This is a genomic window from Methylobacterium nonmethylotrophicum, from assembly GCF_004745635.1.
GTDB classification, from domain to species: domain Bacteria; phylum Pseudomonadota; class Alphaproteobacteria; order Rhizobiales; family Beijerinckiaceae; genus Methylobacterium; species Methylobacterium nonmethylotrophicum.
The window spans coordinates 1-57,505 of record NZ_SRLB01000023.1 but is presented as its reverse complement, the minus strand read 5'-3'; the positions used below and the strand labels follow the sequence as shown (position 1 = coordinate 57,505).

Annotated in this window: 44 protein-coding genes (1 of these 44 cut by a window edge); 29 read left to right on the top strand and 15 right to left on the bottom strand. The window is 73.0% G+C overall.

All coding sequences use genetic code 11. The features are described from left to right. Together EU555_RS25660 and EU555_RS25655 are read right to left on the bottom strand one after the other, a co-directional pair. Positions 1–1,132, bottom strand: partial view of a pyridoxal phosphate-dependent aminotransferase gene (locus tag EU555_RS25660; protein ID WP_135418147.1) — the 5' portion only. 47 nt of this gene lie to the left of the window's left edge; the window shows 1,132 of its 1,179 coding nt (coding positions 1–1,132); its start codon is at positions 1,130–1,132; its stop codon lies beyond the left edge, outside the window. 98 nt (positions 1,133–1,230) lie between these two features. Beyond that, the gene (locus EU555_RS25655) at positions 1,231–1,443 is read right to left on the bottom strand and encodes a hypothetical protein (protein WP_135418145.1); all 213 of its coding nucleotides are present in this window, start codon (positions 1,441–1,443) and stop codon (positions 1,231–1,233) included. 252 nt (positions 1,444–1,695) lie between these two features. Between EU555_RS25655 and EU555_RS25650 the strand changes: the two genes are divergently transcribed. The 6 genes from EU555_RS25650 to denD all read left to right on the top strand — a co-directional run bounded on the left by EU555_RS25650 (position 1,696) and on the right by denD (position 9,155). Continuing rightward, entirely contained in the window at positions 1,696–3,507 is a 1,812-nt protein-coding gene (locus EU555_RS25650; RefSeq protein ID WP_135418143.1) for an IlvD/Edd family dehydratase, read from the top strand. 619 nt (positions 3,508–4,126) lie between these two features. Next, on the top strand, positions 4,127–5,929 hold the full coding sequence (locus tag EU555_RS25645; protein ID WP_167858663.1) for a methyl-accepting chemotaxis protein: 1,803 nt from the start codon (positions 4,127–4,129) through the stop codon (positions 5,927–5,929). Between the two features lie 79 nt (positions 5,930–6,008). After that, positions 6,009–6,860, top strand: a complete 852-nt coding sequence (locus tag EU555_RS25640; RefSeq protein WP_135418140.1) for an isocitrate lyase/PEP mutase family protein — start codon at positions 6,009–6,011, stop codon at positions 6,858–6,860. Further along, the gene (locus EU555_RS25635; RefSeq protein WP_135418138.1) at positions 6,857–7,339 is read left to right on the top strand and encodes a GNAT family N-acetyltransferase; all 483 of its coding nucleotides are present in this window, start codon (positions 6,857–6,859) and stop codon (positions 7,337–7,339) included. The genes EU555_RS25640 and EU555_RS25635 overlap by 4 nt, the downstream gene beginning before the upstream one ends. Before the next feature lie 63 nt (positions 7,340–7,402). Further along, the gene (locus EU555_RS25630) at positions 7,403–8,149 is read left to right on the top strand and encodes an SDR family oxidoreductase (RefSeq protein ID WP_135418137.1); all 747 of its coding nucleotides are present in this window, start codon (positions 7,403–7,405) and stop codon (positions 8,147–8,149) included. Positions 8,150–8,171: 22 nt separating this feature from the next. Continuing rightward, on the top strand, positions 8,172–9,155 hold the full coding sequence (gene denD / locus EU555_RS25625; RefSeq protein WP_135418135.1) for a D-erythronate dehydrogenase: 984 nt from the start codon (positions 8,172–8,174) through the stop codon (positions 9,153–9,155). Positions 9,156–9,299: 144 nt separating this feature from the next. On the opposite strand, the gene gltA is transcribed toward denD, so the two are convergent. Beyond that, entirely contained in the window at positions 9,300–10,592 is a 1,293-nt protein-coding gene (gene gltA / locus EU555_RS25620; protein WP_135418133.1) for a citrate synthase, read from the bottom strand. Between the two features lie 267 nt (positions 10,593–10,859). Further along, a complete protein-coding gene (gene gltX, locus EU555_RS25615; RefSeq protein ID WP_135418131.1) occupies positions 10,860–12,281 on the bottom strand; it encodes a glutamate--tRNA ligase in 1,422 nt (473 codons plus the stop codon). 199 nt (positions 12,282–12,480) lie between these two features. Here gltX and EU555_RS25610 point away from each other — a divergent pair, with 199 nt between their 5' ends. Next, on the top strand, positions 12,481–14,742 hold the full coding sequence (locus tag EU555_RS25610; protein WP_135418129.1) for a ComEC/Rec2 family competence protein: 2,262 nt from the start codon (positions 12,481–12,483) through the stop codon (positions 14,740–14,742). 19 nt (positions 14,743–14,761) lie between these two features. On the opposite strand, the gene ung is transcribed toward EU555_RS25610, so the two are convergent. Both ung and EU555_RS25600 read right to left on the bottom strand, forming a co-directional pair. Continuing rightward, positions 14,762–15,466, bottom strand: a complete 705-nt coding sequence (gene ung / locus EU555_RS25605) for a uracil-DNA glycosylase (RefSeq protein ID WP_135418128.1) — start codon at positions 15,464–15,466, stop codon at positions 14,762–14,764. A 27-nt stretch (positions 15,467–15,493) separates the two neighbouring features. Beyond that, positions 15,494–17,011, bottom strand: coding sequence for a bifunctional metallophosphatase/5'-nucleotidase (locus EU555_RS25600; RefSeq protein WP_135418126.1), 1,518 nt, complete (start codon positions 17,009–17,011; stop codon positions 15,494–15,496). 217 nt (positions 17,012–17,228) lie between these two features. Between EU555_RS25600 and hemH the strand changes: the two genes are divergently transcribed. From hemH to EU555_RS25585, 3 genes are all read left to right on the top strand, one after another. After that, positions 17,229–18,329 (top strand): ferrochelatase, encoded by a 1,101-nt coding sequence (gene hemH, locus EU555_RS25595; RefSeq protein ID WP_135418124.1) that lies wholly within the window; start codon positions 17,229–17,231, stop codon positions 18,327–18,329. Positions 18,330–18,393: 64 nt separating this feature from the next. Further along, positions 18,394–18,942 (top strand): methylated-DNA--[protein]-cysteine S-methyltransferase, encoded by a 549-nt coding sequence (locus tag EU555_RS25590; protein ID WP_135418122.1) that lies wholly within the window; start codon positions 18,394–18,396, stop codon positions 18,940–18,942. A 293-nt stretch (positions 18,943–19,235) separates the two neighbouring features. Beyond that, positions 19,236–20,435 carry an IS256 family transposase gene (locus tag EU555_RS25585; protein WP_135418120.1) on the top strand — a complete coding sequence of 400 codons (1,200 nt, stop codon included), beginning with the start codon at positions 19,236–19,238 and terminating at the stop codon, positions 20,433–20,435. 250 nt (positions 20,436–20,685) lie between these two features. On the opposite strand, the gene groL is transcribed toward EU555_RS25585, so the two are convergent. Both groL and groES read right to left on the bottom strand, forming a co-directional pair. Continuing rightward, positions 20,686–22,326 carry a chaperonin GroEL gene (gene groL / locus EU555_RS25580; RefSeq protein WP_135418118.1) on the bottom strand — a complete coding sequence of 547 codons (1,641 nt, stop codon included), beginning with the start codon at positions 22,324–22,326 and terminating at the stop codon, positions 20,686–20,688. A 109-nt stretch (positions 22,327–22,435) separates the two neighbouring features. Beyond that, the gene (gene groES, locus EU555_RS25575) at positions 22,436–22,723 is read right to left on the bottom strand and encodes a co-chaperone GroES (RefSeq protein ID WP_135418116.1); all 288 of its coding nucleotides are present in this window, start codon (positions 22,721–22,723) and stop codon (positions 22,436–22,438) included. A 191-nt stretch (positions 22,724–22,914) separates the two neighbouring features. On the opposite strand from groES, the gene EU555_RS25570 reads away from it, so the two are divergent. Next, entirely contained in the window at positions 22,915–23,913 is a 999-nt protein-coding gene (locus EU555_RS25570) for a magnesium transporter CorA family protein (RefSeq protein ID WP_135418114.1), read from the top strand. Positions 23,914–23,920: 7 nt separating this feature from the next. Here the strand turns inward: EU555_RS25570 and EU555_RS25565 are convergent, their stop codons facing one another. Continuing rightward, on the bottom strand, positions 23,921–24,793 hold the full coding sequence (locus tag EU555_RS25565; RefSeq protein WP_135418113.1) for a DMT family transporter: 873 nt from the start codon (positions 24,791–24,793) through the stop codon (positions 23,921–23,923). Between the two features lie 180 nt (positions 24,794–24,973). Here EU555_RS25565 and EU555_RS25560 point away from each other — a divergent pair, with 180 nt between their 5' ends. From EU555_RS25560 to EU555_RS25530, 7 genes are all read left to right on the top strand, one after another. Next, a complete protein-coding gene (locus tag EU555_RS25560) occupies positions 24,974–26,215 on the top strand; it encodes a glycosyltransferase family 4 protein (protein ID WP_135418111.1) in 1,242 nt (413 codons plus the stop codon). Positions 26,216–26,310: 95 nt separating this feature from the next. Next, complete coding sequence (locus EU555_RS25555) at positions 26,311–27,741, top strand: polysaccharide biosynthesis C-terminal domain-containing protein (protein ID WP_135418109.1); 1,431 nt, start codon at positions 26,311–26,313, stop codon at positions 27,739–27,741. Between the two features lie 133 nt (positions 27,742–27,874). After that, entirely contained in the window at positions 27,875–29,053 is a 1,179-nt protein-coding gene (locus EU555_RS25550) for an FAD-binding protein (RefSeq protein ID WP_135418107.1), read from the top strand. Positions 29,054–29,092: 39 nt separating this feature from the next. Beyond that, entirely contained in the window at positions 29,093–29,500 is a 408-nt protein-coding gene (locus EU555_RS25545) for a VOC family protein (RefSeq protein WP_135418105.1), read from the top strand. 72 nt (positions 29,501–29,572) lie between these two features. Then, positions 29,573–30,469 (top strand): metallophosphoesterase family protein, encoded by an 897-nt coding sequence (locus EU555_RS25540; RefSeq protein ID WP_135418103.1) that lies wholly within the window; start codon positions 29,573–29,575, stop codon positions 30,467–30,469. A 141-nt stretch (positions 30,470–30,610) separates the two neighbouring features. After that, positions 30,611–32,887: a CDC48 family AAA ATPase gene (locus EU555_RS25535; protein ID WP_135418101.1), complete on the top strand. Its 2,277-nt coding sequence runs from the start codon at positions 30,611–30,613 to the stop codon at positions 32,885–32,887. 150 nt (positions 32,888–33,037) lie between these two features. Then, entirely contained in the window at positions 33,038–33,622 is a 585-nt protein-coding gene (locus EU555_RS25530) for a L,D-transpeptidase (protein WP_135418100.1), read from the top strand. 357 nt (positions 33,623–33,979) lie between these two features. Here EU555_RS25530 and EU555_RS25525 read toward each other — a convergent pair whose 3' ends face one another. Together EU555_RS25525 and EU555_RS25520 are read right to left on the bottom strand one after the other, a co-directional pair. Continuing rightward, entirely contained in the window at positions 33,980–35,122 is a 1,143-nt protein-coding gene (locus tag EU555_RS25525) for an HD-GYP domain-containing protein (RefSeq protein WP_135418098.1), read from the bottom strand. Between the two features lie 589 nt (positions 35,123–35,711). Further along, complete coding sequence (locus EU555_RS25520) at positions 35,712–36,008, bottom strand: hypothetical protein (RefSeq protein ID WP_245524490.1); 297 nt, start codon at positions 36,006–36,008, stop codon at positions 35,712–35,714. A gap of 328 nt (positions 36,009–36,336) precedes the next feature. Between EU555_RS25520 and EU555_RS25515 the strand changes: the two genes are divergently transcribed. Beyond that, a complete protein-coding gene (locus EU555_RS25515; protein WP_135418096.1) occupies positions 36,337–37,200 on the top strand; it encodes a S49 family peptidase in 864 nt (287 codons plus the stop codon). A gap of 21 nt (positions 37,201–37,221) precedes the next feature. Here the strand turns inward: EU555_RS25515 and EU555_RS25510 are convergent, their stop codons facing one another. From EU555_RS25510 to EU555_RS25500, 3 genes are all read right to left on the bottom strand, one after another. Beyond that, positions 37,222–37,608: a hypothetical protein gene (locus EU555_RS25510; RefSeq protein WP_135418094.1), complete on the bottom strand. Its 387-nt coding sequence runs from the start codon at positions 37,606–37,608 to the stop codon at positions 37,222–37,224. A 209-nt stretch (positions 37,609–37,817) separates the two neighbouring features. Then, positions 37,818–38,447, bottom strand: coding sequence for a L,D-transpeptidase (locus EU555_RS25505; RefSeq protein WP_135418092.1), 630 nt, complete (start codon positions 38,445–38,447; stop codon positions 37,818–37,820). A gap of 108 nt (positions 38,448–38,555) precedes the next feature. Then, on the bottom strand, positions 38,556–40,643 hold the full coding sequence (locus EU555_RS25500; protein WP_135418090.1) for a prolyl oligopeptidase family serine peptidase: 2,088 nt from the start codon (positions 40,641–40,643) through the stop codon (positions 38,556–38,558). Positions 40,644–40,845: 202 nt separating this feature from the next. On the opposite strand from EU555_RS25500, the gene EU555_RS25495 reads away from it, so the two are divergent. Further along, positions 40,846–41,991: a ceramide glucosyltransferase gene (locus tag EU555_RS25495; RefSeq protein ID WP_135418088.1), complete on the top strand. Its 1,146-nt coding sequence runs from the start codon at positions 40,846–40,848 to the stop codon at positions 41,989–41,991. Positions 41,992–42,323: 332 nt separating this feature from the next. Here EU555_RS25495 and EU555_RS25490 read toward each other — a convergent pair whose 3' ends face one another. After that, a complete protein-coding gene (locus EU555_RS25490) occupies positions 42,324–42,719 on the bottom strand; it encodes a PilZ domain-containing protein (protein WP_167858662.1) in 396 nt (131 codons plus the stop codon). Positions 42,720–42,930: 211 nt separating this feature from the next. Here EU555_RS25490 and EU555_RS25485 point away from each other — a divergent pair, with 211 nt between their 5' ends. From EU555_RS25485 to EU555_RS25445, 9 genes are all read left to right on the top strand, one after another. Continuing rightward, the gene (locus EU555_RS25485) at positions 42,931–43,284 is read left to right on the top strand and encodes a PAS domain-containing protein (protein WP_167858661.1); all 354 of its coding nucleotides are present in this window, start codon (positions 42,931–42,933) and stop codon (positions 43,282–43,284) included. Continuing rightward, complete coding sequence (locus tag EU555_RS25480) at positions 43,275–45,668, top strand: hybrid sensor histidine kinase/response regulator (RefSeq protein WP_135418082.1); 2,394 nt, start codon at positions 43,275–43,277, stop codon at positions 45,666–45,668. Before EU555_RS25485 ends, EU555_RS25480 begins: the two co-directional genes overlap by 10 nt. Before the next feature lie 524 nt (positions 45,669–46,192). After that, positions 46,193–46,951, top strand: a complete 759-nt coding sequence (gene bcsS, locus EU555_RS25475) for a cellulose biosynthesis protein BcsS (RefSeq protein WP_135418080.1) — start codon at positions 46,193–46,195, stop codon at positions 46,949–46,951. Further along, complete coding sequence (gene bcsA / locus EU555_RS25470; RefSeq protein ID WP_135418079.1) at positions 46,951–49,749, top strand: UDP-forming cellulose synthase catalytic subunit; 2,799 nt, start codon at positions 46,951–46,953, stop codon at positions 49,747–49,749. The genes bcsS and bcsA overlap by 1 nt, the downstream gene beginning before the upstream one ends. Before the next feature lie 12 nt (positions 49,750–49,761). Continuing rightward, entirely contained in the window at positions 49,762–52,086 is a 2,325-nt protein-coding gene (locus EU555_RS25465; RefSeq protein ID WP_135418077.1) for a cellulose biosynthesis cyclic di-GMP-binding regulatory protein BcsB, read from the top strand. After that, positions 52,083–53,141 carry a family 8 glycosyl hydrolase gene (locus EU555_RS25460; RefSeq protein ID WP_245524489.1) on the top strand — a complete coding sequence of 353 codons (1,059 nt, stop codon included), beginning with the start codon at positions 52,083–52,085 and terminating at the stop codon, positions 53,139–53,141. The genes EU555_RS25465 and EU555_RS25460 overlap by 4 nt, the downstream gene beginning before the upstream one ends. Next, the gene (locus EU555_RS25455; protein WP_135418075.1) at positions 53,126–54,922 is read left to right on the top strand and encodes a tetratricopeptide repeat protein; all 1,797 of its coding nucleotides are present in this window, start codon (positions 53,126–53,128) and stop codon (positions 54,920–54,922) included. The genes EU555_RS25460 and EU555_RS25455 overlap by 16 nt, the downstream gene beginning before the upstream one ends. After that, a complete protein-coding gene (gene bcsN, locus EU555_RS25450; RefSeq protein WP_135418073.1) occupies positions 54,919–55,833 on the top strand; it encodes a cellulose biosynthesis protein BcsN in 915 nt (304 codons plus the stop codon). Before EU555_RS25455 ends, bcsN begins: the two co-directional genes overlap by 4 nt. Positions 55,834–55,883: 50 nt before the next feature. Further along, positions 55,884–57,278: a response regulator gene (locus tag EU555_RS25445; protein WP_167858660.1), complete on the top strand. Its 1,395-nt coding sequence runs from the start codon at positions 55,884–55,886 to the stop codon at positions 57,276–57,278. The last annotated feature ends 227 nt before the right edge of the window (positions 57,279–57,505 follow it).

The following is a 57,505-nucleotide window of genomic DNA, read 5'->3' as shown; positions in this document are numbered from 1 at the left end:
GAGAAATGTTCTCAGCCGAGTTGGCGTAGGACAGGCGCAGGTAGCCCTCGCCGTGGATGCCGAAATCCGGCCCGCCGATCGTCGCGACGCCGGCCTCCTCGAGGAGCGCCGAGGCGAGCGCCTTGGCCTTCCAGCCGGTGCCGGTGATGTTCGGGAAGGCGTAGAACGCGCCCTTCGGGATGATGCAGGAGACGCCCGGCAGCCGGTTCAGCCCCTCCACCACCAGCAGGCGGCGGCGGTCGAACTCCGCCATCATCGCTGACACGCAATCCTGCGGCCCGTCGAGGGCCGCGATCCCGGCCCATTGCGTCGCGGCGTTGACGCAGGAGAAGGAGTTGACCGCGAGCTTGCGGGCGGCGTCGTAGAGCGGCGCCGGCCAGACCGACCAGCCGAGGCGCCAGCCGGTCATCGCGTAGGTCTTGGAGGCGCCGTCGAGGTAGATCAGCCGGTCGCGGATCTCCGGATAGGCGAGCAGCGTGTGGTGGCGCTCGCCGTCATAGGTCATCGTGCCGTAGATCTCGTCCGACATGATGGTCACGTCGGGATGCTTGGCGAGGCCGGCGACCAGCGTGTCGATCTCGGCCTTCGGTGTCACGCCGCCGGTCGGGTTGGCGGGCGAGTTCAGGATCAGGAGGCGGGTGCGCGGGGTGATGAGCCCGAGCGTCTCCTGCGCCGAGAAGGCGAAGCCGTTCTCCTCGCGGATCGGCACCGGGACCGGCGTCGCGCCGGTGAACTCGATCATCGAGCGGTAGATCGGGAAGCCCGGATCCGGATAGAGGATCTCGGCCCCCGGCTCGCCGAACATCAGGATCGCCATGAACATGGTGACCTTGCCGCCCGGCACGATCATCACGCGGTCGGGCGAGACCTGGACGCCGAGGCGCCGGTCGAGGTCGCGGGAGACCGCCTCGCGCAAGGGGAGGATGCCGGTCGCCGGGGTGTAGCCGTGGTGCCCGTCGTGCAGGGCCTTCACCGCCGCCTCGACCACGTGGGGCGGGGTCGGCATGTCGGGCTGGCCGATGCCGAGGTTGATCACGTCGCGGCCGGCCTGGGCCAGAGCCGTGGCGCGGGCGAGCACCGCGAAGGCGTTCTCCTCCCCGATGCGCGAGAAGGCGGGGACGATGGCGGGCATTGGCGGTCTCTCGTTTCCTCGGACGGTCGAGGCGGGGCGCGAAGGGCCCCGCCGTCGTCGGGTCCCGCGGCCCTCTAGGTGCCGTCGGGACGGGTCGCTCAGCGCTGGGTGTTGCGCTCGGCCAGCCGGCTGGCCCCGAACGAGAGGGCGCCGCCGATGACGGTCAGGATGATGCCGGTCTTGATCGCCGACCAGAGCAGCGAGCGCTCGATGCCCTCGTCGGTCAGCATCAGGATCAGGCAGACCACGACCGGAATCGCCACCACGATGGCGATCGGAACGAGCGGGTTGGACGGCTTCTCTTGGCTCATCGGCGGCTCCCCGGTTTGTCGCTCGGACAACGGTCTTGGACAACGGTATCGAGCCGGCCTCATAGCACCGCTCGCCGGCGTTGCGACAGCACCACGGCGAGAAACTTTGGGCCCGCCGGGGTCGCAGCGGACAGGGTGCGGGCCATGCGCCCGGCGGTGTTGCCTTCCTGCACCGGCCGGGTCCATAGCTTCCTGCGAACGGTTCTCGACAAGAACGAACTCGGGAACGAACTCGGGAAGGACGACCTCGCCATGGCCCAGACGCCGCGCCCCCGCATCGACGCCAGCCGCCTGCGTTCGCGCCTCTGGTTCGACAACCCGGACAATCCGGGCATGACCGCGCTCTACCTCGAGCGCTACCTCAATTTCGGCCTCACGGTGGAGGAGCTGCGCGGCGGCAAGCCCCTGATCGGCATCGCCCAGACCGGCTCGGACCTCTCGCCCTGCAACCGCCACCACCTCGAGCTCGCCAAGCGCGTGCGCGAAGGCATCACGGCGGCCGGCGGCGTCGCGTTCGAGTTCCCGTGCCACCCGATCCAGGAGACCGGCAAGCGGCCGACCGCCTCGCTCGACCGCAACCTCGCCTACCTCTCCCTGGTCGAGGTGCTGTACGGCTATCCCCTCGACGGCGTCGTGCTGCTCACCGGCTGCGACAAGACCATGCCGGCCTGCCTGATGGCGGCGGCAACCGTGAACATCCCGACGATCTCGCTGAATGTCGGGCCGATGCTGAACGGCTGGAGCCGCGGCGAGCGCACGGGCTCCGGCACCGTGGTGTGGAAGGCCCGCGAGCGCCACGCCGCCGGCGACATCGACTACCAGCAGTTCCTCGACATCGTGGCCTCCTCGGCGCCCTCGACCGGCCACTGCAACACGATGGGCACCGCCTCGACCATGAACGCCCTCGCCGAGGCGCTCGGCATGGCGCTGCCCGGCTCGGCGGCGATCCCCGCGCCCTACCGCGAGCGGGGCCAGGCGGCCTACGCCACCGGCAAGCGGATCGTCGAGATGGTGTGGGAGGACCTCAAGCCCTCCGACATCCTGACCCGCGAGGCGTTCGAGAACGCGATCGTCGCCAACACCGCCATCGGCGGCTCGACCAACGCGCCGATCCACATCAACGCCATCGCCAAGCTGACCGGGGTGCCGCTCACCTGCGACGACTGGGAGCGCGTCGGCTACGACATCCCGCTCCTCGTCAACATGCAGCCCGCCGGGCACTATCTCGGCGAGGAATATTTCCGGGCCGGCGGCCTGCCGGCGGTGATGGCCGAGCTGCTCGAGGCCGGCAAGCTCCACGCCGACGCGCTGACCTGCAACGGCCGCACGGTGGCGCAGAACTGCGAGGGCGCCAAGACCTGGGACCGCGACGTCATCAAGCCCTACGGCGAGCCCCTGCGCGAGCGCGCCGGCTTCCTCAACCTCAAGGGTTCGCTGTTCGATTCCGCGATCATGAAGACGAGCGTGATCAGCCGCGAGTTCTACGACCGCTACCTCGCCAACCCGGACGACCCCTACGCCTTCGAGGGCCGGGTCGTGGTGTTCGACGGGCCGGAGGACTACCACCACCGCATCGACGATCCGGCGCTCGAGATCGACGCGCACACGATCCTGATCATGCGCGGCGCCGGGCCGATCGGCTATCCGGGCGCGGCGGAGGTCGTGAACATGCAGCCCCCGGGCGAGCTGATCCGCAAGGGCGTGCTGTCGCTGCCCTGCATCGGCGACGGGCGCCAGTCCGGCACCTCGGGCACGCCCTCGATCCTCAACGCCTCGCCGGAGGCGGCGGCCGGCGGCGGCCTCGCCCTGCTCCAGAACGGCGACCGCATCCGCATCGACCTCAACAAGCGCACCGCCGACATCCTGCTCCCCGAGGAGGAGATCCAGCGCCGCCGCGAGGACCTGAACGCCCGGGGCGGCTACCCCTATCCGGCGAGCCAGACCCCCTGGCAGGCGATCCAGCGCGCGATGGTCGCCCAGCTCTCCGAGGGCATGATCCTCAAGGGCTCGGAGGCCTTCCAGCGCATCGCCCAGACCTACGGCGTGCCGCGGGACAACCACTGACCTCGCACTGATCCCGGCCGCCCCGGACCGATGCCGGTCCGGGGCGGCCGCCCAGGCAGGACGGTGACCGATCGAACCGGATGGTGCGCGGCCGAGCGCGTGCGATCGCGGCAAGGTCGCTCGTGATTCCCCGCTCCTTGTCATGCATGAGCGCAGCGAGGCGCGAGAAGATCCCGGACGTCGAGAGAGCCTGCGGCTCCGGTGTCTTGGTGCATCTCACACAACTCCCGCTGCGCCGAGGCCACCACACTGAGCAAGGCCGGAGATCGGGAGTTTCGTGAGAGATACTTAACTTGCGGCCGCGCGGCCGTGCGGCCTTGAACCCGCATCTCTGGTCTGCGGTCATCAGTGTCTCGCACCGGAAAGCGCTTACACCGCGCGCCGCACGAGGCATCATCGGTTCTTAACATTTGCCCAGCTAAGAAATCGGCACATCTCCTCGACGGGCCGTGCTATGAAGCTCAGGTTGCCCAACATTGGCTTACGCGCCCAGATTGCAGCGCTTGGTGTCGGCGGCGTCGTTCTCCTGGGCATCATCTTCGCATCGGGTTCATATTCCCAGCAAAAACTTCAGGTCACGGCCGATCATGCGGCGGATCTGTCGCGGCTGATCGCCGCGATGGCGGAGGATCTGCTCAAGGCGCATCAGGTCGAGACCGACTTCCTGCTGCGCCGGCAGGAGGCGCTGCTCGGCGAGCGGCAGGCGTTGCTGGCCAAGGCCGGCGAGCGTCTGGCGGAGATCGAGCGCCGGGTCGCTCCCCTGCCGGACGATGCGCCGCTCAAGGCGGCGGAGACGCTGCGGGCCGGCCTCAACATCTACGCCACGCGCTTCCAGAACGTCGCCGCCGTGCAGCGCACCCTCGGCTTCACCGAGAAGGACGGCCTGCAGGGCCGGCTGCGCGCGGCCATCCACGACGTCGAGGCCCGCCTGGCCAGGGCCGACGAGCCGCGCCTGACCCTGCTGATGCTGATGATGCGCCGGCACGAGAAGGATTTCATGCTGCGGGGCGACGAGTCCTACGGTGAGGCCCTGCGCGCGCGGGCCGCGGAATTCGAGACGGCCCTGAGCCGGACCGGCCTGGCGAAGGCCGACCGGGCGGAGATCGCCGAGCTGGTCGACCGCTACCGGGACGGCTTCATGGCGTACATGGTCGGCGCCAGTAGCCTGAAGGAGGAGGCGGACGATCTCGCCACCATCTCGGCGCGCCTCGCGCCCCGCGTCGCCGAGGTGGCGCGGATCGCCGAGGAGGAGCACGCCCAGGCCCAGGCGGCGGTCTCGGCCTCCCGCGACTCGACCGGCCGGACGATTGTTGGATGCATCGCCCTCGTCATCCTCTGCGCCGCCGGCCTGTCCTGGTGGGTCGGCCAGCGCATCTCCGGCCCGCTCACGCGGCTGGCGGCGGCGATGGGGCGCGTCGCCGGCGGCGACCTCTCGGTCACCGTGCCGCCGTCCCGGCGCCAGGACGAGATCGGCGCCATCGCGCGCGCCTTCGCGGTGTTCCACGCCAAGATGGTCGAGAACGGGGCGCTCGTCGCCGAGCAGGCCGCCCTGCGTGCGAGGGGCGAGGCGGAGCGGCGCGCCGTGTTCCAGGGCATGGCGGACCGGTTCGAGGCGGCGGTCGGCGCGGTCGTCGCCACGGTCTCGGCCTCGGCCGGCGCACTCCAGGACACCGCCCGCGGCATGAGCGCCATCGCCACCGGGACCGCGGAGCGCTCCGCCACCGTGGCGGCGGCGGCCGAGGAGACGGCGCGCAACGTCGGGGCGGTCGCGACGGCGGCCGGGCAGGTCGGCGCCTCCGTCGAGACGATCGGCCGGCAGGTGCGCGACTCGGCCGACCTCGCGCGGCGCGCCGTGGCCGAGACCGACGAGACTGCGGACCTCGTGCGGGCCCTCGACGGCACCGCGGCGCGGGTCGGCGCCGTGGTCGACCTGATCTCGACCATCGCCGGGCAGACCAACCTGCTCGCGCTCAACGCCACCATCGAGGCGGCCCGCGCCGGCGAGGCGGGCCGGGGCTTCGCCGTGGTGGCGGCCGAGGTGAAGGCGCTCGCGGGCCAGACCGCGCGGGCGACGGAGGAGATCGGCGGCCAGATCGGGCAGATCCAGGCCGCGACGGCGCGGGCAGTCGGGGCGATCGGCACCATCACCGCGCGCATCCGCGAGCTCGACCAGGGCGCCGCCGCGATCTCGGCCGCCGTCGCGCAGCAGGGCGCCGCCATGCGGGAGATCGTGCGCAACGTCGACCAGGCCGCCGACGGCACCGGCGAGGTGACGCGCACCATCGTGGGCGTGGCGCAGGCCTCCGAGCAGGCCGGCAGCGCCGCCTCCGAGGTCCTGGAGGCGGCCTCGGCACTCGCGCGCCAGTCTTCGCATCTGGGCACCGAGGTCGCGGCCTTCATCGCCTCGGTCCGGGCGGCCTGACACCGGGGCGTTCCCGCGGTTTACAGCGACCTGCGCCCCGTGGAAGGTGGACGCCCCGATTCCCGCGAGACGAACCCCGATGACCGATTTCGCCGCGCGCCGCGCCGCCTTCCGGCGGCTCCACGAGGCCGGCTGCTTCGTGATGCCGAACCCCTGGGACATCGGCACCTCTCGCTACCTCGCGGCGATGGGTTTTCCGGCGCTCGCCACCACCAGCTCCGGCTACGCCTTCACCCGCGCCCTGCCGGACACCGACTGGGCGGTGCCCGTCGACGCGATGCTGGCCCATATCGCCGAGATCGTCGCGGCCACCGACCTTCCGGTCAACGCCGACTTCGAATCGGGCTACGCCCACGATCCCGAGGGCGTCGCCCGCAACGTCGCGGCCTGCATCGCCACCGGCGTCGCCGGCCTGTCGATCGAGGACGCCACCGGCGATCCCGACCGGCCGCTCTACGCGATCGAGGAGGGCGTCGCGCGCATCCGCGCCGCCCGGGCGGCGATCGCCGCGGCCGGCGGCGACGTGCTGCTGACCGGCCGGGCCGAGTGCTACCTCACCGGCCACCCCGAGCCGCTGCCGGAGGCGATCCGCCGGCTCCAGGCCTATGCCGAGGCCGGCGCCGACGTGGTCTACGCCCCGGGCCCGAAGCGGCGCGAGGACATCCGCACCCTGGTCGAGGCCCTGGCGCCGGTGCCGGTCAACATCCTGATGAGCACCAATCCGGGCCTCAAGGTCGCGGATCTCGAGGCGCTCGGCGTGCGCCGGATCAGCGTCGGCTCGTCGCTCGCCCGCGCGGCCTGGACCGGCTTCATCCGGGCGGCCCGGCGCATCCACGACGAGGGCAGCTTCGGCGGCTTCGACGGCTCGGTGAGCTTCTCCGAGATCAACGGCTTCTTCCGCCGGGACCTGAAGGAGCGGGGCTCCGCATGAGCCGCGATTCCGCCGGCCTGCCGGTTCCCGGGGGCGCCCTGCGGCGGGCGGTGCCGGCGGATGCCGCGTCCCTCGCCGCCCTGCAGGAGGCCGCCTACGCGCCGAATCGCCCGCTCCTCGGCGTCGAGCCGGTGCCGCTCCTCACCCCGGCCGCCGAGGTGCTGGCGCGCTACGAGGTCTGGCTCGCGGAGGTGGACGGGGCGCCCGCCGGCGCCCTGGTGCTCGACCCGCACCCCGACCACCTGACGATCTGGAGCGTCGCGGTCGATCCCTCCCGGCAGGGCGGCGGCCTCGGCAATGCCCTGCTGGCGGCGGCGGAAGCCCGGGCGCGGGACCTCGACCTGTCGGAGCTCCGGCTCTACACCGGGGACAAGCTCGTGCGGAACATCGACTGGTACGCCCGGCGGGGCTACGCCACCGAACGGGTCGAGGAATTGCCGGACCGGCGCCTCGTCCACATGCACAAGCGCCTCGCCTGAGGGCGACGCGGCAACGGGACAAGCCCCGCCGGGGAGCGGGGCGAGGATGCGGGAGGACACGAGATGGCAGGACGGCTGACGGGCAAGCGCGCGGTCGTGACAGCGGCGGGCCAGGGGATCGGGCGGGCCATCGCGGCGGCGTTCCTGGCCGAGGGCGCCGAGGTGCTGGCGACCGACCTCGACGCGGCTAAGCTCGACGGGCTCAAGGGGGCGCAGGCCGCCTCCCTCGACGTGCGCTCGGACGCGGCGGTGGCGGCCTTCGCGAAGGGGGCCGGGCCGGTCGACGTGCTGGTCAACGCCGCGGGCTTCGTCCACCACGGCACCATCCTCGATTGCACCGATGCCGAGTGGGAGCTGGCCTTCGACCTCAACGTGCGCTCGATGCACCGCACGATCCGGGCCTTCCTGCCCGGCATGCTCGAGCGCGGCAACGGCTCGATCGTCAACATCGCGTCGGCGGTCGGCGCCGACGCCACCGCGCCGAACCGCTACGTCTACGGCGCCTCGAAGGCGGCGGTGGTCGGCCTCACCAAGGCGGTGGCGCGGGACTTCATCCGCAGCGGCGTGCGGGCCAACGCGATCTGCCCCGGCACGATCCAGTCGCCGTCCCTCGACGAGCGCATCGCGGCCTTGGCCGAGATGAACAAGACCTCGGTCGAGGCCGCCCGCCAGGCCTTCATCGACCGCCAGCCGATGGGCCGGCTCGGCACCCCGGAGGAGATGGCCTCGCTCGCCGTCTATCTCGCCTCGGACGAGTCCCGCTTCACCACCGGCCAGACCCACATCGCCGACGGCGGCTTCACGCTCTGACGGCGGCGAAGGAGTTCATCCCATGCATATCCTCATCCTCGGCGCCGCCGGCATGGTCGGGCGCAAGCTCCTCGACCGCCTGGTCAAGGACGGCAGCCTCGGCGGGCAGACGCTCTCGCGCCTGACCCTGCACGACGTGGTGCCGCCCGAGGCCCCGGCCGGCACCCGGGTCCCGGTCTCGCTCTCGGCCTCCGACTTCTCCGAGCCCGGCGAGGCCGAGCGCCTGGTCGCCGGCCGGCCGGACGTGATCTTCCACCTCGCCGCCATCGTGTCCGGCGAGGCCGAGGCCGATTTCGACAAGGGCTACCGGATCAACCTCGACGGCACGCGGCGCCTCTACGACGCCGTGCGGGCGATCGGCGAGGGCTACGCGCCCCGCCTCGTCTTCACCTCGTCGGTGGCGGTGTTCGGCGCGCCGATGCCCGAGCCAATCCCCGACGAGTACCTGTCGGCGCCGCTCACCAGCTACGGCACCCAGAAGGCGATCGGCGAGCTGCTCCTCTCCGACTATTCCCGCCGCGGCATCTTCGACGGCATCGGCATCCGGCTGCCGACCATCTGCGTGCGGCCCGGCAAGCCCAACAAGGCGGCCTCGGGCTTCTTCTCCGGCATCATCCGCGAGCCCCTGGCCGGGCAGGAGGCCGTGCTGCCGGTCTCCGACCAGGTCCGCCACTGGCACGCCTCGCCGCGCTCGGCGGTCGGCTTCCTGATCCACGCCGCGACCCTCGACACCAAGCGCCTCGGCGACCGCCGCAACCTGACCATGCCGGGCGTCGGCGCCACGGTGGCCGAGCAGATCGAGGCCCTGCGCCGCGCCGCCGGCGACGCCGCCGTCGCCCGCATCCGCCGCGCCCCCGATCCCACCATCGAGCGCATCGTCGCCGGCTGGCCCCGCACCTTCGACACCCGCCGGGCACTCGAACTCGGCTTCACGGCCGAGCCCGACTTCGACGCGATCGTGCGGGCGCATATCGAGGACGAGCTGGGCGGCAAGGTGCCGGCGTAATCAGCAGCTTTCAAGATAAGGCGCAGGTCTCCCCTCTCCCGTGTGGGAGAGGGGATCCCGCGCTCTACTTCGACTATCGTGCGGCCCAAAAAGAAGCGGGCGGCACTCGCGTGCCGCCCGCTCTCAATTCATCGTCCGACGGCTTCAGCCCCGCTGGGCCATCGTCACGTAATCGCGCTTCGGCTCGCCGGTGTAGAGCTGGCGCGGGCGGCCGATCTTCTGGGACGGGTCCTCGATCATCTCGGCCCACTGGCTGATCCAGCCGACGGTGCGGGCGAGCGCGAACAGCACCGTGAACATCGAGGTCGGGAAGCCCATCGCCTTGAGCGTGATGCCCGAGTAGAAGTCGATGTTCGGATAGAGCTTCTTCTCGATGAAGTACTCGTCCTTGAGGGCGATCTGCTCCAATTCCATCGCGACGTCGAGGAGCGGATCGTCCTTGATGCCGAGCTCGCTCAGCACCTCGTGGGTCGTCTTCTGCATGATGCGGGCGCGCGGGTCGTAGTTCTTGTAGACCCGGTGACCGAAGCCCATCAGGCGGAAGGGATCGTTCTTGTCCTTGGCCTTGGCGACGTACTCGCCGACGCGCTCCGGCGTGCCGATCTCGGCCAGCATCTTCAGCGCCGCCTCGTTGGCGCCGCCATGGGCCGGGCCCCACAGGCAGGCGATGCCGGCCGCGATGCAGGCGAAGGGATTGGCACCCGAGGAGCCGGCCAGCCGCACCGTCGAGGTCGAGGCGTTCTGCTCGTGATCGGCGTGCAGGATGAAGATCCGGTCGAGCGCGCGCGACAGGACCGGGTTGGCCTGGTACTCCTCGCACGGCACCGCGAAGCACATCCGCAGGAAGTTCGAGGTGTAGTCGAGGTCGTTCTTCGGGTAGATGAACGGCTGGCCGATCGTGTACTTGTACGCCATGGCCGCCAGTGTCGGCATCTTGGCGATCATGCGCATGGAGGCGATCATGCGCTGCTTCTCGTCCGTGATGTCGGTCGAGTCGTGATAGAAAGCCGAGAGCGCGCCGACCGAGGCCACCATGACGGCCATCGGGTGGGCGTCGCGGCGGAAGCCCTGGAAGAACCGGTTCATCTGGTCATGCACCATCGTGTGGCGCGTGACGCGGTAGTCGAAATCGGCCTTCTGGGCCGCGGTCGGCAGCTCGCCGTACAGCAGCAGGTAGCAGGTCTCGAGGAAGTCGCCGTGCTCGGCCAGCTGCTCGATCGGGTAGCCCCGATACAGCAGCACGCCCTCGTCACCGTCGATGTAGGTGATCTTCGATTCGCAGGACGCCGTCGAGGTGAAGCCCGGGTCGTAGGTGAACTGTCCGGTCTGCGCGTACAGCTTGCTGATGTCGATGACGCTCGGACCGATCGTGCCGGTCTTCGTGGTCATCTCGATCGCGCGGCCGTTCACCGTGAGGGTGCTGGTGGGGAGGCTCATGGGGTTGCGGACCCTTTCCATCAACGTGACTGAGCGACGGCGTTCCGACCGCGGCCCCCGGTGCAGGGCAGCGACTTTGCTGCGGGTGCTCACTCGCCGACCGGGTTAGCGGATCGACGCACCGGCATCAACAGTGGCTCCCCGCCCGGGTGACAGAATTCAGATTCTGTTCATGCCCGTTCGGAACCGCCCCGCGACGGTGGATTCGCGGGGTGCACGGCCGGGTTGTGCCGGCAAGAATTGCGACCAACCCGGTCCGAGCAAGTCTCAGGCCGCGGCCTGGTCGCGCAGGCGCCCGAGGCTTTCGTCCCGGCCGAGCACCGCCATCACGTCGAAGAGCGGCGGCGAGGTCGCCCGGCCGGTGAGCGCGGCGCGCAGGGGCTGGGCGACCTGCCCGAGCTTGACCCCGGCGCTCTCGGCGAAAAGGCGCACCGCGCCCTCGGTCGAGGCGGCGCTCCACTCAGTGAGGCCCTCGAGATGGGGAAGCGCCCCGGCGAGCCGCTCGCGGCCGCCATTGCCGAGGAGGCCGGCGGCCTTCTCGTCGAGGGCCAGCGGGCGCGGCGCGTAGAGGTAGTAGGCGCTGTCGACGAGCTCGATCAGGGTCTTGGCCCGCTCCTTCAGGCCCGGCATCGCGGCGATGAACGTCCGGCGCAGCTCCGGGGGGAGGGGGGCCGACAGGCCCCAGCGCGCGCCTTGGGTCGGCAGGATCGCCTCGATCGCCTGGACCAGGGCCTCGTCGGAGGACGAGCGGATGTAATGGCCGTTGAGGTTCTCGAGCTTGGCGAAGTCGAACCGGGCCGGCGAGCGGCCGACCTGGGCGAGGTCGAAGGCGGCGATCATCTCCTCCGTGGAGAAGATCTCCTGGTCGCCGTGGCTCCAGCCGAGGCGCACGAGGTAGTTGCGCAGGGCCGCCGGCAGGTAGCCGAGGTCGCGATAGGCATCGACCCCGAGCGCGCCGTGGCGCTTCGACAGCTTGGCGCCGTCCGGCCCGTGGATCAGCGGGATATGCGACATGCTCGGCACGTCCCAGCCGAGCGCCTGGTAGATCTGGGTCTGGCGCGCCGCGTTGGTGAGGTGGTCGTCGCCCCGGATGACGTGGGTCACGCCCATGTCGTGGTCGTCCACCACCACCGCCAGCATGTAGGTCGGCGTGCCGTCCGAGCGCAGCAGCACGAGGTCGTCGAGATCCTTGTTCTGCCACACCACCCGGCCCTGCACCGCGTCCTCGACCATGGTCTCGCCGTCGGTCGGCGCGCGGAGCCGAATGACCGGCTTGACGCCGGCGGGAGCCTCGGCGGGGTCGCGGTCGCGCCAGCGGCCGTCGTAGCGGATCGGCCGGCCCTCGCGGCGGGCGGCCTCGCGCATCTCGGTCAGCTCCTCGGGCGTGGCGTAGCAGTGATAGGCCCGGCCGGCGGCGAGAAGCCCCTCCGCCACCTCGCGGTGCCGGGGGGCGCGGGCGAACTGGTAGACCACGTCGCCGTCCCAATCGAGGCCGAGCCAGGCCAGCCCGTCGAGGATCGCCTCGATGGCGGCTTGGGTCGAGCGCTCGCGGTCGGTGTCCTCGATGCGCAGCAGCATCCGGCCGCCGTGCCGGCGGGCGTAGAGCCAGTTGAACAACGCCGTGCGACCCCCGCCGATATGGAGGAAGCCCGTGGGCGAGGGGGCAAAGCGGGTGACGACGGAGGCCATGCGCGACGAGAACCGGGTGAGAGCCGAGAAAAACGATGGGGCCGGGGCCGTTCGGGCAGGGTCGCACGAGTCGACCCGCCGGCGCCGGGTCCTGTAGCATGCGCGAGACGAGCCGTTAAGAAACCGTCTCCGGGCCCGGGCCTTCGCCGGAACCCTCCGGGGAGCGGCGGTTGCGCGCAGCCTCGTCGCGAGGCGGACGATGGCGGGGCCGGGCGCGGGAACGGGGGTGGTGGCGCGCAGTGTTCGCGCGCTGCCGGCGCCCGTGATGCGTCTGCCGGCTCTCGGCGGATGGGTCTCCGCCGGGCTCGGCAGGGAGGCGGCGCAGCGCCGGCTGTTTCCCTGGCTGGCTGTGGCGTTCGGGGCCGGTGCGCTCCTCTTCTTCACCGCGGCGGACGGGGCGCCGGTCCTGGCGGCGCCCTTCGGGGCCGGTCTGGTCCTGGCCGCGGGCGCCGTCGCGCTCCGGGCGCGCGCCGTGGCGCCGGCCCTGTTGCTCGCGGCGGCCTTCGTCCTCCTCGGCTTCGGTGCCGCCGCCTGGCGGGTCGCCAGCGTCGCCGCACCCGTCCTCACCCGCACGGTGATCGCGCCGCTCGACGGCTTCGTCGAGGCGCTGGAGGAGCGGGAGGAAGGCGCGCGCCTGGTGATCCGGGTCATCCGCCTCGGCGAGATGGCGGCCAGCGAGCACCCGGCCCGGGTGCGGGTCTCCTACCGCCGCGCCGACGTGCTCAAGCCGGGCGACTTCATCGAGGCCAAGGCCCGCCTGCTGCCGCCACCGGAGCCGGCGCGGCCGGGCGGCTACGATTTCTCCCGCGATGCCTATTTTCGCGGCATCGGCGCCGTCGGCTCGCTCCTCGGCCCGGCCGCCGTGAAGGCGCCGCCCGAGCCGGCGCCCTGGAGCCTCCGGGCCGCCGCCGCCCTCGACGCGGCCCGCAACGGACTGACCCGCCGCATCGCCGAATCCAACGGCGGTCAGGCCGGCATATCCCAGGCCGGCGCGGTGGCGGCGGCGCTCGTCACCGGCAAGCGCGGCCTCATCGACCAGGACACCAACGACACCTTAAGGGCGGCTGGCATCTATCACGTCGTGTCGATCTCCGGGCTGCACATGGTGCTGGCCGCCGGCGTGGTGTTCTGGCTCGCCCGGGCGCTCCTCGCCCTCGTGCCCGGCCTGGCGCTCGCCTGGCCGATCAAGAAGATCGCCGCGGGGTTCGCGATGGTCGGGGTCACCGCCTATTGCGCCTTCTCGGGCTGGGACCTCGCCGCCGAGCGCTCGCTGGTGATGACGCTGGTGATGCTCGGCGCGATCCTGGTCGACCGGCCGGCCTTGAGCCTGCGCAACCTGGCGCTCGCGGCGCTCCTCTCGCTCGCCCGCGAGCCGGAGGGCCTGCTCGGCCCGAGCTTCCAGATGTCGTTCGGGGCGGTGGCGGGGCTCGTCGCCTGCGCCCGGCTGATCGAGGGGCGCCTGTGGAATCCGGAGGGCGGCGGCGCGATCACCAGAGCCCTCGCCTGGTGCCTCGCGACGGTCGTCGGCACGCTCGCCACGACGCTGGTGGCGCAGATCGCCACCGCGCCCTTCGCCACCTACCACTTCCAGACCGTCCAGCCCTTCGGTCTCGTCGGCAACGCGCTCACCCTGCCGCTGGTCTCGCTGGTGGTGATGCCGGCGGCGGTGCTCGGCATCCTGGCCCATCCCTTCGCCCTCGACCGGCCGGTCTGGTGGGCGATGGGGCTCGCCGTGCGCGGCATGCTCGACATCTCGGCCTGGATCCAGGGCTTCGACCGCGCCACAATCGTGCTGCCGGCCTTCGGCCCCGGCGCCCTCGGGCTGATGACGGTGGCGCTCCTGCTTCTGGTGCTGCCGGCTTCCGGCCTGCGCTGGCTCGGCCTCGCCCCCGGCCTCCTCGGCCTGGCGCTGGCGGCGAACCCTGAGCGGCGCGACCTCTACGTCGACCGCGAGGGCGGCGGTGCGGCTCTCCGCGGCGCCGACGGCCGCCTCGTCGTGCTCGGGCGCCCGCCCGCCTTCGTGCTCGAGCAATGGCTGAAGGCCGATGGCGACGGCCGCTCCCGCGATGATCCCGACCTCACAGCGGGGGCCCGCTGCGACAAGCTCGGCTGCGTCGGGTACGGGCCCGGCGGGGCCAGCGTGGCTCTGGTCCGCGACAAGCGCGCCTTCCCGGAGGATTGCGCCCGGGCAACCGTGCTGGTCACCCGCCTCGCGGCGCCGCCGGGATGCGCCGCCCCGCACGTCCTCGACAAGACCTTCCTGGCCGCCCACGGCGCCACGACCCTGCGCTTCACGCCGGCCGGCCCGGTGATCGAAACCGCCAAGCGCCCGGGCGAGGCCCGGCCCTGGCGGCCGGCGCCGGTGGTCGCGACGCCGCCCGCCGCTCTGGTGCCGCGCCCGGCGCCCGCGCCGGCGCAGCCGCCGGACGGGGAGGAGGGTGAGGTCCAGGCCGAGCCTTGAGGGCCCGGTGCTGCAGCCCTCAGCCCAGCCGCCAGTCGATCGGCTCCAGCCCCTTCTCCTCCAGCCACGCATTCGCCTGGCCGAAGGGCCGGCTGCCGCGGAAATCCGCCCGGCGGTTGAGGGGCGAGGGGTGGCCGGCCTCCAGCACCAGGTGCTTCGCCTCGTCGATCAGGGCGGCGCGATGGCGGGCCGGCGCACCCCAGAGCAGGAAGGCCACCGCCGGGCGCGTCGACGAGACCGCCGACACCGCCTGGTCGGTCAGCGCCGACCAGCCGAGCTTCATGTGCGCGCCGGACTTCCCCGCCTCGACGGTGAGCGCCGCGTTGAGGAGCAGCACGCCCTGGCGCGCCCATGGGGTGAGGTCGCCGGAGGTCGGCACCGGCGCGCCGGTCTCCTCCGCCATCTCGGCGAGGATCACCTTCAGGGAGGCCGGCAGCCGGCGCCCGCCGACATAGGAGAAGGCGAGGCCGTGGGCGTCGCCCGGGGTCGGGTAGGGGTCCTGGCCGAGGATCACCGCCCGCACCTTATCGAGGGGCGTCAGGGTCAGGGCATTGAAGATGTTCTCCGGCGCCGGCAGCACCCGGGCGCCGGCCTCCCGACGGGCATCGACCGCGCCCGCCACCCGCTCGGCGCTGCCGTCCTCGAAGAACGGCAGGGACAGCCAGGGGGATCGGGTGGCGCGGAAGCGGGCGAGCGCGCCCGCTACGGAATCGTCTGTCGGCAAGGAGACCTCGGGATCGGGGCTTGGGGGTCAGCGAATCGTCAGACGCCCCGTCTCGATGGTCAGCGGCGCGTTGGCGCGGATGTAGGACATCACCACGTTGGCGACGAGCGTGCCGTCGGTCGCGCCGACCAGGGTACGCCCCTCGGCCAGCATCCCGTAATCGTTGCCTCCGGCGAGCATGAAGTTGTTGGCCGCCACCGTGTAGGTCCGGGCCGGATCGAGGGGCGCGTCGCCGACCGTGACCGCCGTGACCCGCTTGCCGGCGGGCCTGCCGGTCTCGACCGTGACGGCGAGGCCCGAGACCTGCGGGAAGCGGCCGGCCGGGCGGCCGATCTCGGAAAATCCGTTCTCCAGGGCGGCGAGCACCGTGGCGCCGCTGACTTTCACCAGGACCGAGGTGTTGCCGAAGGGCAGCTCGGTCAGCACGTCGCGGCGCGTCAGCTCCGCGCCGGCCGGATAGAGGCGGTTGCCCCGGATGCCGCCGCCGTTCATCAGGCCGATCTCGGCCTCGGCCTGCTTCCGCAGGGCGTCGGCCACCAGCGAGCCGAAGACGCTCTCGCCCTGGCGCACCGCGCCGGTGCGGGTGTCGAGGGCGTTGGTCACCCGGCCGAGCGGCACGTCGAGCTCGCGGGCAAGGTCGCCCTCCAGGCGCCGCACCACCGCCTCCACCTCGGAGTCGGGCTCGACCTCGGCGGTGTCGTGGATGCGGAACGCCGCGCTCCAGGTGAGCGCCTTGCCGCTGCCCTCCGCCTTCACGTCGATGGCGGTGACGTACTCGGCATCGTGGCCGGATTCCGCGAAGACCGTGCGGCCGTCGTAGCGCAAAGCGAGGTCGTGGTCGTGGCCCGAGAGCACGATGTCCGCGAGCCGGCTCGCCACCAGGGCCTCGTCGGTCGCCCGGTCGGTGTGGGTGACGGCGAGCACCATCTCGGCGCCGGCGCCCCGCAGGGCGGTTGCTTCCCGGGCCAGGGTCGCGAGCGCCGGTCCAAAAGCCCAGTCGCCCGATTGCGACTTGGCCTGCGTCTCCGGCAGTGCGAGGCCGACCACGCCGACCTTGATCCCGCCCAGCGTCAGGATCGTCGAGTCGCTCGTGCCCGGCACCGGCGTGCCGTCGGCCCGGCGCAGGTTGGCGGCGAAGACCGGGAAGTTGGCGGCCCGCATCCGCTCCAGGTAGATGTCCTGGCCGAAATCGAACTCGTGGTTGCCCGGCACGAACACGTCGGGCTTGATCAGGTTGGTGAGCTCGATGATGTGGCGGCCCTTGTCGATGCCCGACATCAGCGAGGGCGAGAGCGTATCGCCGGCGTGGCAGACCAGGACCGGGTGACCCTTCGCCCGCTCGGCCTTGACCAATGCGGCGAGCTTCGGGAAGCCGCCGCGGCCGTCGAGCGCGCCCATGCGGTAGATGTCGTTGACGAGCAGGAGCGTGAAGTCGACGTCCGGCCCCCGCGCCGCGGCGGGCCCGCTCACCATGCCCAGGACGCTACTACCGAGGCCGGCCCCGAGGCCGAGGGCGAGGGTCTGGCGGCGGCTGGGCGAGGTCATGCGGGGCTCCGGTGGGCAGGCCCGCCCATTGTCTCACGGCCTTCTTGACCGTTGAATGTCCGGCGCGTTGCCGCAGGTATCCGGGGGATGCAGCGCGGTGCAGCGTCACGACGCGTTGGTTCGGGCAGCCTTTGCGCTATGTAGGCCGCCACCCGACGCGAATTCAGACGGGCCCGGGCGCGCCATCCTCCGGGCCGACAGGCAAGACCGGACGACCATGAACGAGGTGACCCCGAACGCCGCCCTCGCCCGCGGCGCCACCCCCGTCGGCGAGGCCGGCGCCGCTTCCCTCGGCCAGGCCGGTGCGCTCCCCACCGGCCACCCGGCCGTGCGCTGGGGCCGGGTCGGCGTGCTGCTGATGAATCTCGGCACGCCGGAGGGCACGAGCTACTGGCCGATGCGGCGCTACCTCAAGGAGTTCCTGTCCGACCGGCGGGTGATCGAGGTGCCGCGCGCGATCTGGTGGCCGCTCCTCAACCTGGTGATCCTCACCAAGCGCCCCGGGCCGAAGGGGCGCGACTACGCCTCGGTCTGGAACAACGAGCGGGACGAGGGCCCCCTCAAGACCATCACCCGCGGCCAGGCCGAGAAGCTGCAGGCGGCGATGGGCGACCGCGTCGTGGTCGACTGGGCGATGCGCTACGGCAAGCCGGAGGTCGACCAGCGCATCCAGGCCCTGCTCGACCAGGGCTGCGACCGCATCCTGCTGGTGCCGCTCTATCCGCAATACGCCGCCGCGACCTCGGCCACCGCCTGCGACCAGGCCTTCCGGGCGCTGATGAAGATGCGTTGGCAGCCGACCGTGCGGGTCTCGCCGCCCTATCACGACGACCCGGTCTATATCGAGGCGGTGGCGAGTGCGATCCGCCGCGACCTCGCCGCCCTCGACTTCGAGCCCGAGGTGATCCTGACCTCGTTCCACGGCGTGCCGAAATCCTACCTCATGAAGGGCGATCCCTATCATTGCCAGTGCGTGAAGACCGGCCGCCTGATCCGCGAGGCGCTCGGCTACTCGCCGGAGCGGATGCGGACGACGTTCCAGTCGCGCTTCGGCAACGAGGAGTGGCTGAAGCCCTACACCGACGAGACCGTGAAGGAACTGGCGGCGCAGGGCGTGAAGCGCCTCGCCATCGTGGCGCCGGGCTTCACCGCCGACTGCCTCGAGACCCTCGAAGAGCTCGACGGCGAGAACCGGCACTATTTCGAGGATGGCGGCGGCACGCACTTCGCCTACCTGCCCTGCCTCAACGACGGCCCGGAGGGCATGCGGGTGATCGAGCACGTGGTGGCGCGCGAGCTGAAGGGGTGGATCGACTGAGCGGTGGATGGGGCGGCCTGGACCGTCTCGGCGGCCCCGCGCCTGATGTTACGCTCGCCGGGCCATGCCCGAGCCTGCCGCCTTCCTCCTCGGAACCCTCCCGACGCCGATCGGCACGATGCTGCTGGTCTTCGACGAGGACGCGGCCTTGCGCGCCCTCGACTGGTCGGACCACGAGGCCCGGATGCGGCGCCTGCTGCGGCTGCATTACGGCTCCGCCTTCGCCCTGCACGAGGCTGCACCGCCGCTGGCGATCCGTGATCCGATCGACGCGTATTTCTCCGGCGATCTATGTGCCATCGACGGGCTCGGCGTCCGTCACAACGGCACCCCGTTCCAGCGCGAGGTCTGGGCGGCTTTGCGGGGGATTCCGGCCGGCACCACCCTGAGCTACGGCGCCCTCGCGCAGCGCCTCGGCCGGGACAAGGCGGTGCGGGCGGTCGGCCTCGCCAACGGCGCCAACCCGGTCGGCCTCGTGGTGCCGTGCCACCGGGTGATCGGGGCGAATGCCAGCCTCACCGGCTACGGCGGCGGGCTCCACCGCAAGCAGTGGCTCCTCGCCCACGAGGGTGTGGCGCTCGGGGGGCGGCAGGGGAGGCTGGATCTGGGGTGAGGGTGGTTCGCACGGTCGACGACACTGCGATCTATCGACGGTCACGGACCTCCGACCCTCAAACCTCATCCTGAGGTGCCCGCATAGCGGGCCTCGAAGGAGGGCTCCAGGGATCGCGGAGCGTTCTGGAGGGTCATGTCCCTTGGAGTGGTGTAGCTGAGCGAGAGCGGGAGAGCCCGCCTGCGCGCCCTCAATAGCGCTGTAGCAGGCGGGCTCTCTCGCGGGGGTGGCCATCGGCGGTGACGGGTTAGGATCGGGTTGCTGACACCAACCCCGAACCCGGGAGACCCCCGATGACCGATGCCGTTATGAGCCTGCGGGCGCTGGCTGAGAAGAGCGCCGACGCGGATGTGCTGCGCGAGATGATCGGCTTTGCCGCGCAGCGGCTGATGGAACTGGAGGTGGGCGGCCTGACCGGCGCGGCCCACGGTGAGAAGAACCCGGAGCGGCTGGCCCAGCGCAACGGGTACCGTGACCGGGACTGGCAGACACGGGCCGGCACGGTCGAGCTGCGTATCCCGAAGCTGCGGACGGGGAGCTACTTCCCGAGCTTCCTGGAGCCGCGCCGCATGACCGAGAAGGCGCTCACGGCGGTGATCCAGGAGGCCTACATCCAGGGCATCTCGACCCGCGCAGTCGACGATCTGGTCCAGGCTTTGGGCGGGACAGGCATCTCCAAGAGCCAGGTCAGCCGGCTGTGCCAGGAGATCGATGAACGGGTGAACGCCTTCCTCGACAGGCCGATCGAGGGTGAGTGGCCCTACCTGTGGATCGACGCCACCTACGTGAAAGTGCGCCAGAACCACCGCATCGTCTCGGTCGCCGTCATCGTGGCGGTGGGCGTCAACACGGACGGGCGACGCGAGGTACTGGGCCTCGACATCGGCCCGTCCGAGGCCGAGACCTTCTGGACCGAGTTCCTGCGCAAGCTGGCCCGGCGCGGCCTGCGCGGGGTCAAGCTGGTGATCTCGGACGCGCATGAGGGCATCAAGGCCTCGGTCGCCAAGGTGATGACCGCCTCCTGGCAGCGGTGCCGGGGGCACTTCATGCGCAACGTTCTGGCCCATGCCGGCCGCTCGGGCCGGCGCGTCGTCTCGGCCTTCATCGCCACCGCCTTCGCCCAGGACGACGCCGAGGCGGCCCGCCAGCAGTGGCGGAGGGTGGCCGATCAGCTCCGCCCCAAGGTCCCGAAGCTGGCCGCCCTGATGGACACGGCGGAGACCGACGTTCTGGCCTACATGGGCTTCCCGGCGGCGCACCGGGCCAAGCTGCACTCGACCAACCCGCTCGAACGCCTCAACGGCGAGATCAAGCGCCGCACCGAGGTCGTCGGCATCTTCCCCGACGAGCCCTCGATCCGAAGGCTCGTCGGCGCCATCCTGCTGGAGCAGAACGACGAGTGGGCCGTGCAACGCTGCCGGTACATGACCCTGGAAAGCATCGCCCCAATCAGCGATGATCCTCTCGTCAGCCTGCCAAACCTCACAGTCTGAACAGTCCGGCACTGCCGGTCATCGTGGTGGACCACACCCAGCTACACCAAGCCCTGGGACACGATCTTCTGGAGCCCTCCTTCGAGGCCTGCGCTGCGCTCCGGCGCCTCAGGATGAGGTCGCGGGTAGGAGGGGCTGACACCGCCTCCAAACCCCACTGTCGTCTACCGTGCGTCGGTCGTCCCCAACGAAAAAAGGGGCCGCCTCGCGGCGACCCCCTCCCGTCTCTCAAGGACTGGTGGCTGAGGACTTAGAAGTCCATGCCGCCCATGCCGCCGCCCGGCATCGCCGGAGCGGGGCTGTCCTTCTTCGGCGCGTCGGCGACCATCGCCTCGGTCGTCACCAGCAGGCCGGCCACCGAGGCGGCATCCTGCAGGGCGGTGCGCACGACCTTGGCCGGGTCGACGATGCCGGCCTGGATCATGTCGACGTACTCTTCGGTCTGGGCGTTGAAGCCGTAGGTCTCCGAGTCGCCCTTGTCGGCGATCTTGCCGACCACGATCGAGCCCTCGACGCCGGCATTGCTGGCGATCTGGCGGATCGGGGACTCAAGGGCCTTCAGCACGATCTTGATGCCGGCCTGCACGTCGGCGTTGTCGCTCGAGAGAGCGGCCACGGCCTTCTTGGCACGCAGGAGCGCGGTGCCGCCGCCCGGAACGATGCCTTCCTCGACCGCCGCGCGGGTGGCGTGGAGGGCGTCGTCGACGCGGTCCTTCTTCTCCTTGACCTCGACCTCGGTCGCGCCGCCGACGCGGATCACCGCGACGCCGCCGGCGAGCTTGGCCAGGCGCTCCTGGAGCTTCTCGCGGTCGTAGTCCGAGGTGGTCTCCTCGATCTGCGCCTTGATCTGCTGGACGCGGGCCTCGATGTCGGCCTTCTCGCCGGCGCCGTCGATGATCGTGGTGTTCTCCTTCTCGATCCGGACGCGCTTGGCGCGGCCGAGCATCGGGAGGGTCACGTTCTCGAGCTTGATGCCGAGGTCCTCGGCGATCATCTGACCGGCGGTCAGGATCGCGATGTCCTCGAGCATGGCCTTGCGACGGTCACCGAAGCCCGGCGCCTTCACGGCCGCGACCTTCAGGCCGCCGCGCAGCTTGTTGACCACCAGGGTGGCCAGGGCCTCGCCCTCGATGTCCTCGGCGACGATCAGCAGCGGCTTGCCGGTCTGGACGACGGCCTCGAGCACCGGCAGCATCGCCTGGAGCGACGACAGCTTCTTCTCGTGGATGAGGATGTAGGGGTCCTCGAGCTCGGCGATCATCTTCTCCGCATTCGTGATGAAGTACGGGGAGAGGTAGCCGCGGTCGAACTGCATGCCCTCGACGACGTCGAGCTCGGTCTCGGCGGTCTTCGCCTCCTCGACCGTGATCACGCCCTCGTTGCCGACCTTCTGCATGGCATGGGCGATCATCTCGCCGATGTCCTTGTCGCCGTTGGCCGAGATCGTGCCGACCTGGGCGATCTCCTCCGAGGCCGACACCTTCTTGGCGCGGCTCTGGATGTCCTTCACGGCGGCCTGGGTGGCGAGGTCGATGCCGCGCTTCAGGTCCATCGGGTTCATGCCGGCGGCGACGTACTTGGCGCCCTCGCGGACGATCGCCTGGGCCAGCACGGTCGCGGTGGTGGTGCCGTCACCCGCGATGTCGTTGGTCTTCGAGGCCACTTCGCGCACCATCTGGGCGCCCATGTTCTCGAACTTGTCGGCGAGCTCGATCTCCTTGGCGACGGTCACGCCGTCCTTGGTGATCCGCGGCGCACCGAAGCTCTTCTCGATCACGACGTTGCGGCCCTTCGGGCCGAGCGTGACCTTGACGGCGTCGGCCAGGATGTCCACGCCGCGCAGCATCTTCTCGCGGGCGTCGGAGGCGAAACGGACGTCTTTCGCTGCCATGGTGAATCCTCTCGTGATGATTCAGACGTTGCGGGGGAGAACCCTCGGGCGTCAGCTCCCGGACGGGGCGCCGCCTTCGGGCCTTTCAGGGGTCGCAGGGCGTGGCGGTTTAGGCCAGCACGCCCATGATGTCGGACTCCTTCATGATGAGGAGGTCCTGGCCGTCGATCTTGACCTCGGTGCCGGACCACTTGCCGAACAGCACCCGGTCGCCGGCCTTGACGTCGAGCGGGTTCAGCTTGCCGGCCTCGTCCCGGGCGCCGGGGCCGACGGCGACGATCTCGCCCTCTTGCGGCTTCTCCTTGGCGGTGTCCGGGATGATGATGCCGCCCTTGGTCTTCTCCTCGCTCTCGATGCGACGGACGACGACACGGTCGTGCAGCGGACGGAATTGCATGAGCTGCCCTCTTGCTTCGTAGAACGCATTGCGGTTGGTGCTGGCGCCGAAGCCGCCGCCCAACCCGGGCGTTAGCACTCTCGTGAGGTGAGTGCTAAGGCTGGCGACGAGATAGGCGGGGCGCGCGGACGAGTCAAGGCGCGCGTGCATGGCTCGCCGGGAACATTTTTCGAGCAGGAGCCCGCCCGGTCATGATCACGCTGCACGGCCCTGAGGGGGTCGTCGCCGAGGGGCAGGCCTGCGCGGCGCATCCCCTGCCGGCCCACGGCACCTGGCTCGACCTCGACGACCCGAGCGAGGCCGAGACGGCGCTCGCCGAGGCCGTCACCGGGCTCTCGGTCCCGTCCCGGGCGGCGCTGAGCGAGGTGCAGAATTCCCGCCGGCTCAACCGGCGCAAGGACGCCTTCTATCTCAGCACGCCGATGGTCTCGTTCCGGGACGACGACCTCACCCTGCGCCCGGTCGGCTTCGTGCTGACGCCGCAGCGGCTCCTCACCATCCGATTCCAGCCGCTCGCCGCCTTCGACACCGTCAAGGCGCGACAGGCCGAGCGCGACGGGCCGGCCTCCAGCGTCGAGACCTTCCTCGCCCTGATCGAGGAGCTCATCGACCGCATGGCCGACACCCTCGAGACGCTGAGCGACGAGCTCGACTCGCTCTCGACCCGGGTCTTCACCTTCGACGTCAGCGCCAACGGCAATGCCCGGCAGGAGACCTCGGCGCCCAAGCGCCGCGACCTCGCCCTGCGCCGGCTGCTGCGCGCCATCGGCCGGCGCGGCAAGGCGCTGGCGAAGCTGCGCGCGGCGCTGCTGGGCCTCGGCCGCATCCTGCCCTACGTCGCCGGCGAGGCCGAGACCTGGCTGAAGCCCGAGGAGAAGGCCCGCTTCGAGAGCCTGCGCCTCGACGTCGCCTCCCTGGACGAGTTCGAGACGCGCCTGTCCGAGACGGTGCAGTTCCTGCTCGACGCCACCCTCGGCCTCATCAACATGGAGCAGAACAACACCTTCCGGGTGCTCACCGTCGTGTCGGTGATCGGCATCCCGCCGACCCTGATGGCGTCGATCTACGGCATGAACTTCAAGCACATGCCGGAGCTGGACTGGGCGCTGGGCTATCCATTCGGGCTCGCGGTGATCGCCGTGAGCGCGCTGGCGCCGGCGGTCTACTTCAAGCTGAAGGGGTGGTTCTGAGCCTGGCTCACCGCCGCGCCGCCAGGGCCGAGCCCGCGAGGATCAGCCCGGCGCCCGCCAGCGTCGCCAGCCCCGGCACCTCCCCGAAGGCGAGGTAGCCGAGGCCGATCGCCCACAGGAGCGCGGTGTACTCCATCGCGGCGAGCCGCGCCGCCTCCGCCCTGGCATAGGCGCGGCTGAGCACCAGGTGACCGGCGACGCCGAGCACGCCGACGAGGACGAGGAGGGCCCAGTCCGGGCCAGCGACCGGTGTCCAGGTCCAGGCGGCGGGGGCGGCCAGCATCGCGGCCGGACCCGCGTTCTGGATCGCCACGATGGTGATCACCGGATCGTGCCGGGCGCGGGCGCGCAGCAGCACCATCGAGAGGGCGTAGGTGAGGGCCGAGGCGAGGATCGCGGCGATGCCCCAGGCGGAGCCGGTCCGCGGCCCCTCCGCCCCGACCTGGCCGGCGACCACGATCCCGACCCCGAGGAAGCCGACGACCAGCCCGGCCCAGACCGGCGGGCGCACCCGCTCGCGCAGGAAGAGCGCCGCGAACAGCGCGATGAAGATCGGGCTCAGGAAGGAGAGGGCCAGCGCCTCGGCGAGCGGCAGCACCGACAGGCCGTGGAAGAACGAGAGCGCGGTCGCCACCACCAGCACGGCCCGCAGGCCGTTGCTGCGCCAGGTCGCGGCCGAGGGCCAGCCGGGGCGCAGGACGCCGAGCACGCCCGCCATCACCAGGGTGCCGACGACGTAGCGCGCGAAGGCGATCTCGGTGACGCCGTAGCGCTCGGACAGGCCCTTGATGGTGGCGTCCATCAGCGACAGGAGCCCGATGCCGAGGGCGGCGAGCAGGACCGCCGAGGCGGGGGAGGGGGAGATGGTACGGGGGAGCATGGTCCCCGAGCCGATGGCCCGGGCGCGGGCCCGGCGCAAGGCCCGGATGCGCCTGTCCGCTTAGGCGTTTCCTAAGGGGTCGGACCCATTCTCGCGGCCAACCGCCTGCCCGAAGGGACCTTGAGCGATGCCGCACGATCCCGGTCCGCCCTGCCGCGCGCGGCGGCCATGGAGGCGACCATGAAGGTCATCCTCGTCGCCGACCACGCCTACATCAACGGCGGCCAGGCCAAGGTCTCCCTCGAGAGCGCGATCGGGCTCGCCGGCCGCGGCCACGAGGTGGTGCTGTTCGCCGCCGTCGGCCCGGCCGACCCGCGCCTCGCCGAGGCCGGGGTGCGCACGGTGCTGCTCGGCCAGAGCGACGTGACGACGGCGGGTTCGCTCGCCGCCTTCGGCGTGCAATGGCTGTGGAACGCGCCGGCCGCCGCCGCCTTGCGGGCCCTCATCGCCGAATCCGATCCGCGCGACACGGTGGTGCACGTCCATGCCTGGGCGAAGGCCTTGTCGCCCTCGATCGGGCCGGTGCTGCAGGGCAGCGCCGCGCCGGTGGTCTACACCGCGCACGAATACTACCTCGCCTGCCCGAATGGCGGCTTCTACGACTACCCCGTCGCGGCGACCTGCCACCGGGTCCCCAACGGGGCGGCCTGCCTCGCCCATAACTGCGATTCCCGCACCTACCCGCGCAAGCTGATGCGGGTCGGCCGCCATGCCCTGATGCGCCGCACCGGCCTCGTCGAGGGCATCGACGCGATGATCACCATCAGCCGGCTGCAGCGGGAGGTGCTGGCGCCCTACCTGCCGGCGTCGATGCGGTGGTACGACGTGCCGAACCCCGTCGACGCCGAGCCCCTCGGCCACCGGGCCGGCCCGCCGGGCGACTTCGTGTTCGTCGGGCGCCTCTCGGCCGAGAAGGGGCCGGAGGTCTTCGCCGAAGCCGCGCGCCTCGCCGGGGCGCGGGCGGTCTTCGCCGGCGACGGGCCGGCGCGGGTGGGACTGGAGGCCCGCTACCCGGAGGCGCGCTTCCTCGGCTGGCAGAGCCCGGACCAGGTGAAGGCGGTGCTGCGCGGCGCCCGCGCCCTGGTCTTCCCGTCGGTCTGGTACGAGGGCCAGCCCCTCACCGTGCTCGAATCCCTTGCGCTCGGCACGCCCGTCCTCGTCAGCGACGTCTGCGCCGGGCGGGAGGCGGTGCGCCACGGCGAGAGCGGGCTGTGGTTCCGCTCGAACGACCCGCGCTCGCTCGCCGACGCCATGGCGCACCTCGCCAACGACGCGACCGCGCTGCGGATGGGCCGGACGGCCTACGACCTGTTCTGGGCCGATCCCCTGACCCTCGACCGGCATCTCGACGGGCTGGAGCGGGTGTATCGGGACGTGGCCGGGCAGGAGGGGCAGGCGCCGCGGCTGGCGCGGGCTGGGTGATAGGATCCTGAGCTCGGCTCCACATCCAGGCCGTTTTTCAGCGAAATCAGCGGAAGCACGCCGCACCCTCGGCCCCTCGAGCGAGCACCCACCCAATGGCGGTCATCGCGGCCTTCGTGGTCAATGCGGTCCTGAACCTGGCCCTCGGCCTGCTCATCGCGCAGATCCTGGGGCCGGCGGATTTCGGCCGCTTCGCCCTCGGCACCGCCGGGGCGGTGGCGCTCAACACGCTGCTGTTCGAGTGGCTGCGCCTCTCGGCGACCCGGTTCTACTCCGCGCGGGTGCGGGAGGCGGAGCCCTGGATCCGCGCCATGCTCGACCGCGCCTACGCGGTGACGGCCCTCGGGCTCGCCGGCGCGGCGCTGCTCGCCTTCGCGGGGAGGCCCCTCGCCGGGGAGCCGGCCTTGCTCGCGGCCGCGGCCGCGGCGGCGGCGATCGGTCTCGGCCTGTTCGATTACGGCGCCGCGCTCGCCCGGGCCCGCTTCGTCGGTGGGCTGTATCTCCGCCTCGTCCTCATCAAGAACGCCCTCTCGCTCGTCCTGATGGTCGGCACCGCATGGGTGACCGCGGATGCCGCCGCCGTGATGCTCGCTGGGGGTTTGAGCCAGTTCCTCGCCGCCCTCCTCGTCCGGCGCGCCTTCGCGGATCCGCCCGTCGCGCATGAAGCGGCACGCCGCCGCGAGGCCTTGCGCCTGTTCATGGGCTACGGCCTGCCGATCGTCGCCGCCAACGTCGTCTACCAGCTGATGCCCTTCGCCAACCGCTCGGCGGTCGCAGCTGCGGCGGGCTTCGCCGAGGCGGGCTACTTCTCGCTCGCGGCCGATATCGGCGGGCGGATCTTCAGCACGCTCGGCGCCGCCCTCGACCTGCTGCTGTTCCAGATCGCGGTGCTGGCGGCGGAGACCCACGGCCACGAGGCCGGCGAGGCGCAGGTCGCCCGCAACGGCGCGGTGGTGCTGGCGCTGATCCTGCCGAGCGCCGCCGGCTTCTGGGCGGTGGCGCCGGCGCTCGAGGCGATCGCGGTGCCGGAGGCCTATCGCGGCCACTTCGTGCACTACACGCTCCTGCTGCTCCCGGGCCTCGTCGCCCTGGCGCTGATGAACTTCGCCCTCAATCCGGTCTTCCAGATCCGCCGCCGCACCCTGCCGCTCGTCGCGGCCGGCGGCGTCGGCGCCCTCGTCAACCTCGTGGGCGCGCTGGCCCTGTCCGGCCCGTTCGGCCCCTCCGGCATCGCCGCGGCGCAATCCCTCGGCTTCCTCGCCGCGATGCTGTTCCTCGCGTTCCGTGCCCTGACCGGGCCGGACCGCCTGGCGCTGCCCTGGCGCGATCTCGCCGCCGTGGTGCTCGCCACATCGGCGATGACCGCCGCGCTCCTGCCCGTGCGCGGGCTCACTCCCTGGCTCGCCCTGCCGGCCTGCGTCGCGCTTGGCGGCCTCGTCTACGCGGCCCTCGTCTGGCGCTTCGACATCGCGGGCCTGCGGGCGGCCGTCACGGCGCGCCTCGGCCGGGCGGTGCCGGCGGAGTAGGATCGGGTGCGGCGCGGAGCGCACGTTCCCCGGAGGCAAAGGACGCCCGCTTGCCACCGGCCCCGGTTGCCCGCAAAGATCCGCGCCCGGCCCGCCACCCGGCGTGGTCCTTAGCCGATCGAGCGAACCCACGATGAGCATCTACCAGCCCCGGACCGAGGCGGAGGCCGCGACCCTGATCGGGGAGGCGGCGGCCCGGGGCGAGCGGCTGCGGCTCGTCGGCGGCGGCACCCGGGCGGGGATCGGCCGGCCCGCGCAGGACGAGGCGACCCTGTCGGCGGCCGCGCTCACCGGCATCACCCTCCACGAGCCGGCCGAGCTCGTCATCGCGGCCCGGGCCGGCACGCCGCTCGCCGAGGTCGAGGCGCGCCTCGCCGAGGGCGGGCAGATGCTGCCCTTCGAGCCGATGGACCACCGCGCGCTGCTCGGCACCGCCGGCGCGCCGACGATCGGGGCGGTGGCGGCCGGCAACATCTCGGGCCCGCGGCGGATCGCCGGCGGGGCCGCCCGCGACAGCCTGATCGGCGTGCGCTTCGTCAACGGGCGCGGCGAGGCGGTGAAGTCCGGCGGCCGGGTGATGAAGAACGTCACCGGGCTCGACCTCGTCAAGCTGATGGCCGGCTCCTGGGGCACCCTCGGCTTCCTCACCGAGGTCACCTTCAAGGTGCTCCCCGTGCCCGAGCGCACCGCGACCCTGGTGCTGGCGGGCCTCGACGATGCCCGCGCGGTCGAGGCGATGAGCTTATGCCTCGGCTCGCCGTTCGAGATCACCGGCGCGGCCCACCTGCCCGAGGGACTCGACGGCGCCGGCCGCACCGCCTTGCGCATCGAGGGTTTTTCCGCCTCGATCGATTACCGCCTCGGCGAGCTCACCCGCCTGCTGCGCCGCTTCGGCCGGCCGGAGACCGTCGAGGGCGAGCCGGCTTCCGCGCTCTGGCGCTCCGTGCGCGACGTCCTGCCCTTCGCCGGCGGCACCGATGCGGTGTGGCGGCTCTCGACCGCGCCGAGCCGCGGCCCCGCCGTGACCGCCGCCATCGCGGCCGCCCGGCCGGCGCGCTGGTTCTACGACTGGGGCGGCGGCCTCGTCTGGCTCGCGACGCCCGCGACGGGCGATGCCGGCGCGGCGGATGTGCGCGCGGCTCTGGGCTCCGGCGGCCACGCGACGCTGGTGCGGGCGCCGGATCCGGTGCGGGCAATGGTGCCGGTCTTCGAGCCCCTGTCCGAGCCGCTGATGCGGATCACCGCCGGCCTCAAGGCCGCCCACGACCCCGCCGGCCTGTTCAACCCAGGGCGGATGTACGCCGGGATCTGAGTCTCCGAATTCCTCCGGAGCGGGAGCGGCCCGACGGTCATGAGCGTCATCTCCCATATCTGCCTCGGCACGGCCGACCTCGCCCGGGCCGTCGCCTTCTACGCCCCGCTCCTCGAGGAGCTCGACCTGACGCTCCGCTTCCACGAGCCCGAGAACGGCTGGGCCGGGTGGATGCCGCGGGACGCCGACCGTCCCCTGCTGATCGTCGGCCGGCCATGGAACGGGCAGGCGCCCGATCCGGGCAACGGTCACATGATCGCGCTGACGGCCCGCTCGCGCGCGGGCGTCGATCGCTGCTATGCCCTGGCTCTGGCGGCAGGCGGCACCTGCGAGGGCCCTCCCGGGCTGCGGCCGCACTATCATCCCGCCTATTACGGCGCCTATGTCCGTGATCTCGACGGCAACAAGCTCTGCGTGGTGTGTCATGAGGCCGAAGGTGATGCGTGAGACAGGATCCGGACCCCGGTCGGGGCGGATGACGCGGCCGGCGTGACGCCCTCCGACGGCCGATCGCACGCGATGTTCCGCCTCGCCCACCTCACCGACCCCCATGTCGGGCCGCTGCCGCGCCCGCGCCTGCGCCAGCTGATGAGCAAGCGCGCCACCGGCTGGGTCAACTGGCGCCGCGGCCGGCGGCTCACCCACGACATGGAGATCCTGGCCGCCCTGGTCGACGATCTCCGGGCCGCCGCGCCGGACCACGTCGCCTGCACCGGCGACCTCTGCAACATCGGCCTGCCGAGCGAGTGGGAGACCGCGCGGGTCTTCATGGAGGGCCTCGGCGGGCCCGACTTCGTCAGCTTCGTGCCCGGCAACCACGACGCCTACGTGCGCGGCTCGCTCAAGGGGCTCCTCGACGCGGTCGGGCCCTGGACCCGGGACGATGCCGGGCGCGACAAACGCTTCCCCTACCTGCGCCGGCGCGGGCCGCTCGCCCTGATCGGGCTCTCCTCCGCCATCCCGACCGCGCCCTTCGTGGCGAGCGGGCGCCTGGGCTCCGACCAGATCCGGGCCGCCGAGACGATGCTCCAGGACCTCGCCGCCGAGCCCGAGCGGCCGTGCCGGGTGGTGATGATCCACCACCCGCCGCATGTCGGCGGCGCCAAGGCCGGGCGCAACCTCACCGACGCCCACGCCTTCGAGGCGATGATCGGCCGCGTCGGCGCCGACCTCGTGCTGCACGGCCACAACCATGTCGGCTCGGTCGCCTTCGTGATGGCCCCGGGCGGCCGGCGCGTGCCGGTGATCGGCGCCCCCTCGGCCTCCGCCCGCGGCGGCGCGCTCAAGCACTGCGCCGGCTACCACCTCTACGAGATCGCCCGCACCGCCACCGGGTTCACCCTCACCGCCACCCTGCGCGGCCTCCTGCCGGAGGGGGGTCTGGGCGACCTCGGCACCCTGACCCTCAAGGCCTAACTCGCGCCGCAACATTTCGAGCGAGAGGGCGTTCTCCCGCCGACGCGCGACCCCGTCGGGGCCGCGCCGGTGTTGCGTCCGGGCCGGGCGGCGCCCGCTCGCGGGTGGGGCCGCCCGGCCCCGAGGAGCGAGGTCACGCGGATGGCGGACGAAGCAGGCGGCGTGAGGGCGCAGGTCGCGAACGCGCGCGCGGAGGATGTGGGCCGGGGCGTCGCGCGGGTCAGCGCGGCGGTCCTCCAGAATCTCGGCCTGCAGGAGGGCCAGCCGATCGAGATCATCGGCAAGCGCCACACCACGGCGCTCGCCATCGCGCTCGGCCAGGAGGACGAAGGCCTGAGCATCATCCGCCTCGACGGCCTCCAGCGCGTCAATGCCGGCGTCGGCTCGGGCGACCACGTCGAGATCCGCAGGGCCGAGGTGCGCCCCGCGACCCGCGTGGTGCTGGCCCCGGCCCAGAAGAACCTGCGCCTGCAGGGCTCCGGCGAGGCCCTGCGCCGCACCTTCTACCGCCGGCCGCTCGTCGCCGGCGACGTGATCGCGACCTCGGTGCCCTCGCGCTTCGCCCGCGACCAGGTGCCGGAGGAACTGCGGCAGATGTTCAGCATGCCGGCCTACGGCCTGCAGGAGATCCGCCTCGTCGTGGTCTCGACCCAGCCGGCCCGCGGCATCGTGCAGGTGACGGGCGAGACCGAGGTCGAGCTGCGCCCGCTCTACGAGGAGCCGAAGGAGGTCCGCCGGGCCGACGTCACCTACGACGATATCGGGGGCTTAGGGAACACCGTCGACCAGGTCCGGGAGATGGTCGAGCTGCCCTTGCGCCATCCCGAGCTCTTCCAGCGCCTCGGCATCGACCCGCCGAAGGGCGTGCTGCTCTACGGGCCTCCCGGCACCGGCAAGACGCTGCTGGCGCGGGCCGTGGCGAACGAGACCGAGGCGCAGTTCTTCCACATCGCCGGCCCGGAGATCATGGGCAGCCAGTACGGCGAATCCGAGCAGCGCCTGCGCCAGATCTTCTCCGAGGCGCAGCGCAACGCGCCCGCCATCATCTTCATCGACGAGATCGACTCGATCGCCCCGAAGCGCGAGGAGGTCCGCGGCGAGGTCGAGCGGCGCATCGTCGCCCAGCTCCTCACCCTGATGGACGGCCTCGAGCCGCGCCAGAACATCGTGGTGATCGGCGCCACCAACCGGCGCGACGCCATCGACGAGGCCCTGCGCCGGCCCGGCCGCTTCGACCGCGAGATCATCATCGGGGTGCCGGACGAGCCCGGGCGGCGCGAGGTCCTGACCATCCACACCCGCGGCATGCCGCTCGGCGACAACGTCGACCTCGACGAGATCGCCCGCACCACCTACGGCTTCGTCGGCGCCGACCTCTCGGCGCTCGCCCGCGAGGCGGCGATGGACGCGCTGCGCCGCGTGTTGCCGCAGATCAACCTCAAGGAGGGGATCCCGCCGGAGATCCTGGAGACGCTCCAGGTCTGCCGCGAGGATTTCCTGAATGCGCTGAAGCGTGTGCAGCCCTCGGCCCTGCGCGAGATCATGATCCAGGTCCCGAACGTCACCTGGGACGATGTCGGGGGCCTCGGCGAGGTGCAGACGAAGCTGCGCGAGGGCGTCGAGCTGCCCTTGCGCAACCCGGAGGCCTTCCGCCGCATCGGCATCCGCCCGGCCAAGGGCTTCTTGCTGTTCGGGCCTCCCGGCACCGGCAAGACCCTGCTCGCCAAGGCGGTGGCGCGCGAGGCGCAGGCGAACTTCGTCGCCACCAAGTCCTCCGACCTGCTCTCGAAATGGTACGGCGAATCCGAGCAGCAGGTCTCGCGCCTGTTCGCCCGCGCCCGCCAGGTCGCCCCGACGGTGATCTTCATCGACGAGATCGATTCCCTCGCCCCCGTGCGCGGCGGCGGCCTCGGCGAGCCCGCCGTGACCGAGCGGGTGGTCAACACCATCCTGGCCGAGATGGACGGGCTGGAGGACTTGCAGGGCGTGGTGGTGATGGCCGCCACCAACCGGCCGAACCTCGTCGACCCGGCGCTGCTGCGCCCCGGCCGCTTCGACGAGCTCGTCTACGTGCCGGTGCCGACCATTGCCGGGCGCCGCCACATCCTCGGCATCCACACCCGCACCATGCCGCTCGCCGACGACGTCGATCTCGACGCGCTCGCCGAGCGCACCACCCGCTTCACCGGCGCCGACCTCGAGGATCTCACCCGCCGGGCCGGCCTGATGTCGCTTCGCGAGAACATCGCGAGCGATCGGGTGACGCAAGCCCATTTCGACGCGGCTTTCCAGGAGACCCGCGCCTCGGTGACGCCCGAGATGGAGCAGGATTACGAGACGATGCTGCGCACCCTCAAGCAGGAGGGCCCGCAGCGCCAGCCGATCGGCTTCGTGCCGCTGAGGCAGGCGGCGGAGTAGCCCGACCTCCCGCGCGATCGGGCGCGGGGCACGACGGGAGGACGGCCTGTGGCGCATCTGCACCACGGGCCGTCCGGCCTTTGTTTCCGCCATGTTGTGGCCACAGCCCGGCGGCCAACCCGTTCGACGATCATTCGAACGGGAGGGGACATGACCCGTCTGACCGCGCCGCGGCGCACCCTGAGGCCGCTTCTGGCCGCCGCCGCCCTGATGGCCCTGGCGGCACCAGCCCACGCCGTGAGCCTGCTCGACCGCGGGCCGATCGCCGACTTCCTGACGGTCTTCCGCCAGCAGGGCGTGCCGCGCCAGACCATCGGCTGGAACAGCCCCTACAAGCCCGGCACAGTGGTGATCGCGACCAGCCAGCGCCGGCTCTACTACATCCTGCCGAATCAGGAGGCGGTGCAGTACGGCGTCGGCGTCGGCCGCGAGGGGTTTTCCTGGTCCGGCACCAAGACCGTGACGATGAAGAAGGAGTGGCCGTCCTGGCGCCCGCCGGAGCAGATGCTCAAGCGCCGCCCGGACCTGCCGCGCTACATGGCCGGCGGCAACGACAACCCGCTGGGGGCCCGCGCGCTCTATCTCGGCTCCTCGCTCTACCGCATCCACGGCTCGAACGAGCCGGAGACGATCGGCGCGGCGGTCTCGTCGGGCTGCATCCGCATGACCAACCGGGACGTGATCGACCTGTACGACCGCGTGAAGGTCGGGACGAAGGTGGTGGTGCTGCCGTAGGGCCTTCCGTCGCGGGAGAGTGTCCCGCGGCTTGCGATCGACGAGCGTGTCTCAGGTGCCGGCTTGGCGGTTGTCCGGCAGCCGGCGGAAGCGTGTGCGCGATCGGATGATGCCGGGTTGACTGCTCGAGGTCGCGCGGCGCTGCCCGACGAGGCGCTCAGGCTCGCCTGGTCGGCGACGGGCCGCCTCGATCCCCGGCTCATCCGCTGGCGGCCACAGCGTCCCGCCCGGCTTCGGATCCCGCTTCTCGTCGCGCCCGCCGCCGTCCGACGAGCCCGGATGGCTCTCCCGTTGCAGCACGTCGTGCCGAGAGCGACGCCGCGTCCCGGCACCGTTTCGCCACCGGACGGCCAAGCCTCAGGCCGCCTCGTGCTGCTGCCGGATCCCGGCCTCCGCATCCTCCGGCACCTCACGGGGGAGGGCCGGCACCCGGGCCCAGGGCTCGATCCGGAACGGGACGTCGCGCAGCCGTCCCGAGGCGGTGGCGCCGACCGCCACGATGTCGGGCCAGCGCGACAGGAAGGCGGTGACGCAGGCCGGATCGAAGTGGCGGCCACTCTCGGCTTCGATGCTGGCCCGCGCCTCGTCGAGCGGCATCGCCGCCTTGTAGGGGCGTTCGGTGGTCAGCGCGTCGAACACGTCGGCAACCGCGACGATGCGCGCGGCGAGGGGGATCGCCTCGCCCGACAGGCCGAGCGGGTAGCCGCCGCCGTCCCAGCGCTCGTGATGGGCCTCGGCGATCTCCGCCGCCAGCCCGATCAGCGCGCAGGAACTGCCGCCGAGGATCCGCTTGCCGATCGCCGCGTGGGTGCGGATGAGCGCGAATTCCTCGTCGTCGAGGCGCCCGGGCTTCAGCAGCACGCCGTCCGGGATCGCCACCTTGCCGACGTCGTGGAGCGGGGCCGCCAGGTAGACCCGGCGACAGAGGTCGGGATCGAGCCCCAGGGCCTCGGCCATGATCTGGCTGTAGCGGGCGACGCGCCAAGTATGGTCGCCGGTGTCGTTGTCCCGGTACTCCACCGCCAGCGAGAGCCGGAAGATGATCTCGGCCTCGCGCTCGCGCAGCGTGCGCACCGCCTTCTCGACCTCGCCGGCGAGCTGGGCCGCCTGGTCGTCGAGGCGCCGGACCGCGCTGGCCAGCCGCACCAGGTTGCGCAGCCGCACCGTCATCTCGACGCGGCCGAGACGCTTGTCGAGGAAGTCGGTCGCGCCCGCGTCGAGGGCGGCGAGGCGGACCGTGTCGCTCACCTCGCTCGTGATCATCACGATCGGCACCTGGGCGTAATGCTGGATCGCCCGCAACTGCCGGACGAAGGCGACGCCGTCCATGCCGGGCATCGTGTAGTCGACCAGCACGAGGTCGAAGGCGCGCATGCGCGCCTCGTCGAGGGCCGGCAGCGGATCCCGGAAGATCGCGGCGGTCACCTGCCGGTCCTGCTCCAGCAGCCGCTTCAACCGGGCCAGCGCCGTGCGACTGTCATCGACGACGAGTACGTCCATCTGCCCGCCTCCTGCGGCACACGGCAATCCCCTGAAGCCGCTCTCACGGCTCGGGACGCGGACGCTCCCCCTGGCTCAGGGCAAGGCATCCGCTTGCTCTCGGAGGCGATCTTGAACCGTTCGATTTAAGCAGCGGTAAACAATGACCGTGAGTAAGAAAAATTTCCGCTTATTTTACTTCAAGTAACTAGGAAATACTTCCACTTGCAACGCTAGATCTAACAGTATCTGACTGTCATAGAATGGCTTTTTTGATGGAGATATCCGGAGATGATGTGAATAAATGCGCGGATCATCTTGGGATCCCGCCTCCGGACCGTCGCTCGACTTGGACGGCTTGGCCTCTCGGCCGCGCTCTCACCGGGCAGGCGGGCTGAGATCCCCGGCCGGCTCCGGCGCGGGATCCGGAATCGGCCGGACCCCGTTGCGGCCCGGATCGACATCCGGGGTCGCGACAGCCTCGCGGGACATGCCCGCGCGAGGGGTCGCGGGGCCGGACGTCGTCCGGTCTCGCCGCCGGCTCGCGCTCCCCCGGAATCGGCGGGGAGCGCGCCAGCCGGTGCGGCCGGCCCCCCGGCTCTCGGTCGCGCTAGAAGTAGAAGCGCGGGCGATAGTACCGGCGGTAATACGGACGATAGTATCGGCGGTAGTACGGCCGGTAGTAGTAGCGCCGGTAGGGCCGGTAACCGTAGTAGCGGCGATAGGGCCGGTAGCGATAGTAGCGGCGGTAATAATAGGCTTTCTCGACCAGGGGCGTCGCGGTGCTGGCCTCGGCCGCGAGAGCGCCGGCGCTCGGCAGGGCGGCGGCGGAGCTGCGGCTGGTGCCCAGCCCGAGCCCGGCGACGAGCAAGGTCAGGACCAGGCTCATCCATCGTAGGGCGCGCATGATGTCGATCTCCCTCTGGCGGCGCGGCTCATGGGGCCGGCGCCCCGGCTGCGAATTGACGACGGGCTTCTGCCTGCCGCGAGAACGGCAGGTCCCTGCCGCGAAACGGCAGGGCGCCCGCCGGACCACCGAGGGGCGCCGCTGGTTCATCTAGACGCCGCCGACGCCGCTTCAATCGAGCGGAACGAAAAACTCGGGATCGACTTGCCGGCCTACGCAGTCTTCTCCCGGCCGCGGGACTCCGCCGGCCTGCGGCGCCCGGGCTCGCTTGCCGGGCCGGCGCGGCCCGCCTACCTGTCAGGCTCGCGACTGGAGACCCCGCCCCGCCATGCCGTTTTGGCCCCTCACCGCCCTGCGCGCCCTCCTGCCCGAGCGTTGGGCCCGCCGCCACCCGGTGGTGCCGGTCGTGCGCCTGAGCGGCGCGATCGGGGCGGTCTCGCCCCTGCGGGCTGGCCTCTCGCTCGGGGCCTGCGCGCCGGCACTGGAGCGGGCCTTCGGCATGAAGGGGATCCGGGCGGTCGCGCTCGTCATCAACTCCCCGGGCGGCTCGGCGGCGCAGTCGCACCTGATCTTCCGCCGCATCCGGGCGCTCGCCGCCGAGGCCGGGGTCCCGGTCCTCGCCTTCGTGGAGGATGTGGCGGCCTCGGGCGGCTACATGATCGCTTGCGCGGCTGACGAGATCCACTGCGATCCGTCCTCGCTCGTCGGCTCGATCGGGGTGGTCTCGGCAGGCTTCGGCTTCACCGGGCTGATCGAGCGCCTCGGCGTCGAGCGCCGGGTCCACACCGCCGGCAAGGCGAAGGCGATGCTCGACCCGTTCCGGCCCGAGAATCCCGACGACGTCGCCCGCCTGAAGACGATCCAGGCCGACATCCAGGCGATGTTCACCGAGCTGGTGCAGAGCCGCCGCCCCGCTCTCAAGGGCGATCCCGACGAGCTCTTCTCCGGCGCGGTCTGGACCGGACGCCAGGGCCTCGCGCTCGGCCTCGTCGACGGCCACGGCGACGTCCGCTCCGTGCTGCGGGCGCGCTTCGGCGACACGGTGCGGCTCCCGCTGGTCGAGCAGGTGCGCGGCGGCCTGATCGCCCGCCTCCTGCGCCGGCGCGAGCCGGGCGCGGTCGGGCTCGCGGCCCTCGACGGGGCGCTGGCGCTCCTCGAGGAGCGCGCCGCCTTCGCGCGATACGGGTTGTAGGCCTGCGGCTCGGTACGGCTCTCACGGGGCCTGCGGCGCGGCCTGCTCCCGCAGGCTCGCCGGCAGGGTCGCCAGGCACAGGATCTGATCCTGGCGCTCGTAGGTCTCCCGCTCGCGGATCGCCCGCGTGACCTCCTCGGTGCCGGCGCTGGAATAGCGCAGGCCGAACGGGATCGAGCCGTCCTTCGGGTGTGAGCTGAGCTTGCGCCGGGTCTCGGCCCGGCAATAGGCGACCCAGTCCTGCGACAGGCCGAGCCGGCGGGCGAAGTCGGTCACCGCGATGCCGACCCGGATCTGCGCCTCCCGCTCGGTCCGGGCGAGGGCCCGGTCGTCGAGGCCGCTGATCAGCCCGCTCACCACGAAGCCGAGTGCCACCGCGATCATCATGAGGACGAACAGGCTGCGCATGGGGGTGCCTGCTCCCGGACGGCGGCGTGGGCCGTAGGTGTCGCTCGGATTCCGTTCGGCAAGGCACGCGGTTCGTGGCTCGCCGGTCTCGCCTCACGTCTCTGCCGCGCCTGGCGTCATCCGGGAGCCGCGAAAGCGGAGCCCGGCATGACATGGAGGAATGGCGATGCGAGCGGCTGCTCAGCCGGCCGCCGCAAGCGAACGAGCGCTCAATACGACGGCCCGTACGAGTAGTACGTCGCGCCGTAGGGCGACGGATAGGCCGCTCCGACCGGCCGCCAGGCGTCGTCGCCCCACGGATCGTAGGCGCGGCGGCGGGTGACGCGGACGGTCGGCGCGAAGCCGTCCTGGTCGAACTGCTCCCGGCGCATCCGCGCCTCCCGCCGCGGGGCGGCGCGGCCCGCGACCGCGGTCTCGTCGCCGCCGATCACCACCCGGGTGTTGCCCATGCCCTCCTGCTTGACGAGGGCGAAGAGGGTCGCGGCCTTGGCGGGCGCCAGGCGCACGCAGCCGTGAGAGGCCGGGGTGCCGAGGCGGCCGGTGTGGCTGCTGCCGTGGATGGCGTGGCCGCGACCGGTGAAGAAGATCGCGTGCGGCATCGGCGCGTCGTCCCACTCGCGGGAATAGTAATCGGCCACCATGCGGGAGGGCGAGAAGGCGCCGCGGGGCGTGCTGTAGCCGGCCATGCCGGTCGAGACCGGCCAGTCGTAGAGGGTCTGCCCGTCCCGGGTCACGGTCATCCGCTGGGTGGACTTGTCGACCCGGATCAGGATCCCGGCGCGCGCCTCGTTGGCCCCGGCCACGCAGAGGGTGACGAGGAGAAGGGCAGCGGCGCGCATCGTGAAGACTCCTTATCCGGCAGGACGCGAACGGCATGATGCCACGCTTGGTGCCGGAAAGACGTGCGCGCCGCGCCAAGGTTCCGGGTTTTTACTGCGCAGAAACCTTTATGTGCCGGCCACCTCCGGCTCCCAGCCGATCGCCCGGCGCAGGAAGGCGGCGCCGAGGGCCGCGAAGGCGGCGGTCTCGGCGCTGTTCCTGCCGTGGGAATGGCCGCCGGCCTCGGGCTCGTAGAAGCGGGCAGGGTAGCCGAGCGCCTGGAGCTTCGCCGCCATCTTGCGGGCATGGCCCGGATGCACCCGGTCGTCGCGCCGGGTCGTGGCGATCAGGATCGGCGGGTAGGGCTTGCCGGCTTCCGCGAGATGGTAGGCCGAGATATCCTGAAGGAAGGCCCAGTCCTCCGGGTTGTCCGGGTCGCCGTACTCGGCGATCCAGCTCGCGCCGGCGAGGAGCTTGGTGTAGCGCCGCATGTCGATCAGCGGCACGGTGCAGAACAGCGCGCCGAACCGCTCGGGATAGCGCGTCAGCATGTTGGCGATGAGGAGCCCGCCATTCGAGCCGCCCTCGGCGGCGATGCGGCCGGGCCGGGTCACGCCGCGGCGCACCAGGTCCTCGGCCACGGCCGCGAAGTCGTCGTGGGTGAGCGCCTTGCCCTCGCGCCGGCCGGCTTCGTGCCAGCGGGTGCCGAACTCGCCGCCGCCGCGGATATTGGCCACGACCCGCGTGCCGCCTTTAGCGAGCCAGAGCCGGCCGAGGATCGCCGAGTAGCCGGCGAGGTTGGTGACCTGGAAGCCGCCATAGCCGGAGAGGTGCACCGGCGCCTCGCCGGTATCCCCTGGCGGCCCGGCCTGGACGTAGGGGATGCGTTCGCCGTCGCGCGACACCGCCTCGTGCCGGGTCACCACCAGCCCCTCGGCCTCGAACAGGGCGGGGGCCTGCTTCAGCAGCACCGGCGCGGCGAGGTCGGGGCGGGTGGCGAGCAGGGTCGAGGGGGTGACGGGGTCGTTCGCGGCGACGAGCAGGTCGCCGTTCGATTCCTCCTCCTCGCCGTCCATCGACCAGACGCTGACGACGCCGAGCTCCGGCAGGCCCGCGACGCGGCTCTCCGCCCATCCGTCCGCCGAGGGGGTGAAGACCGGAAAACGCGCCTTCAGGTCGTCGAGAACCGAGATCACCAGGTGGCCGCCGGTCCAGAAGAAGCCCTGCAGCGCCCGGCGCGGGCCGGGGGTGAACAGTACCGTGAGGTCGCGGCGGCCAGCGAGGAAGGCGTCGAGCCCGATGCCGAGCACGCTGTCGGCCGGATGGGTCGCGCCGCCGACCTCCCAGGGCGTGCGGGTGCGAAGGGCGAGGAAGCCCCGGTGCCAGTGCGCGTCGGCATCGGTCGGGATGTCGAGGCGGGTCCTGGCGCCCGAGCGGTCGCCGAGGCTGACCGTGCCGTCGAAGAAGCCGGTGCGCTCGGCGAAGACGATACGTTCCGGCTCGGCCTCCCGGTCCGGATAGGCGTAGGCGACCATGCTGCTCGGGGCGGCGGAGAAGATCACCGGCGCGGCGAGCGGGTCGGTGCCCCGCCGCCACAGCCGCACCGTGCGGGCGTAGCCCGAGGGCGTCGCGTGCTCCGGCCCGCCGAGCGGGCTTGCCAGCAGCAGCGTGTCGGGATCGAGCCAGACCGGGATGCTCTTGGCCTCCGGGAGCGCGAAGCCGCCCTCCACGAAGGCGCGGGCGGCGAGGTCGAACTCGCGCACCACCGTCGCGTCACCGCCGCCGCGGGAGAGCTGGATCAGCGCCCGCGCGTGGCTGCCCGGCAGGCTCGCGGCGCCGCTCCAGACCCAGTCCTCGCCCTCGTCGCGAGCGAGCGCGTCGAGGTCGAGGAGCACCTCCCAGGCCGGCTCGGGCTTGCGGTACTCGTCTTCCGTCGTGCGCCGCCACAGGCCGCGGGGATGCTCGGCATCCTGCCACAGGTTGTAGAGCAGGCCGCCGCGCCGCGTGACGCCCGGGATCTTGTCCGGCCGGTCGAGGGCGGCCTTCAGGCCGTCGCGGTCGGCGGCGTAGCGGCCGTCGGCAATGGCGGCCAGCGTGTCGGCGTTCTGCGCCTCGACCCAGGCGAGTGCCCGCTCCCCGTCGATCTCCTCGAGCCAGAGATGGGGGTCGTCGTCGGGCGCCTGGAGGGTCGGGCGGGGATCGGGCGTGCGCGTCATGCCGGGCTCGTCGGTTCGGGGGTCGGCCAAGGAATCGCTCAAGGATCGGGTCCGGGATCTAGCCTGGCCGGGGGCAGGATCCAGGGTGATGCCCGGGAGGAACACCGGGGTCCGGGAATGCCGCGCCGTCATACGGTTGCAACAGCCCGCCTGTTTGAGGGGAAGACAGGGCGCGGGTCGGCACCGGCCCGGGAGGATCCGCATGACCGGTACCGGCCTCGCCGCCATCATCTGCCTCGCCCTCACGGTGATCAACCTCGCGAGCCTCGCCATCGCGCTCCGGCGCCTCGGGCGGCCGGATCCGGCCTCGGCCGGGCTCGCGGAGGCACCCGTGACGGTGGTGCGGCCGGTCTGCGGCCTCGAGACCTACAGCGAGGAGACGCTGGGCTCGGGCTTCCGCCTCGCCTATCCGGATTACGAGCTGATCTTCTGCGTCGCCCGCGCCACCGACCCGATCGTGCCGCTCGTCGAGCGGCTGATCGCCGCGAACCCGGGCGTGCCGGCGCGGCTGATCGTCGGGGACGAGCGGGTGAGCGACAACCCGAAGCTCAACAACTGCATCCGCGGCTGGGACGCGGCGCGCCACGACTGGATCATCCTGGCCGATTCGAACGTGCTGATGCCACAGGACTACATCCATCGCCTGCGCGCGGCCTGGCGGCCCGACACCGGCCTCGTCTGCTCGACCCCGATCGGCACGCGGCCGGGCAGCTTCTGGGCCGAGGTCGAGTGCGCCTTCCTCAACACGCTCCAGGCGCGCTGGCAATATGTCGGCGAGGCGCTGGGCCTCGGCTTCGCGCAGGGCAAGAGCATGCTGTGGCACCGGCCGCTGCTGGAAGCCCAGGGCGGCATCCGCGCGCTCGCCGCCGAGATCGCGGAGGACGCCGCGGCGACGAAGCTCGTGCGGGCGATGGGCCGGCGGGTCCACCTCGTCGCCGCGCCCTTCGCCCAGCCGCTCGGGCCGCGGCGGGCGGCGGAAGTGTGGTCGCGCCAGCTGCGCTGGGCGCGCCTGCGCCGCGTCACCTTCCCGCTGTTCTTCGCCCCCGAGATCGGCACCGGCGCGGTGATCCCGATGCTGGCCGCCTGGCCGGCGGCGGGCGGAGGGCTGGCCGGCCTCGCGGCGATGCTCGGCACGGCGGCCGCCTGGTACGGCGCCGAGTGGCGGCTCGCCGCCCGCAACGGCTGGCCGCGCTCCTGGCGCTGGCCGCTCGCGTGCCTTTCCCGCGACCTCCTGTTCATCCCGATCTGGCTCGCCGCCTGGGTCGCCCGCGACATCGTCTGGCGCGGCAACGCCATGGACATCCGCACCAAGCCGGCCCGCCTCGGCACCGACGCCTCGGCGGCGTGACCCGCCGCCGGTTCACGACCGCTTGACGACCGGCCGCGACGGGATCAACCTCCCTCCCGCGCTCCACCGCATCCGCGGGCGGGCGACGCCGACGGAGGGAGGCATGACGCCACCCATGAGACGGGCCGCGACGATCGCCCCGGCACCCGTTCGGGCCCGGGCGTAGCGGCACCCCGACGGACGACGGGGCGGGGACGGCCCCACGGGGCGGTGAAGCCACTCCTCGAGTGCGCCTTCCGATGACCGATGAGCCCCGGCCTTGGCCGCTCCCGCCCCGATGCTCGAGAGTGGCTGATGGCACGGGCTGCCGGGCCCGTCGCGCGTGCGGCGACTCAGGTGTCCGACGCGGTCCAGATGCGCGCCAACCGCGCCAGGCGCACCAGGGCGTGCTGGAACCGCTCCGGCGTCTCCTCGACCCGCGCGTGGATCCCGAGCGCGCTCACGCCGACGACGCGGGCTCGGACCTCGCCGATCGACGCCGCCGCGACCTGGATCCGCGTGCCGGGGACGAGCTGGGCCTCCGCCACCGGTGCCAGCAGCAGGCCGCCGAGGCTCAGGTTGAGGATCTCCGTGCGGTGGCTCCGGCCGCCATGGTGCAGGCGCGCCGACAGGGTGACGGGAAAGCGCCGGTCGCGCCGCCGCTCGCTGCCGTCCTGCGACCCCGGGGCGACGGGCGCCGACGTGGGGGAAGCGGATCCGACCTGCGGCATGGGAGGCGACGCGTTCATGCCGGTCTGATCGCAAGGATAGGTTAAGTCTCGTTTAATGAATTGATGATTAACTATCATGTGACAAATTTTGGTTCTTCTCCCGAGACCACTTCCGACATGACGACGGGTTTCGATGCGCGCCGGCCTCCGGCCTTCCTGCGGGCGCGGAGGATGCCTCCCTGCGGCGCCACGACGAGACGAGCGGGCCTGGCCGCGTCGGATGCCCGTCATGGCGCGTGACGCCCGGTCCGGCTGGCGCGGCGCCCTCGCGCGCCTGTTCGGCGGTGGCCGCGGGGCCGCGGAGCGGCTGCTCGCCGGCTGCCCCGACCTCGTCGCCGAGATCGACCGCGCCGGCCGGCTCCTGTCCGCCTCGCCGGCGAGCCTGGCGCTGACCGGCCGGACGCCCGGCGCCCTCGCGGGCCTGTCCCTGGCCGAACTCATCCATCCCGAGGACCGCGCCGGGCTCGCGGCCCTGCTCGCCGGCGGCGGCGCCCTGGTGCACCGCCTCTCGCCCATGCCGACGGGCGCTGGATCTGGGTCGAGACCCGCCTGTCCGCGGAAGGCGCGCCTCTCGTGGCGGTGATCCGCGACGCCGCCGCGCGCCAGGACACCGAGGCCTCGCTCCGGGCGAGCCGGGCGCATTACCGGGCGCTCGCCGACACGCTGCCGCAGCTCGTCTGGATGGAGCGCACCGATACCGGCGAGACCGTCTACGCCAACCCGGCCTTCGCGCGCTGTTTCGGCGCGATCGGGCCCGGCCGGGAGGCGCGGCAGGAGCGCTATCACCCCGACGACCGGCCGCGGATCGCCGCGGCTTTGGCGGAGGGCGGCAGCGGCGACGTGCAGGGCCGGCTGCGCGACCGAAACGGCGTCTATCGCTGGCACCAGCTCGCCTTCCAGCCCCTGCGCAAGGACGACGTGCTCCTCGGCTGGCTCGGCTCGGCCCTCGACATCGACGAGATCCTGGCCGCCCGCAAGGCGCTGGAGGAGACCGGCGACCTGCTGCGTCTCGCCCAGGAGGCGGCGGGCGCCGGCCTGTTCGATCTCGACCTCGTGACCCGCGAGGTGACGCTCGCGCCGGAGAGCGCCCGGCTGCACGGCCTGCCCGGCGACCGGCCGGCGGTGATCGCCCTCGGCGCCTGGCTGCGGCGGCTGGTGCCGCAGGACCGCAAGCCGGCGCTGGCGGCCTTCCGCGGCGCGCTGGGGGGCGGCGGCACCTTCGACATCGCCTTCCGGGTGGTCCTGCCCGACGGCGTGCGCTGGATCCAGGCCATCGGCCGGCTCTGCCGGGACCGGGACGGCCGGCCGCTGCGGCTGACCGGCCTCAACCTCGACATCTCGGCCCGCAAGGACGCCGAGGCCGGGCTCGTGGCCGCCAAGGCGGCTGCCGAGGCCGCCAAGGCCGCCGCCGAGGCTGCCAAGGCCGCCGCGGAGCGGGCGAACGCCGCCAAGACCGACTTCCTGTCGGCGATGAGCCACGAGATCCGCACGCCGCTCAACGCCGTGATCGGCTTCACGGGCCTGCTCGCGCAGGCCGAGGGTCTGGAGCCGGAGCTGCGGCGCTACGCCGGCCTCGCCCGCGCCTCGGCCGGCGGCCTGCTCACCGTCGTCAACGACATCCTCGACTTCTCGTCGGTCGAGGCCGGCGCAGTGGCCCTGCGCCAGGATCCCTTCGCGATCGAGGCCCTGGCCGAGGGCTGCCTCGGCGTCGTCGCGGGGGCGGCCGCCGAGAAGGCCCTCGAGGTCCGGGTGGCGATCGACGCGAGCCTGCCCCGCCGCCTCGTCGGCGACGAGGCCCGGCTGCGCCAGATCCTCATCAACCTCCTCAACAACGCGGTGAAGTTCACCCCCCGCGGCAGCGTCGCCCTGTCCCTGCGCCACGAGGGCAGCGGCCGGGCCGGCGAGCGGATCCGCTTCTCCGTCGCCGATACCGGGATCGGCATCCCGGCCGACAAGCAGGGCCGGCTGTTCGAGCGGTTCTCCCAGGTCGACGGCTCGATCCGCCGCGATTACGGCGGCACCGGCCTCGGGCTCGCGATCAGCCGCCGCCTCGTCGAGGCGATGGGCGGCGAGATCGGGCTGATCTCCGAGGCCGGCCGCGGCTCGACCTTCTGGTTCACCCTGACCCTGCCCCGGGCCGAGGACCAGGCGGCACCCGAGACCTGCACCGCAGCGCCGGGCCGGGCGGGCCGCATTCTCCTCGTCGAGGACATCGAGGTGAACCGCGAGCTCGCCTGCCTGATGCTGCGGGGGGCCGGGCACGCCGTCGATGTCGCCACCGACGGCTTCCAGGCGGTGCGGGCGGTCGAGGCCGGCGCCTACGACCTCGTGCTGATGGACGTGCAGATGCCGGGCCTCGACGGCACGATGGCGACCCGGCTGATCCGCTGCCTCGCCGGCGACGCCGCACGGGTGCCGGTGATCGCCATGACCGCCAACGTGCTGCCGGACCAGGTCCAGTCCTTCCGCGCGGCCGGGATGGACGACCACCTCGGCAAGCCCTTCACCCCGGCGGAGCTCAACGCCGTGCTCGCCCGCTGGCTCGACCGCGGCCCCTGCCCGGAGGCGGACGCGGACGAGCCCGCCGCCCTCGACCGGGCGCTCTACGACGACATCCGGGCCTTCCTGCCGCCGGAGGCGGTGCTGCGGCTCCTCGGCCATCTCGCCGAGCAGGTCACCGGGGCGCTGGCGGGGGAGGGGGCCGACGCGGCCGAGCGCGCGCGGCTGCGCTTCGAGGCGCACGGCCTCGTCTCGGCCGCCGGGATGCTCGGCTTCGCTCCGCTCTCGCGGGCTTGCGCCGAGCTCGAGGCCTGCGGCGAGGACGAGGTCGCCCGCGACGGCACCAGTTTCGCGATGGCGCTCGCCCGGGCCCGGGCGCGCTGCGCGGCGGCCGCCTTCGAGACCCGCCGCCTGATCGGCGCCCTCGAGGCGCCGGCCGCGCCGAGCGGCCTCGGCCGCACGGCTTAAGGCGGTTGGGGAGGCGAACCTTGGGAAAGGGTGCCGGCATCGCCGCAGGCGCCGGAAGTACTCGCCCTGCGGGGAACAATCTCCGCAGCGGTCGACGACGTCGTTCCAAGATCTGGCACGGTTCCCCTCTCCCGTGTGGGAGAGGGGCCAGGGGTGAGGGTGCTGCGCTTCAGTGTAGAGCGTTGAGCGTCGTGCTGGCAGCGGAACGGTCACAGCCTGACCCAGGACCGTGTCACCCTCGCCCCTACCCCTCTCCCACACGGGAGAGGGGATCCCGCGACTTCCTGAAATGAGCGAGGGAGGACGGGGACCATCGCAGCGCTTGGGCTCCTGCCTATTCCGGTGAAGGTGTGGATGCGAGCGCCCCGGGGGCTTGACGGGCCCCGCGCGGCAGTCTCGCTCATCCGAATTTATCCTGAAGGATGTAAGACTTAATCGCACGGGATGCGACCCGTCCCGGCAAGGTCCGCTTAACGCTGCGGGCCCGATCCTGCCCGTGTTGCAGGGTCTGGTGGCGTTTCGACATGCACCGCAAACTCGCTCGCGTCGCGGTCCGGCGCGGCCCGTTCTCATGCGTCTTCTCAGGCGTCCTGGCGCTCGCCGCCGCCGCGGCCGACCGGCCGGCGCACGCGGCCGACTGGTATACCGGGGCCGAGCCAAACGGCGCCCAGGACGCCTGGATCGTCTCGGTCGACACCGCGGCGACCGTGAGCTCGCAAGGGGCGCAATTCGCCGGCGCGACCGCGACGGCGGCGCCGGCGGGCAACCTCCTCACCAGCGGCCTGCGCCTGCGGGCGGATGCGGTGCTGGGCTCGTACCGGGCCGGGACCGGGCTCGGGCAGCAGGCGGAGGCGGCCGCGATGGTCGGCTACGGCTGGGTCTGGCCCGAGGCGGTGCTGTCGGCCTTCGTCGGCCTCACCGTGCGCCGCAACGACCTGCCGGGGATCGAGGCGAGCGTGCGCAACGCCGGCGGCTTCAAGGCGGCGCTGGACCTCTACGCCCGGCCGACCCCCGGCACGATGGTGCACGCCACCGGCACCTATGCGAGCACGTTCAACGCCTATTACGGCCGGGTGCGGGGCGGCGTCGCGGTGCTGGGCGGCTTCCTCGGCCCCGAGGCCGCCGTGCTGGGCGACGATTATTACCGGCAGTGGCGGATCGGCGCCCACTGGAGCGGGCTGCAGGTCGGCGCGCTGCAATTCGGCCTCGCCGCCGGCTATCTGCACGACCAGGCCCGCAAGGGCGGCCTCTACACCACCGTCGACATGCGGGCGGGCTTCTGATGGGCGCCTCCCGCACGCCCGCCCACGGCCTCGCCGCCGCGTCCCTGCGCTGGACGATCTGGGGCCTCTCGGCCGCGGTCACGATCGGGCTCCTCGCCCAGCCGGTCGGGCCGGAGGCGCAGCTCTGGCTCTGCGGGGCGGCCTGCGCCGGCATGCTGGCCCTGTGGCTCCTAGCGCCCCGCCGGGGCCTGCCCCGGCTCGCCTTCCTGGCGCTCGGCACCCTGGTGGTGATCCGCTACGTCTACTGGCGCCTCACCGGCACGCTGCCCTCCCTCGACGATCCGGTCGGCCTCGGCTTCGGCATGATGCTGCTCGGGGCCGAGCTCTACTGCGTGCTGATCCTGGCGGTGAGCCTCGTCGTCACCGCCGACCCGCTGGTGCGCGAGACCGTGCCCTTTCCGGCGGACGCCGATCTGCCCGCCGTCGACGTGCTGATCCCGAGCTACAACGAGCCGACCGAGATCCTGGCGGTGACCCTCGCGGCGGCGCTCAACCTCGACTATCCGGCGGACAAACTCACCGTCTGGCTCCTCGACGACGGCGGCACCGACCAGAAATGCGCCGACCCGAACCCCGCCAAGGCCGCGGCGGCGCAAGAAAGGCGGGCGGAGCTGCAGGCGCTCTGCGCCGCGCTCGGCGCCTGCTACCTGACGCGGGCCCGCAACGAGCACGCCAAGGCCGGCAACCTCAACAACGGGCTCACCGCCTCGCGGGCCGAGATCGTGCTCGTGCTCGACGCCGACCACGCGCCGTTCCGCTCGTTCCTGCGCGAGACGGTCGGGCTGTTCTCCGAGGACCCGAACCTCTTCCTGGTCCAGACGCCGCACGTCTTCCTCAACCCGGACCCGGTCGAGCGGAACCTGCGCACCTTCGCCCGCATGCCGTCCGAGAACGAGATGTTCTACGGCGTGACCCAGGCCGGGCTCGACAAGTGGAACGGCTCGTTCTTCTGCGGCTCGGCGGCGCTCCTGCGACGGCGCGCCCTCGACGCCGTCGGCGGGTTCTCCGGCATCACCATCACGGAGGATTGCGAGACCGCCCTCGACCTGCACGGCCGGGGCTGGACCAGCGCCTATGTCGGCAAGCCGCTGATCGCCGGCCTCCAGCCCGAGAGCCTGGCCGACTTCATCGGCCAGCGCGCCCGCTGGTGCCAGGGCATGATTCAGATCCTGATGCTCAAGAACCCGCTGATGAAGCCGGGTCTGCGGCCGATCCAGCGGCTCGCCTACCTGTCGAGCATGACGTTCTGGTTCTTCCCGCTGCCGCGGCTGGTCTTCATGCTGGCGCCGCTCCTGCACATCTTCTTCGACGTCAAGATCTTCGTGTCGTCGGTGGACGAGGCGATTGCCTACACGGCGACCTACATCGTCGCCAACCTGATGATCCAGAACTACCTCTACGGCCACGTGCGCTGGCCGTTCGTGTCCGAGCTCTACGAGTACGTCCAGGGCGTGTACCTTGCCCGCTCGATCGCCTCGGTGATCGTCTCGCCCCGGCGGCCGAGCTTCTCGGTTACCGCCAAGGGCGCCGGCCTCGCGCACGACCACCTCTCGCCGCTCGCCTGGCCGTTCTTCGCGATCTTCGCCGCGCTGGCGGCCGGCTGCGGCATGGCGGCGTGGCGCTACCTCTACGAGCCCGGCGTCACCAGCCTGATGCTCGTCGTCGGCCTGTGGTGCGGGTTCAACCTGGTGATCGCCGGCGTGGCCCTCGGCGCCGTGGCGGAGCGGCGCCAGGAGGAGACCACCCCGAGCCTGCCGGTCGGCCGGCCGGCCCTGGCGGCGATCGGTGACGAGCGGGTGCCGGTCACGGTCGAGCGGATGAGCGCGGAGGCCGCGACCCTGCGCCTGCGCCGGGCGGACGGCGCGCCCTTTCCGGCGATGCCGCAGGGCGGTCTCCTGCAGGCCGGGACCGGCCCGGCCCTCCGCTTCACCCTGCGGGCGGCGCCGGCGCCGGACCTGCGCGTCGTCGCCTTCGCGCCCCTCGCGCCCGCGGAGTACCGCACGGTGGCCGGGCTGATGTACGGCGACGCCGCTGCCCTGCGGGGCTTCCTCGCCGGGCGCCGCCGCCATCGCGACCTCGTCACCGGCACCCTGCGCTTCCTCGCCTGGGGCGTCGCCGAGCCGCTGCGCGCCGTGTCCTATCTCGGCCGGTCCGCGCCGCCGGCGCTCCCGGCGCCTGCCGTGCCGGAGGCGGCGTCCGCGGCCGAATTACCCGCCGTCGCCGCGATACCGCCCGTCGCGGCCCGGGTGCCGGCGGCCGAGCCGTCGCCGCAGGTCATCCTCGCCGACGAGATCGCCCGCGACCTCCCGGCGACCCTGGCCGCTGCCCTCGCGCCGGTCGCGGCCGCGCCCGCATCGGTCGCGCCCGTCATCCCCGCCAAGGTCGCCTCGCCGGCCGTCGCACCGGCGGCGATCCGGCCGGAGCCGGTGCCGGCCGCCGCAATGCCGGCCCTGACTCCCGGATCGGTCGACGCGCCGGTCCGCGCGCCGGCGGTGCCTTCCGCGATGCCGGAGGCCGCCCTGCCGCAGGCCGCCATGGCCGAGGCCGACTGGCGTGCCGCCATCGCGGGCCTCCTCGCCGCGGCGCCCGGCCTCGACCGAGCCCCGCCCCCCGACGCGGCCACCCTCGACGCGGCTTTCTGGGCCGAGAGCATCCGGGCGCTGGCCGGCGCAGGGGCGGTTCCGGCTCCGCTCGCGCCGCCGCGCCGGCAGGCTGTCCCCCTCGCGCCTTCTGCTGCGCCTGCCCTGTCGCAACCCCTGGAAGCCGGTCGCCCGGCCGCCGCCCGCGACGCCGCCTGAGGAGGGTCTCGCATGCGCATCCTCGTGCCGCTTCTCGCCTCCGCCCTGTGCGGCGCGCCCGCCCTCGCCCAGACCTTCTCGGGCTTCGGGCCGACCCCCGTGATGGTGCTGCCGGGCGTCCCCGCCCAGAAGCCCGTACCGTCTTCCGCCCCAATGGCGGCCGGCGCGCCGAAGGGTCCCACGCTGCGGCGCCTCCCGGCGGTCGCGTCTCCCTTGCGGCTCTGGGGCGAGACCGGCGCCGTGACCTGGCCGCTCGCCGTCACGGCGGCCGAGGCCCGGGCGGGCGGCCGTCTCCAGATCGGCTACCTCTCGGCGATCTCGGTCCTGCCGGAGGCCTCGACGCTCGGTTTGAGCCTCAACGGCGTCGAGATCGGCCGCGCGGCGATCGACGGGGCCCGGGGCCTGCGGCTCGAGACCGTCGCGATCCCCCCGGGCGCCCTGCGGCCCGGGATCAACGCCGTGACCCTCCGGGTCGACCAGCGCCACCGCGTCGACTGCACGGTGGCGGCCACTTACGAGCTGTGGACCCAGATCGACCCCGAGACCACCGGCCTTCTCTCCCCGGGCGAGGGCCTCGCCGACCTCGCCGACCTCGCGGCGGCCCGGCCGGGGCCGGACGGCGCCGTGCCGATCCGCCTGATCCAGACCGGCGAGCGCCTGTCGGAGCGGCGGGTCGAGGGCCTGATCGCCGGCGCCCAGGCCCTGGCCCTCGCCGGACGCTTCGGGCAGCCCTCGGTCTCCTTCGCGCCGGCGCCGGAAGCCGGCGACGGGCTCGCGCTCGCGGTGGCGCCCGCGGCCGAGCTCGCCCGCAGCCTCGACATATCGGCCCTCGGCCCCGTCACCGGCCCCCGCCTCGCCCTGCTGCCGGCAACGGCCGGGCGCCGCCCGGTCGTCGTCGTCACCGGGGCCGACGAAGCCGACGTGGCGGCGGCCCTCGGCCAGCTCGACGACCTCGCCGCGATGGCGCTGACCGGCACGCCCGAGGGCCTGGCGGCGTTGCGCGACGCCGGCGGCCGGCGGATCGCGGGCGGCGAGAGCCTGACCCTGGCCGATCTCGGGCTCCAGGACGAGGCCGTCACCGGGCGGACCCACCAGCTCACCCTCGATCTGGCGCTGCCGCACGACCTCCTGGCGGCGGACTACGCCAAGATCGCGCTCGACCTCGACGCGACCTACCCGGCGGGCCTCGCGCCGGGCGCCCAGGTCAGCGTGTCGATCAACGGCGCGGCGGCCGGCAGCGTCCCGCTCGGCCGGTCCGGCGGCGAGACCCTGCGCCGGCGCACGGTCTTCCTGCCGCTCCACCTGCTGCGCCCGGGCCTCAACCGCATCACCCTGCTCGCCGAGCTGCCCCGGGCCCAGGACCAGACCTGCGCGGCGCCCGCCGGCGAGCGCCTGCTCCTGCGCGCCAGCACCCGCCTGACGATCCCCGACCTCGCCCGGATCGCCCGCCAGCCGGACCTCGCCGCCGCCGCAGCCGCGGGCTTCCCCTACCATTCGGCGAAAGCCGGCGGACCGGGCCCGGAGGCCCGCGGCCCAATCGGCCCCGATGCCCGTGCCCCGACGGGCGTGGGTGCCCACGCCCCGACCCTCGCCGTCCCGGCGCCTGCCAGTCGGGCGCCGACCCTCGCCGTCCCGGCGCCCGACCGCGACACCATGGCGGCGGCCGCCACCCTGGCGACCCGGCTCGGCCTGGCGGCGGGGCGGCCGATCCCCTTCGCCGTCGCGGCCGGGCGCAGCGGCGTGGTCGGGCCGACCCTGGTGGTGGCCGCCGCCCGCAGCCTCGACGCGCCGCTCCTCACCGCCGCCGGCCTGGACCCTCACGGGGTGCGCGACGCCTGGGCGCGGCGGGACGAACCGGCCACCGCCGCGCCGACGCCCGAGATGGCCGCCGCCGCGCGCCGCCAGGCCCTGCGCCGCGGCGCCCCCCCGGGCTGCCGCGGCCCGGCGACCGACACCCTCGGCTTCCCCGAGGCCGCCCTCGTCCTCGCCCAGGGGGTGACCGGTCCGGCGCCCGACGACGTGCTCACGGTCGTCACCGCCGCCACGCCGGCGGGCTTGAGCGAGGCGGTCGGCTGCCTCGTCCAGCCGCTGGTCTGGAGCCGGCCCCGGGGCGGCCTCGCCCTCCTGGCGCCCGATGGCGCGGTGGCGGTGGGCGTGCCCGGCAGCGTCCGCTACGTCGCCAGCGCCCCGGCCTCGTTCGGCAACCTGCGCCGCGTGGCCGCCGGCTGGCTCTCCCTCAACGGCGAGGTCTACGCGCTGATGGCGCTCGGCTGCGCCGGGCTCCTGGCAGCCTCGACCCACTGGCTGGTGCGCAACCTCGGCAGGAGCACGCGGTGAGACCCCTGTTTCTCCTCCTCGCCCTCCTCGGGCTCTGCCATGCGGCCGCGGCGCAGACCGCGCCGCTCGCCGGCCACGACGGCTGGCGCGCCTACAAGGCCCGCTTCGTCACGCAGGCCGGCCGGGTCGTCGATACCGGCAATGGCGGCGTCAGCCACAGCGAGGGCCAGGGCTACGGCATGCTGCTGGCGGTGCTCGCCGGCGACCGCGCCACCTTCGAGCGGATCTGGACCTGGACCCGCGCCAACCTGATGGTCCGCGACGACCAGCTCCTCGCCTGGCGCTGGGAGCCCGACCGGCGCCCGGCGGTCGCCGACATGAACGACGCCGCCGACGGCGACCTCCTGGTCGCCTGGGCGCTGGCCGAGGCGGTGGCGGCCTGGGGCGACCCCTCGCACAGGGTCGCCGGCCGGCGCATCGCGGTCGAGCTCGGCCGCAAGCTGATCCTGCCGCGGGCCGCCCACGGGCCGCTGCTGCTGCCGGCGGTGGCGGGCTTCTCCGCCGAGGACCGGCCCGACGGCCCGGTCGTCAACCTGTCCTACTGGATCTTCCCGGCCTTCGACCGGCTGCCGCTCCTCGCCCCCGAATTCGACTGGGCCGGGCTCGACCGCAGCGGCCGCCGGCTGATCCGCGCCGCGCGCTTCGGGCCCGCGCGCCTGCCGAGCGAGTGGGTCTCGCTCGCGGGCGCCGCCCCGCGCCCCGCCGACGGTTTATCGGCCGAGTTCGCGTACAACGCCCTGCGCATCCCGCTCTACCTCGCCATGGCGGGGGCGACCGACGCCGACCTCTACGCGCCGTTCCTAAGCCTGTGGCCGAGGCCGGAGGCCGGTAACCTCGCCCTCGTCGACACCGCGAGCGGGACGATCAAGGCCCGCCTCACCGAGACCGGCTACGGCGCGATCCCGGCGCTCGCCGCCTGCGCCGCCCGCGCGACGCCGTTCCCGCCCGCGCTCACCCGGGTGCGGGCCGAGAGCGAGCACTACTACCCGGCGACCCTGCAGCTCCTGGCGCTCGCTACCCTGAAGGTGAGGTATCCCGCATGCGCCCCGCGCTGATCCTCGCTCTCGGCCTCGCGGGCCTCGCCCCCGCCGCGGGCGCCGAGCGGCCCGACGAGACGGCTCTCCGCTACTACGCCACGCAGCGCCAGCCCGAGCGGGTGGCCGCCGAGGCCGGGCGCCTCACCCGCCGCTTCCCGGGCTGGACGCCGCCCGCCGATCTCTGGACCGCCGAGCCGGGGGCGGAGGACGAGGAGGGGTTCTGGGACCTCCTCAATGCCGGCCGCCTCGACGTCCTGCACAAGGCGCTCGCCGAGCGCGCCGGGGCCGAGCCGGGCTGGAAGCCCTCCGGCGCGCTGGCGGGCGCCCTGGCGCGCCGGCGGCTGCGCGACGAGGTGCGGGCCATCGCCAAGGCCGGGCGCTGGGCCGATCTCGCGACGCTCGCCGACCGGCGCCGGCCGGAGATCGAGGCCGGCGAGCCGGAGGTGGCCTGGACCGTCGCCGAGGCGCTCGCCCGCGCCGACCGGGCGCCGGAGGCGATCGCGCTGTTTGGCCGGGCGCTCGCCTCGCCGCGGGCCGGCGCCGACGCGCGCCGGGCCGGCCTGCTGCGGGCGCTGGCGCTGCTGCCGATGGCCGAGATCGACCGCCTCGCCGCCGGGATCCCGGCGGACGACCTCGCGCCGATCCGCATCGACCTCATCCGCGCCCGTCTCGCCGCGGTCCTGCGCGACGAGGCCGGCCAGGCGGTCGGCCCGGACGATCTCGCCGCCTTCCAGGCCTATGCCGAGCCGGCGCCGGACCCCGACCAGGCGGCCCTCGTGGCCTGGTACGCCCTCAAGCGCAGCGACCTGCCGGAGGCCCTCGCCTGGTTCAAGCGCGCCATCGCCCGCGGCGGCGACGCCATGGTGGCGCACGGCCTTGCCCACACCCTACTGCGCCTCGGCCTGCACCGGGAGGCGGAGGACGTGGCCTATGCCTGGCGCGAGCCGCTGGTGAACAACACGCTCCTGTTCATCGACATCCTGGAGCGCGACCTGACCCGCGCGACGCCCCCGGCGATCGAGCCCGAGCGCCTGCGCCGCTACGCCGAGGTGACGGCCGCCACCGCCTCCGGGGAGGGCGCACAGGCGCTCGCCTGGTACGCCACCAACACCTGCCAGTTCGACGCCGCGCTCGCCTGGTTCCGCCGCGCCGTGGCGTGGTTCCCGAAGGAAGCCACGGTCTACGGCTACGCCCTCGCCCTGCAGCGGGCGGGCCAGCAGCGCGCCTTCGTGGAGGTGGTCAACCGCTACGACGGTCTGTTTCCGCGGGTGATCGGCCTCCTGTTCGACCCCCGGCCCGACCGGCCCTCGCCCTGCGACGCCGCTACCCAGCGCCCGCCGGAGACGGCTGCGCGCGGCACCTATCTCGACCTCGCGCCGCGGCCGGAGCCGCGCGGCCGCGTGCCCAATCCTGAAGCCCTCGCGGCGCCGGCCGCCCCGCTGGTGCGGCGCAGCGACTTCCCGCTGGCGGTCGCCATGGAGAACGACCTGCGCGCCGCGCCCGCGGGCAGCCCCGTGCCGGCCGTGACGCTCCCCACCACGCGGCCTGCGGGCCGCGTCCCGACGACGGCGCGGCGCGTCCCCGGCGTCGGGCCGATGCCCTACGAGCGGTTCGGGTTCTCCCTCCTGCCGGCCTGGACCGGCGAGGCCGGGCCGAGCGTGCCCAGCGCGGCGGAGCGCCCGGCGCCCCTCGGCAGCCTGTGGTCGGCGATGCAGGCCGTCCCGGCCGAACCGCCGGCCCGGCCGGACATTGCCACGACCGGCGCCATCGCCTCCGTTAACCGAAAGGCCCAGCCGTGATCCGCGCCTCCGCCCTCGCCGCCGCCACCCTCGCCCTCGGCGCCTGCACCGCGCGGGAGAGTGCCGTGACGCAGCGCTTCGCCAGCCTCGACGCGGCCCTGCCGTCCGGCCCGGGCCGCCGGTCCGCGCCGACCCCCGTCGTCGTCCTGCCGGCCTGGATCGGGCGCCCCGTCGCCCTGCGCGAACGGGACGGTCCGGGCGGGTTCGAGCAGGAGATCGCCCTCGCGCCCGCGGGGCACCGGGGCGGGGGCGACCATCGGGTGCGGGTCGTGAGCCCGCGGGACGGCGCGCTCGACGCCGTCCTGGGGGGCAAGCCGACCGAAGCCGGCATCCGCGCCGAGCTCGCCGGCGCCTTCCCGGGGGTGGCGATGCAGGTCGTCACCCGGTCCTCCGCCAACGCCTACGGGCCCTACGGCCTCGCCATCGGCCGCGCCGGGGCGATGCGCTGCCTCTACGCCTGGCAGTGGATCCCGGCGGCGCCGGTGCTGGAGGGGGGCGGATCGACGCCGCTTTCCTTACGCCTGCGCCTGTGCCGGAACGACGTCACCTTCGAGGCGATGGCGGCGGCGGTGACGCAGCTGCGCCTGGTGCCGCGCTTTTCCGGCACTCCCGTCCCGGTTCCGTCGGCGGTCCGGCCTTTGCGCCAAGCCCGCCCGGTCCCGATGGCCCGCCCGGCCCCGGTCGCCCCCGCGCCGGCCTCCGATCCCGCGCCTGCCGGTCCGCGTTATCTCGGCACCGAGGGGCCCGAGCGCCGTCCGTCCGCGGCAAGCGTGCCGGGTCTTCCTCTCCGCGGCGCCCTCCTGGGCGCGATCGACGGCCCTGGCCCGTCTCCGGCGGCGGCGCGCCTGCCTCCGGGCGCCGCGATCCTGCCGCCCGAGGCCACCGGCGGCCCGGCCCCGCGGCACCCATGATGACGTCGCGTTTGTCGCGGCCTGAGAATCAGATCCGAGCGGAGTCACCGATGAGCCTGCGCCTTCTCGTGGTCGAGGACGATCCCGGCTTCCAGGACCTCGTCCGCGCCCTGTGCGAGCGCCGGGGCGACAGCGTCGACGTGGCCCAGGATGGCTTCCTCGGCCTGCGGCTCCTGAGCGAGCGCCGCCACGACGTGGTGATGATCGACTATCACCTGCCCGAGATGGACGGCTACGCCCTCGCGCGCCTGATGCGCGAGATCGCGCGGCCGGAGGACCGGGTGCGGCTCGTCGGCGTCACCGCCGACCGTCACGGCCTGGCGTCGCGCCGCGGCGCCGACGCCCGCTTCGACGCCATCCTGGTCAAGCCCCTCGACCCCGACGCGCTCTACGCGACCCTCGATCGCCTCACCCGGCCGGAGCCGCCCGCGAGCGCGCCGGAGACCGGCGTCGACGCACTCTGGCGCCGCTTCGGCTTGCCGGGCCGGCCCCGCGCCCTGATCTGCCCGATGCCGGGCGCCACCGAGGCTGCGGCCCTCGCCCAGGCCTTCGTGCCGGTGGAACGCGCCGCCGAGGCCGACCTGATCCTGCTCAGCGGCGAGGCCGGCCTCCCGGCCCTGCGCGCTGCCCGCGCCGAGATGCCGGGGCGCCCGGTGCCGACCGTCGACCTCACCGGCCGGCTCGGCGGCGCCTGCGACGTCGCCTTCCGGGTGGCCGAGCCGGCCACCTGGGCGGCGCTGGCCGAGGCCTGCACCGGATTCGCGGCGCGCCGGGCCGGGCTGAGCGTGCGCCCCGATTCGGCCGACCCCGTCCTCCACCTCCTGGCGCTGCTCCACGTCACTGGCCGCGACCTGGCCCTGGCGGGCGGGGAGGGGAGCCTCGCCTACGAGACCGGCCTGTCGCCCGCCGCCCTGATGGCGGCGGTCCTGAGCTTGACCGAGGCAGGCGCCCTCGCCTGCGTGGCGGTCGGAGCCGGGGTGAGCGTACGCCTGACCGAGCAGGGCCGCCGCGCCGCGGCAGGCGCCGCCACGCTTGCCGGGGCCTCGCGGCGAGGAGCGCCGACGGAGCCGCCGCGGCCGGCGGTGCTCAACGCGCGCAAGACCGCCGAGCTGTCGCGTCTCCTCGGCGAGGCCGAACTCGGGCGCCTGCACGACCGGCTCCTCGCACAGCTCGCCACTGCCTTCGCACAGGCCGACCTCGCGACGCTCGCCCACGAGGCCCACGTGATCGTGGCGATGGCGGGCAGCCTCGGCTTCGACGACCTGGCCGCTGCCTGCCGCGGGCTCGAGGCGGCGCTCTCCGCCGGGACCGGCGTTCCGGAGGCCCTGTCCGAGGCGCGCCGCGCCGCCGCCGAGGCCCGCACCACCTGTGCCGCCGCCTGTGGCGCGGGAGGGGAGGGGCCTTCGAGACCGGGCCCTGTCGCAAGAGTTTCACAAAGGGGTTGACGGGTCCGGGCCCGCGGGCCTATACGACCACCCATCGGCGCCGGCCGCACCAGCGGACCGGGCGCTGGGACGTCTTCTGCACAGTCCGGGCCGGCGAGCCTGACCTTGGTCAGGCGCTGGTCCTGTTGTCGCCGATGATGCCCGGCTCCGGCCGGATCGCTCTTTGACAAGTTCATATGAGAAAGAGAAGCGTGGACGGCGTCGTCCCTGCGGGTCGGCCTTCTTGG

Bases quoted from the DNA above. Each gene is read 5' to 3' on its own strand.
- EU555_RS25655 (WP_135418145.1), bottom strand. From the start codon at position 1,443: ATGAGCCAAGAGAAGCCGTCCAACCCGCTCGTTCCGATCGCCATCGTG.
- EU555_RS25650 (WP_135418143.1), top strand. From the start codon at position 1,696: ATGGCCCAGACGCCGCGCCCCCGCATCGACGCCAGCCGCCTGCGTTCG.
- EU555_RS25645 (WP_167858663.1), top strand. From the start codon at position 4,127: ATGGCGGAGGATCTGCTCAAGGCGCATCAGGTCGAGACCGACTTCCTG.
- EU555_RS25640 (WP_135418140.1), top strand. From the start codon at position 6,009: ATGACCGATTTCGCCGCGCGCCGCGCCGCCTTCCGGCGGCTCCACGAG.
- EU555_RS25635 (WP_135418138.1), top strand. From the start codon at position 6,857: ATGAGCCGCGATTCCGCCGGCCTGCCGGTTCCCGGGGGCGCCCTGCGG.
- EU555_RS25630 (WP_135418137.1), top strand. From the start codon at position 7,403: ATGGCAGGACGGCTGACGGGCAAGCGCGCGGTCGTGACAGCGGCGGGC.
- denD (WP_135418135.1), top strand. From the start codon at position 8,172: ATGCATATCCTCATCCTCGGCGCCGCCGGCATGGTCGGGCGCAAGCTC.
- gltA (WP_135418133.1), bottom strand. From the start codon at position 10,592: ATGAGCCTCCCCACCAGCACCCTCACGGTGAACGGCCGCGCGATCGAG.
- gltX (WP_135418131.1), bottom strand. From the start codon at position 12,281: ATGGCCTCCGTCGTCACCCGCTTTGCCCCCTCGCCCACGGGCTTCCTC.
- EU555_RS25610 (WP_135418129.1), top strand. From the start codon at position 12,481: ATGGCGGGGCCGGGCGCGGGAACGGGGGTGGTGGCGCGCAGTGTTCGC.
- EU555_RS25600 (WP_135418126.1), bottom strand. From the start codon at position 17,011: ATGACCTCGCCCAGCCGCCGCCAGACCCTCGCCCTCGGCCTCGGGGCC.
- hemH (WP_135418124.1), top strand. From the start codon at position 17,229: ATGAACGAGGTGACCCCGAACGCCGCCCTCGCCCGCGGCGCCACCCCC.
- EU555_RS25590 (WP_135418122.1), top strand. From the start codon at position 18,394: ATGCCCGAGCCTGCCGCCTTCCTCCTCGGAACCCTCCCGACGCCGATC.
- EU555_RS25585 (WP_135418120.1), top strand. From the start codon at position 19,236: ATGACCGATGCCGTTATGAGCCTGCGGGCGCTGGCTGAGAAGAGCGCC.
- groL (WP_135418118.1), bottom strand. From the start codon at position 22,326: ATGGCAGCGAAAGACGTCCGTTTCGCCTCCGACGCCCGCGAGAAGATG.
- groES (WP_135418116.1), bottom strand. From the start codon at position 22,723: ATGCAATTCCGTCCGCTGCACGACCGTGTCGTCGTCCGTCGCATCGAG.
- EU555_RS25570 (WP_135418114.1), top strand. From the start codon at position 22,915: ATGATCACGCTGCACGGCCCTGAGGGGGTCGTCGCCGAGGGGCAGGCC.
- EU555_RS25565 (WP_135418113.1), bottom strand. From the start codon at position 24,793: ATGCTCCCCCGTACCATCTCCCCCTCCCCCGCCTCGGCGGTCCTGCTC.
- EU555_RS25560 (WP_135418111.1), top strand. From the start codon at position 24,974: ATGAAGGTCATCCTCGTCGCCGACCACGCCTACATCAACGGCGGCCAG.
- EU555_RS25555 (WP_135418109.1), top strand. From the start codon at position 26,311: ATGGCGGTCATCGCGGCCTTCGTGGTCAATGCGGTCCTGAACCTGGCC.
- EU555_RS25550 (WP_135418107.1), top strand. From the start codon at position 27,875: ATGAGCATCTACCAGCCCCGGACCGAGGCGGAGGCCGCGACCCTGATC.
- EU555_RS25545 (WP_135418105.1), top strand. From the start codon at position 29,093: ATGAGCGTCATCTCCCATATCTGCCTCGGCACGGCCGACCTCGCCCGG.
- EU555_RS25540 (WP_135418103.1), top strand. From the start codon at position 29,573: ATGTTCCGCCTCGCCCACCTCACCGACCCCCATGTCGGGCCGCTGCCG.
- EU555_RS25535 (WP_135418101.1), top strand. From the start codon at position 30,611: ATGGCGGACGAAGCAGGCGGCGTGAGGGCGCAGGTCGCGAACGCGCGC.
- EU555_RS25530 (WP_135418100.1), top strand. From the start codon at position 33,038: ATGACCCGTCTGACCGCGCCGCGGCGCACCCTGAGGCCGCTTCTGGCC.
- EU555_RS25525 (WP_135418098.1), bottom strand. From the start codon at position 35,122: ATGGACGTACTCGTCGTCGATGACAGTCGCACGGCGCTGGCCCGGTTG.
- EU555_RS25520 (WP_245524490.1), bottom strand. From the start codon at position 36,008: ATGCGCGCCCTACGATGGATGAGCCTGGTCCTGACCTTGCTCGTCGCC.
- EU555_RS25515 (WP_135418096.1), top strand. From the start codon at position 36,337: ATGCCGTTTTGGCCCCTCACCGCCCTGCGCGCCCTCCTGCCCGAGCGT.
- EU555_RS25510 (WP_135418094.1), bottom strand. From the start codon at position 37,608: ATGCGCAGCCTGTTCGTCCTCATGATGATCGCGGTGGCACTCGGCTTC.
- EU555_RS25505 (WP_135418092.1), bottom strand. From the start codon at position 38,447: ATGCGCGCCGCTGCCCTTCTCCTCGTCACCCTCTGCGTGGCCGGGGCC.
- EU555_RS25500 (WP_135418090.1), bottom strand. From the start codon at position 40,643: ATGACGCGCACGCCCGATCCCCGCCCGACCCTCCAGGCGCCCGACGAC.
- EU555_RS25495 (WP_135418088.1), top strand. From the start codon at position 40,846: ATGACCGGTACCGGCCTCGCCGCCATCATCTGCCTCGCCCTCACGGTG.
- EU555_RS25490 (WP_167858662.1), bottom strand. From the start codon at position 42,719: ATGAACGCGTCGCCTCCCATGCCGCAGGTCGGATCCGCTTCCCCCACG.
- EU555_RS25485 (WP_167858661.1), top strand. From the start codon at position 42,931: ATGGCGCGTGACGCCCGGTCCGGCTGGCGCGGCGCCCTCGCGCGCCTG.
- bcsS (WP_135418080.1), top strand. From the start codon at position 46,193: ATGCACCGCAAACTCGCTCGCGTCGCGGTCCGGCGCGGCCCGTTCTCA.
- bcsA (WP_135418079.1), top strand. From the start codon at position 46,951: ATGGGCGCCTCCCGCACGCCCGCCCACGGCCTCGCCGCCGCGTCCCTG.
- EU555_RS25465 (WP_135418077.1), top strand. From the start codon at position 49,762: ATGCGCATCCTCGTGCCGCTTCTCGCCTCCGCCCTGTGCGGCGCGCCC.
- EU555_RS25455 (WP_135418075.1), top strand. From the start codon at position 53,126: ATGCGCCCCGCGCTGATCCTCGCTCTCGGCCTCGCGGGCCTCGCCCCC.
- EU555_RS25445 (WP_167858660.1), top strand. From the start codon at position 55,884: ATGAGCCTGCGCCTTCTCGTGGTCGAGGACGATCCCGGCTTCCAGGAC.